The organism is Agromyces sp. NPDC056523 (assembly GCF_042794545.1).
Lineage (GTDB): Bacteria > Actinomycetota > Actinomycetes > Actinomycetales > Microbacteriaceae > Agromyces.
On the sequence record NZ_JBHTTM010000001.1, the window covers coordinates 954269 to 1010174 of the forward strand.

Sequence of the window (55906 nt, forward strand, 5' to 3'; positions counted from 1 at the left end):
AGCCGCTCGACGTGGGCATCCCGGCGCAGACGTTCACGACGCGCGCGAGCATGCCGTACGAGGTGCGCGTGTGCGGCGCGCAGCCGGGGCTCGTGACCGGCGGCGACGGGCTGTCGTACCACGTGGCCGACGGGCTCGAGGCGTTCGAGTGGGCGGAGACGATCTTCATCCCCGGGTACCGGCATCCCGATCGCGAGGACCCGCCGGCCGCGGTCGTCGACGCGCTCCGGGCGGCGCACGCCCGGGGTGCGCGGCTCGCCGCGATCTCGACGGGTGCATTCGCGCTCGCCGCGACGGGCCTGCTGGATGGCCGGCGCGCCACGACGCACTGGCACTACACGCGCGCGCTGCAGGCGCGGCATCCGCTCGTCAGGGTCGACGAGAACGTGCTGTTCGTCGACGAGGGGCAGGTGCTGACGTCGGCGGGCGCGGCATCCGGCATCGACCTGTGCCTGCACCTCGTGCGGCGCGACCACGGTGTCGCGGCGTCGAACCACGCGGCCAGGCGGCTCGTCGCCGCGCCGTACCGCAGCGGCGGCCAGGCGCAGTACGTGCCGCGGGCGCTGCCCGAGCCGCTCGGCGAGGTGTTCGCGGCGACCCGCCAGTGGGCGCTCGAGCACCTGCAGGAACCGCTCACGCTCGGCGACCTCGCGCGCAACGCGAACGTTTCGGCGCGCACGTTCTCGCGCCGGTTCGTGGAGGACACGGGCTACACGCCCATGCAGTGGATCCTGCGCGCACGCATCGACCTGGCGCGCGAGCTGCTCGAGCGCACGGACCTCGGCGTGGAGCAGGTCGCCGACCGGGTCGGGCTCGGCACGGGGGCGAACCTGCGGCTGCACTTCCAGCGGATCCTCGGGACGTCGCCGAGCGAGTACCGGCACACGTTCGCGGCGTGAGGGGTGGGCCTGGAGCGGCGCGGGGACGCTCCTCCGCTCAGCGGCCCGTGCGGCTCCCGGTGAGCTCGCCCGTGCGATGCGGGGCGCGGATGTCGCGTGCCGCCGGCGCGGGCTGGTGCTGCGTGTCCGGCGACCAGCCGGTCAGGAGGCGCACGGCCGCGTCGAGCATGCGCGCGGCGACCACGCCGATCAGCGCGCCGCCGGCGTTCGCGACGAGGTCGCGCGGGTCCGAGATGCGGTCGGCCATCGGGATCTGCACGAGTTCGATGAGCAGGCTGAAGCCCGCGGCCATGATCGCCGGGACGACGAACGAGACGCCGCGCAGCGCGAAGGCGAGCAGCGCACCGAACGGCACGAACATGAGCACGTTGAGCATGAGCTCGGACTCGAGTCCGGTGGTCCAGGTCGAGCGCTCCAGCCAGAGCTCCCAGTCGAGAACGCCGTTCGGCGACTGGTAGCCGGATCCGGCCCACGGCACGGGACCGAGGGTCGCCCAGAGCACGACGGCTGCATACAGGAACAGCAGTGCGGCGGCGGCTCGGGAGGGGCGCATGCCCTCCATCATGGCGATTCCGGCTGAGCCGTGCCTCCGAGCCTCCTTTGCAGTGGCCATGTCCGGGCTGTGGACGAAGCGTGCGGACGGCTCGACGCAGGTGGGCGTGGCGAGATCCTTTCGCATGCTGTCGCTCAGGCCACTGCCGCGACATCCGCTCGATCGCCAAAGTGGACGTCGGAAGAAAGGAACCACCCGAATGACCCGCATCGCCGTCAACGGATTCGGCCGCATCGGCCGCAACGTCGTCCGCGCCCTCATCGAGCGCGACGCCGACCTCGAACTCGTCGCCGTCAACGACCTCACCGACCCCGCCGCCCTCGCGCGGCTGCTCAAGTACGACACCGTCGGTGGCCGTTTCGGCCGCGACGTCCAGGTCGACGGCGACACCCTCGTCATCGACGGCCGTCCCGTGAAGGTGCTCGCCGAGCGCGACCCGGCGAAGCTGCCCTGGGGCGAGCTCGGCGTCGACGTCGTGCTCGAGTCCACCGGACGCTTCACCGACGCGGAGGCCGCGCGCGCCCACCTCGCCGCCGGTGCGAAGAAGGTCCTCGTGAGCGCGCCCGCCAAGGGTGCCGACGTGACGCTCGCCTACGGCGTGAACACCGACGCGTACGACGCCGACGAGCACGTGATCGTCTCGAACGCCTCGTGCACCACGAACGCGCTTGCGCCGCTCGCCAAGGTGCTCGACGACCTCGCGGGCATCGAGCACGGCTTCATGACGACCGTGCACGCGTACACGCAGGACCAGAGCCTGCAGGACGGCCCGCACTCCGACGCGCGCCGCGCCCGCGCCGCCGCCGAGAACATCGTGCCCGCCTCGACCGGTGCCGCGAAGGCGATCGGCCTCGTGCTGCCGAACCTCGACGGCAAGCTCAGCGGCGACGCCATGCGCGTGCCGGTGCCCGTCGGCTCGATCGTCGAGCTCAACGCGACCGTGTCGAAGGAGGTCACGCGCGACGAGATCCTCGCGGCCTACCGCGCGGCGGCCGAGGGTCCGCTGAAGGGCGTGCTCGAGTACTCCGAGGAGGCGCTCGTCTCGAGCGACATCGTCGGCAACCCGCACTCGTCGATCTTCGACGCCGAGCTCACGCGCGTCGAGGGCACGCACGTCAAGGTCGTCGCCTGGTACGACAACGAGTGGGGCTTCTCGAACCGCGTGATCGACTCGCTGCAGCTGCTCGCGGCCTGACGCGAGCCACCGACTCCGGTCGGTCCGGGGAGCCGGTCCCCGGGCCGATCGGCCAGACGTCGCGCCGGCGGGGGAGTGGAGCCACCGCCGGCGCGATCGTGTTCGCGGCGTGTGCCCGCGTCGCCAGGCATGGTTTCCGGATGGCTCGTGTGAGCGGCGCCTCACATGAGGCTGCGTTCACACGAGCCCGCCGACGTCCAGGCCGGGCACCGAGAGCATTCTTCTGCTCCGAATCGGGCCGTGAGCAACGTCCTAGCTTCGCGCGAGCCGGAGTGCCTTCTCGGTGAAGTAGCTCACCTCGCCGTCGGCATCCTCGACCCCGAAGACGAACTTGCCGGAGGGGGTGGCCCGGACATCGACGACGGCGCCGCGTCCGCGCGGCGTGAGGACGTCGGCTCCCGGCGTGAAGATGGTTTCGCTCATACGTCAGATCATGCGGGAGAGGTCAGCGTTCCGCCTCCCCCGTGAGGCGGATGTCGTCGTCCTCAGCCGGCACGGCCGGCAGGCGGCCGCGCGTGGCGGCTGCCCGGCGGGAGCTTGTCGACGGCGGCGCGGAGCGTCGGGCGCGGCATCCGCTCGGCATGAAAGTCGAGGAAGGCCACGAGGCGCTCGGGATCGACGCCGCCGAGGTGCCGCAACGCGATGCCGACGGGCTTGGCGACGACTGGGTCGGGGTCGTCCATGAGCAGTGCCGCGAGCCGGAGCAGGTCGTCGCGCGCGGCGGCGTCGCCGTGGCGGAGGAAGCCGAGCGGCGCCGTCATCGCCGTGCGGCGGCGCAGCGGGTCGGGTGATGCGGCGAGCTCGAAGAGCGGATCGCGCGGGCGGGCCAGCAGGTACTCGCCGATCACGCGTGGCGCGGCGCGGTCCACCATGTCCCACGTGTCGATCGCGTCGTGCCGGCGCAGGTAGAGGTCGTAGCGATCGCGACGGAGGGCGTCCTCGCGCGCGCCGCGGACGGCGAAGTCCATGACGCAGAACCCGGCCAGGCGCGGCTCGTACTCCGGCTCGTCGAGCAGGCGGTCCAGTTCGTCGACCGGCATCGCCGAGTACCGCTTGGTGATGTCGAACAGGTCGCCCATGCGCACGCCGAGCACGGCGGCACCGCCGTGGTAGTGCTTCTGCGGGTGCTGCTCGGGGTTCCCCGCCGCGCGCAGCTCGGCGAGAAGGTCGGCAGCGGTCGCGGACATGCGGTCAGGTTAGCGGCGGAACACCAGCGACTCGAGCAGCAGTTCCAGCGAGTGCTGCATGCGGTCGTCGGTCCAGGCGGCCGGGTCCTCGATCGACTTCACCTCCGAACCGCGGCAGTAGAGGTACAGGATGTCGGCGATGCGCGCCGCCTCGGCGCGGTCGACCTCGCCGGCGCCCGCGAGGAACTTCTCGTACGTGGCATCCGTCACCGACCGCACCACGGCGTAGGCGCGACGGTTCGCGTCGTGCACGTCGGCGATCACCTCGACCCAGAGGCTGCGCAGCACCTGTTCCTCGGGGGAGGTCGAGCACATCCAGCGCGCCAGTTCGGCGAGGCGCTCGACGCCGACGAGGTCGCCGAGGTGCGCGGCGCGCTCGTCATCCCACCGGGCGCGGGCGTGCTCGAGCGCGTTCGCCATGAGGTGCGCGCGCGACGGCACGAAATTCGTGATGTACGCAGTGGAGCGGCCGAGGCGCTCGGCCACCGCCCGCAGCGTGACTGCCTGCGTGCCGCGCTGCTGCGCGACCTCGATCGTGGCGCGCGCGATGTCGGCGAGGCGCTCGCCCTGGTCGACCTCGATCGGCATGTTGACAGCCTGCCACGCGGTGGGTACGTTCTCAAACACTGTTGTAAAACGGTGTTTGCTGATCAGCGAGGAGCGCTCCATGACGACCAACGGCGGGGTCTCCTTCTGGTGGCAGCAGCTCGGCGTGCCGACGCCTCGCCCGGCCCTTCCCGGCGACCGCGACGTCGACGTCGCCATCGTCGGCGGCGGGTACACCGGCCTCTGGACCGCGTACGCCCTGAAGCGCGCGCAGCCCGACCTGCGGATCGCCGTGCTCGAACAGCGGTTCGCGGGGTTCGGCGCCTCCGGCCGCAACGGCGGATGGCTCACCAACTCCGTCACGGGCGGGCGCGAGCAGTATGCGAAGACCCACGGGCGCGACGCCGCGATCGCGCAGCAGCGCGCGCTCAACGACACCGTCGACGAGGTGATCGCGGTCACCGCGCGCGAGGGCATCGATGCCGACCTCCACAAGGGCGGCGAGCTCGAGGTCGCGTACAGGCCGGCGCAGCTCGCGCGGCTGCGGGCGTTCGCCGCGTCCGAGCGGTCGTGGCCCGAGACGGATGTCGTCGAGCTCGACGCGCGCGAGACCGCCGACCGCATCAACGTGGCCGGCGTCCTCGGCGGGGTGTGGCATCCGCACTGCGCACGACTGCAGCCGGCGAAGCTCGCGCGCGGCCTCGCCGACGCGGTCGAGCGCCGCGGCGTCGAGCTCTACGAGGGCACGACCGTCACCGAGATCCAGCCGGGCCGGGCGCTCACCGACCACGGCACCGTGCGGGCCGAGTTCGTGATCCGCGCGACCGAGGGGTTCACGCCCGACCTGCGCGGCGAGCACCGCACGTGGCTGCCCATGAACTCGTCGATGATCGTGACCGAGCCGCTCGCGCCATCCGTCTGGGAGGAGATCGGCTGGGACGGGCGCGAGACGCTCGGCGACTTCGCGCACGTCTACATGTACGCGCAGCGCACGGCCGACGACCGCATCGCGTTCGGCGGCCGAGGGGTGCCGTACCGCTACGGTTCCCGCGTCGACGACGACGGCGTGACGCAGGCGCGCACGATCGAGAGCCTCACCGCCCTGCTGCACCGCTTCTTCCCCGCCGCGGCCGGCGCCGCGATCGAGCACGCGTGGTCCGGCGTCCTCGGCGTCCCGCGCGACTGGGCCGCGACCGTCGGCTTCGACCGGGCGACGGGGCTGGGATGGGCCGGCGGCTACGTCGGCACGGGCGTCACCGCCACGAACCTCGCCGGACGGACGCTCGCCGACCTCGTGCTCGGGAACGACACCGAGCTGACGCGGCTGCCGTGGGTCGGGCATCGAGTGCGGAAGTGGGAGCCCGAGCCGCTGCGGTGGCTCGGCGTGCAGGCGATCTACGGCGCCTACCACGCGGCCGACCGCGCCGAGCTCCGCGGGCGGGCGACGACCTCGCGCTTCGCGCACGTCGCCGACGTGGTGGCGGGGCGCTGAGACCGCCGGCCGCCCACCGGATGGCGGTTCCGAGCGCCGATTCGGCAGTCCGACGGGTCGTGCCGTGTCGGAGGCACCCAGCAGACTGAGCGGGTGACTCGTCGTGGGCTGTTCCTTTTCGCTGCGCTCGGCATCGCGTGGGGCATCCCGTACCTGTTCATCAAGGTGGCGGTGAGCGAGCTCGAGCCCGCGATGGTCGTGCTCGGCCGGTCGGCGCTGGCCGCGCTCCTGCTCATGCCGCTCGCGTTCTTCCGCCGCGAGGTGTGGCAGGTGGTGCGGCGGTGGAAGCCGATGCTCGCCTACACCGTCGTCGAGATCATCCTGCCGTGGTACTTCCTCAGCTCGGCCGAGCAGCGGCTGCCCAGCTCGACGGCCGGGCTCCTCCTGGCCACGGTGCCGCTCGCCGGCGTCGCGATCGCCTTCATCATGGGCCGGCCCGAACGACTCACGCGCCTGAACTGGCTCGGCATCGCGCTGGGCATGCTCGGTGTCGCGGCGCTGGTCGGGCTCGACATCGCGGGATCCGACCTCATCGCCGTCGCCGAGATGGCGGTCGTCGTGGTCGGCTACGCGCTCGGGCCGGCGATCCTCGCGCGCTGGATGTCCGACCTGCCGGGCGTCGGCGTCGTCGCGGTGTCGCTCGCCGCGACCGCGGTCGTCTACGTGCCCTTCGTGCTCTTCACCGGTGCATGGCCCACGGCGTGGCCGTCGACCTCGGTCATCGTGTCGATCGTGGTGCTCGCCGTGATCTGCAGCGCCCTGGCCTTCCTGCTCATGGTCGCGCTCATCGGCGAGATCGGGCCGGTGAAGGCGACGGCGATCACGTACGTCAATCCCGCCGTGGCGATCCTCGCCGGCGCCCTCGTGCTCGGCGAGCGCGTGACGATCTGGACGATCGTCGGATTCGTGTTCGTCCTCGCCGGTTCGTATCTGGTCACCCGCAAGCGGCGGGAGCAGGTCGCGGCCGAAGGCGTCGAAGAGGCCTGCGCCGAACCGGCCGTGAGCCCCGAACAGCAGGTGACCGGCGTCCGCGAAAGCTGAGAATTTCTCGTGGAATTGATTCTCCGAACAGCCTGCGACGTAGCCTGAATGGAGGGGACGGACCGAGTCGGGACCGTCCCCGCCGCCCCCTCGGCCCTCCGAAGACGCGCGACGCGCATGCGGCAGAGGGGATATCATGACCGACCGTGCACTCGCCACCCGAGCCCGGCCGGCGGCACCGAACAGCGACTTCACCGATCTCGCCCGCATGGTGAAGGCGGCCGGCCTCATGCGCCGTCGATACGGGTACTACTGGACCAAGCTCGTCGCGCTCCCGATGCTCCTCGCGGGCGCGATCGCGCTGTTCGTCTGGATCGGGGACACCTGGTGGCAGATGTTCACCGCCGTGGCGTTCGCGGTGATCTTCACGCAGATCGCGTTCCTGGGTCATGACGCGGCGCACCGCCAGATCTTCCGATCCGGCCGCTGGAACGACTGGATCAGCCTCGTGCTCGGCGACCTGATCATCGGCATGAGCTACGGATGGTGGCAGCACAAGCACACGCGCCACCACGCCAACCCCAACCAGATCGGCGTCGACCCCGACATCGACCTCCCCGTGATCGCCGTCACTCCGGATCGAGCGCAGCGGCGGCGAGCGGGGCTCGTGCGGTGGACCATGGCGCACCAGGGCGCGTTCTTCTTCCCGATCCTGCTGCTCGAGGGCCTCTCGCTGCATGCCTCCAGCGTTCGTCGCGTGCTGGTGCGGGAGCGCGTGGCGCGACGTCCGGTCGAGATCGCGTTCCTCGCCATCCGATTCCTCGGATACCTCGCGCTCGTGTTCCTGGTGCTCTCACCCGACAAGGCCGTTGTGTTCCTCGCCATCCAGCTCGGCCTGTTCGGGTTCTACATGGGCGCATCGTTCGCCCCCAACCACAAGGGCATGCCGTTGGTGCCGAAGGGTGCGCGACTCGATTTCCTGCGGCGGCAGGTCCTGATGAGCCGCAACATCCGGGGCAACCGTCTGCTCGACACGGTCATGGGCGGCCTCAACTACCAGATCGAGCATCACCTGTTCCCGTCGATGCCCAGACCGCACCTGCGAGAGGCGGCGCGGATCATCGCCGCGTACTGCGCGGACCGGGGCGTGCCGTACACGCAGACCGGCCTGTGGGAGAGCTACGCCATCGTCGTGCGGCACATCAACCGGGTCGGACTCGGCGAGCGCGACCCCTTCGACTGCCCGCTGGTCCAGCAGCGCGCGTACCTCTCGGTCGAGCAGGGCGCGCCGACCGATCGCACCCCCGAGGCCTGACCTCGGCCTGGCCGGCTCGAGCGCTCGCGGCCTAGGCCGCGTTGATCAACTGACTTTCGGGGTCGTCGGGATCCGGATGGCTCCGGCAAGCGGATAGACGGGATTATCCGTCGCGCGGCGGATGACGAGCGGACCGTGGCGGCGTACGTTCAGCGGTGGAGGTGCGAGAGATGCAGAGCGAGTGGGCCGCGAAGATCTTCGGGGACAAGGAAGACCCGCGTGTGCGGTTGCAGTCGTTGTTTGGCGGTGAAGTGCGGGAGAGTGGTCAGCCTCCCAGGGCTGCGCTCGAGTGGGCGAGTGTCGTTCTCGAAGGAGTTCCAGTGGAACGTCGAGACAGCGTGAACGTCACGCGTGCTCTTCGGCAGAAGGAGCCACGCCTGACGTTGAAGAGCGCGATCTTCCTCGCAGATCACGCGCTCAGTCGTTCATAGCTCCGCCTGCCATTCTCTGGCAGGACTGCACGACGCTAGGACGCATGGGCCGCGAGACGATGATCCGTCCACGGCCGCGAACGCCCGACCGCCACCGGCATCAACGGCTCCAGAACAGCCCACACCTCATCCGAGATCTCCTGACGCGTCACACCAGCCAGACTCGCGGATCACGACCCCGAACCTCTTGATCAAAACGCCCTAGGTGTAGTGCGAGATCCGCGGCGAGAAGTCGATCTCAGCGGCCTCCATCAGGACGTGCTCGGCACGTTCGGCCGCGCGGGTCGCGACCTCCGCGGCATCCCTCGTCTGCGCCGACCTCGTGGTCGCGACGCGCGTGCCGATGCCCTCGAGGATGCGCCCGATGGTGCGAGCGAGGCCGACCTTCAGCTCGTGCAGGTTGGTGTTGTCGATGAAGAGCCGCTGATCGGCCGCGCGGAGCGTGACGCGTGGATGCCCGGCTTCCGCCAACTGCTGCTCGACGGCGGGCTCTTCCAGGAGCGCGAGCTCCTGCGGAAGCGGACGGCGGGTGAACACGGCCACGACGGTATAGCGCTCGGGGGCCTCCACCGTGCCGAGCGACGATGGCAGCTGATCCACAAGGATGCGGTCGACGGCGAACGGCTCGTACCGGGCGCGTTCCGAATGGCGGGCGAGGTTCATGCTTCGGCCGACCATGGTGCGATCGGCGACCGCGGTCGCGCTCCGGGAGGAGGCATCCGTGTGCTCATCTCCGGAGCCTAGGCCGCGGACATGTGCACGCTCACAGCTTCGGGGATCGTTCCGGCGCCCGCGGATGAGCGGAGCGACCCGGTCGGCACCGTGTGCCGTGTCGATCGAGCCCCATCCCGTTCGACGTCCAGAATGAGGGCGGACCGTCCGCCCCGACCAACACCCCGGGAGAAGCCATGCGCACCCTCATCGTCACCGAGTTCATCACCCTCGACGGCGTCGTCGACTCGCCCGGTGGAGGCGATCACCCGCGCGCCGGCTGGACGTTCAAGGAGGTCCCGTTCGTCGAGGAGGCGTACGAGATCAAGGGCCGCGAGCAGCTCGAGGCCGGCGCCATGCTCATCGGCCGTGTCAGCTACGACGAGTTCGCTCCGGTCTGGCCGAAGATGGAGGAGTTCGCCGAGTACAACGCGATGCCGAAGTACGTCGTCTCCTCGACGCTGACCGACCCCGAGTGGAACAACACGAGCGTCCTGCGCTCGCTCGACGAGGTCGCCGAGTTGAAGCAGGCCGACGGCGAGGGCACGATCATCGTGCACGGCAGCGCGACCCTCGCGCAGGGCCTCGGCGAGGCCGGACTCGTCGACCGGTACCACCTGCTCGTCTTCCCGGTCGTGCTCGGCGAGGGCAAGCGCCTCTTCAGCGGCCGCGAGCAGGGCACGCTCAAGCTCGTCGAGCATGAGGCGTACTCCAACGGCGTAGTGAAGAACGTGTTCGACGTCGAGCACTGAGCCGCGAGACCGAGCGGATGTCGCGCCGCGCGCGCACGTGGCTGCGGGCGCCGGGTCGCGACATCCACTCGGCTCACCCCGGCACCCCGGCGAGCAGCTCGGCGAAGACCGCTCGCGCGTCGTCGTGGATCGCGAGACGTGCGGACTGGCCCATCCACAGCGACTGCAGGTCGTCGCGCCCGACCTTCAGCGCCTCGGCGCGGAAGCGCCCGGTCAGCCAGTTCTGCATTGGGAAGGGTGCGATCGCGCCGGCCTCCTCGATCTCGCGCACGGCGCGGTTCGCCGCGCCCCGCGCCAGGCGCCCGCTCATCGCGCGGGTGAGGATCGTGTCCTCGGCAGCGGTCCGCTCGATCGCACGGCGGTGTCCGTCGGTCGTCGCCGACTGGCGCGTGTGCAGGAACGCGGTGCCCACCTGCACGCCCGCCGCACCGAGCGCGATCGCGGCCGCGACCCCGCGCCGGTCGGCGATGCCGCCGGCCGCGATCACCGGCACGTCGACGGCGTCCACGACCTGCGGGATCAGCGAGACCGACCCGACGAGCGACTGCTCGGACGGGCGCTGGAAGGCGACGCGGTGCCCGCCCGCCTCGAGCCCGGTCGCGACGATCGCGTCGACGCCCCCGGCCGCCAGGGCGACGGCCTCGTCGACGGTCGTCGCCGTGCCGACCAGGCGGACGCCGCGTGCGCGCGCCTCCTCGACGACCTGCGCCGGGGGCACTCCGAACACGAAGCTCGCCACGGCCGGGCGCAGCTCGAGCACGGCGTCCCACTGCTCCTCGAACGGCGGGAGGAACCGCTCGGGCGGCGCCTCGGGCACGGGCACGCCGAGGGCGTCGAAGATCGGCCGGACCGCCGCGACGGCGCGCCCGAACGCGTCCGGGGCGGGAGCGGCATCCTTCGCCAGCGGCAGCCACAGGTTCACGTTGAACGGCGCGCTCGTGGCCGCCCTCAGGGCGACGCCCGTGGCGAGGATGCGCTCGGCGTCGTAGCCGTACAGCCCGTATGAACCGAGGCCGCCGAGTTCGCTCACGGTCGCGGTCAGTTCGACCGACGACAGCCCGCCGAACGGGCCGAGCACGATCGGGTGCCGGATGCCGAGCAGCTCGGTCAGCCGCGTGGTCGCGTCGGTCATGTGCGTCCTCCTCGGTCGCGGGCAGGGTCTCGGTCGGCGCCGTCGGCGCTCTCGGCGCTCCTCGACCGGCGGATGCCGATCATTCGGACCGTCGCGCCCCGCAGTACCAGCACGTGCCGCCCTCGACGAGCGCCCCGCACTCGGTGCACGTCGCCGCGAGCCAGCACACGTCGCCGGTCACTCCATCCTGCTCCGGTTCGGGCCGCGGCTCGGCACCGGAGGTCGCCCGAGGGTCGCTCACCCGCCCATTGTGACGCGCTCGGCCCGTGTTACTCCGGAGGAGCGTCTCCGCCGCTCGGCACGCGAGGATGGTCGGATGGCCAGCTTCCGTCGCACGATGCTCAAGTCGAAGGTCCACCGCGCGAGCGTCACGCACGCCGACCTCCACTACGTCGGCTCGCTCACCGTCGACCTCGACGTGCTCGAGGCCGCCGACATCCTGCCCGGCGAACTCGTCTCGGTCGTCAACGTCAACACGGGCGACCGCTTCGAGACGTACACGATCGCGGGCGAGCGCGGCTCGGGCGTCATCGGCGTGAACGGCGCCGCGGCGCGCCTGGCCGCGGCCGGCGACCTCGTCATCGTGATCTCGTGGGCATCGGTCGAGTCGACGGATGCCGCGACCTTCGCACCGCGCGTCGTCCACGTGGATGCCGCGAACCGCATCGTCGAGCTCGGCACGGATGCCGCGGCCGCCGTCGTCGACGGCGTCGTGCCGCCGCCGCACGTGTTCGTGGGGTGAGTCGCGGGCGGATGCCGCGACATCCGCCGGGGCGCGCCGCCGGGCTGCGGGCGTGCGAGTCTGGAGGATGAGGCGCGTCAGGGTCCCGTAACCGACCCTCTGGCGCGTCTCATCCTTCGAACCCGCATGAGAATCCGCACGACGGGCCCGCCAGACGGGCCCGAACACGGATTCTCATGCGAACCGGCGCGCGCGCCCCCCGAAAACCGCCCGAAATCCGCCGGGTGCATACTGATCCCGACCGCCGCGACCGCACCCCGAACCCGACGGCCGGCGGAGTCAGGAGATCGGATGAATCGGTTCGTCGGCTTCGACCAGGTCCGGGCCCTCCTCGTCTCACACGTCGATAACGCGGGCATCTCGCGCGTGAAGGCGCTGCCGCACGCGCGGCTGCTGACGGCGAGCACGCACGGCGTGACGAACTCGAACAGCGTCGGCTTCCTGTTCTCCGTCGACGACCACCTCAACGCGACGCCCGCGCTCGACCCGATCGTGGGCGACGTGCGTGGTATCGCCGACCTGTCGGCCGTGGCGATGCTCGACGCCGAGTCGGGGCTCGCGTGGGCGCCGGCCGACCTGTACGCGCTCGACGGCTCGCCGCATCCGACGTGCACGCGCTCGGCCCTGCGCCGGGTGATCGACGATGCGGATGACGCGCGCCTGGGATTCACGATCGGCTTCGAGCTCGAGTGCACCGTGTTCCGCGACGCGCCGGCACCGGTACCCGCACTCAGAGCCGAACCCGCACCCGACGCCCCGACGCCGGCCACGACCGGCCCGGCGTACTCGACGCGGTCGCTGCTCGAGGTCGAGGCGTTCGCGCTGGCGGCGGTGGACGCGCTTGAGTTCGCCGGCGTGACCGTGCAGCAGTTCCATCCCGAGTTCGGCACCGGCCAGCTCGAGTTCGCCTTCGCCCCGCAGGATCCGCTGCGCGCGGTCGATGAGCTGGTGCTCGCCCGCGTCGTGCTGACCCGTGTCGCGCGCAACCACGGGCTGCGGATCTCGTTCGCGCCCGTGCCGATCATCGGCGGGTCGTCGAACGGATGCCACGTGCACCTCTCCGCAGCGCGCGAGGGCCGTCGCAACGTATTCGCCGAGCCAGCCGGCCCCCTCGGCGTCTCGGACGAGGGCGGCCGCATCATCGCCGGCATCCTCGACCGGCTCGAGGAGGGCGTCGCGCTGCTCGGCGGCAGCGTGTTGTCGTTCACGCGCCTGCGCCCGCACTCCTGGGCGGGCGCCGACCTGTGCTGGGGGCCCGCCAACCGCGAGGCCGCGATCCGGTACGTACCGGGCCAGGCCGGCATGGGCGCCGAGCAGGCGAACATCGAGGTGAAGCCCGTGGATGGCGCCGCGAATCCGTATCTCGCCGTGGCGGCGATCCTCGCGTCGGCGCTCGACGGGCTCGCACGCGTCGCGGTACCGCCGAAGCCGGTCACGGTGGACCCGAGCACCCTGACGGCCGCGCAGCGCCGTGCCCGCGGCATCCGCTCGTTGCCCGCCGACCTCGGCTCGGCGCTCGACCGGCTCGACGCGAGCGAGTTCTTCCGCGGCGTGTTCGGCGACGTGCTGCTCGACGCCTACCTCGCGACGCGACGTCACGAGTGGGAGGAGTACGGGTCGCGGTCGCCCGAGGGGGTCGCCGACCTGGTGCGCTGGCGATACTGAACCACGGGGTCGATGTCACGACCTGGTGGGGTCGCGAGTCGATCCGACTCGAGGAGGAGGGGCCCGCGTAGCGCGAGCCCGCCCGCCTGCCTCTGCGCGGTTCGTCGCGGCTGGTCCGGCCTCCCGCCCGCCGCCGTACCGAGCGCGGAGATGCTTTCCAGTCCGCTCGTGTGAGCCCGGCCTCATGTGAGGCCGGGCTCACACGAACTGGCCGGGCCTCGGGGTGCGGGCGTTCCACAGGTCGTCCGGCCTCATGTGAGGCCGCGCTCACCTGACGCGCCGCGACGACGAGGGGACGCGGCCGTTCCCTGCCGTCCGGCCTCATGTGAGGCCGGGCTCACACGAACTGGCAGGGCCTCGGGGTGCGGGCGTTCCACAGGTCGTCCGGCCTCATGTGAGGCCGCGCTCACCTGACGCGCCACGACGAGGGGACGCGGCCGTTCCCTGCCGTCCGGCCTCATGTGAGGCCGCGCTCACACGAACTGGCCGGGCCTCGGGGTGCGGGCGTTCCACAGGTCGTCCGGCCTCATGTGAGGCCGCGCTCACCTGACGCGCCGCGACGAGGGGACGCGGCCGTTCCCTGCCGTCCGGCCTCATGTGAGGCCGCGCTCACATGAGCCAGCTGGAAGGGCTCATCCGGCTGAGACGAACAGCGTGGCGAGGACGCAGCGGAAACGAGGGCCGGGAATCGATCGTCGACGCGTGTCGATCTCCCGCCCGCTCGTTCGACGCCTGAGTAGAGACATCCACTCAGGAACGCGAACCCAAGGAGACGAGATCATGACCACGCCCCGGGCACTTCGACCCCTCCGCAACCCGGCGTACCGCTGGCTCGCGGCCGCGCTCGTGTCGTCGCTCGTCGGCACCGGCGTCTGGATCGTCGCGCTCGTGTGGCAGATCGTCGCGATCGGCGGCGGCGCTGCGGAGCTCTCGCTCGTCGCGGGTGCGTCGGCCGTCGGCATGCTGCTGACCACGCTGCTCGGCGGGGCGCTCGCCGACCGGATGTCGCAGCGCCGCATCCTCCTCGTCGTCGAGGTCGTCCGTGCGGGGAGCGGCGGCATCGTCGCGCTCCTGTCGCTCGCCGGCGCCCTCGCGACGTGGCAGCTCGCCGCGGTCGCGTTCGTCGGCGGCGTGCTGAGCGGGCTCTACTACCCGGCGTACTCGGCGCTGCTGCCGACCGTCGTGCCCGAAGACGAGCTGCTCGCCGCGAACGGGTTCGAGGGCATGGCTCGCCCCGTGCTCATGCAGGCCGGCGGACCCGCGCTCGCGAGCGCGCTCATCGCCGTCACCTCGCCCGGAGCGGCGCTCGCCGTGACCGCGCTGACGGGGGTCGTCGCGGCGGCGTGCATCCTGCGCCTGCCGGAGACGGCGGGTCGCGGCGTGCAGGCGGCGACGGCCGGGGCCCAGGCCGACGTGCGAGGTGACGCGAGCCCGAGCGACCCCGGGCCGATGGGCGACGGCGCGGCGCGCCATCCGGCCCTCGCCCTGCTCGTGGACGTGCGCGACGGCTTCGCCTACATGGTGCGCACGCCGTGGCTGCTCGGCACGCTGATGTTCGCGTCGCTGCTGATCCTGCTGATCATGGGGCCGTTCGAGGTGCTCGTGCCGTTCGTGATCAAGGACGTCGCCGGCGGCGGGCCCGAGGAGCACGCCCTGGTGCTCGCGGCGTTCGGCATCGGCGGCGCCGTCGGGTCGGCCGTCATCGCATCGCTCAGGATGCCGCGGCGCTACCTGACCGTGATGAACCTGCTCTGGGCGCTCGGCTGCCTGCCGCTCGCGCTGTTCGGGCTGACCGACCAGGTGTGGGTCATGGTGATCGCGGCGTTCCTCGTCGGGGCGGCGTTCAACGGCGGCGTCGTGATCTGGGGCACGCTGCTGCAGCGCCGGGTGCCCGCCGAGATGCTCGGACGCGTGTCGAGCCTCGACTTCTTCGTCTCGCTCGCGTTCATGCCCGTGTCGATGGCGTTCGCCGGACCGGCGGGGGAGTCGTTCGGCCTGCCGGCGGTGTTCCTCATCGCGGGTGCGGCGCCGCTCGTGATCGGGGTCGTCGCGATCGTGGCGGCGCGGATGATGCGGGACGAGATCGCGAACCCGCTCGCCGAGCCGGCGCCGGAGCCGGAGACCGAGGCCGAACACGAGCCGCAATTCGAGAGCGAGCCGGAGCTCGCCTCCGCCGCACTCGCGACAGCGTGAACGATCAGCCGGCAGGGCGGAGTCGGACGCTCACCCGTCCTTCTCCGCCTTCCGCATGAGCTCCGCGGCGTAGTCGGGCACCGAGTTCGTCCACGATCGCGGCGGTCGTTCGTACCCACCGGCCGGCGGCCGCGGCGGGATGTCGATCACCTCAGGCTCGACGTGCTCCCACGGCACCTTCGACAGCAGGTGCGCGATCATGTTGATCCGCGAGCGGCGCTTGTCGTCGCTCTCGACCTCGTACCACGACGCCTCGGCGATGTCGGTGTGGAGGAACATGTTGTCCTTCGCGCGCGAGTAGTCCTCCCACTTCGTGATCGACAGCACGTCGTTGGGGCTGAGCTTCCACCGCCGCATCGGGTCCTCGGCGCGCGAGCGGAACCGCTCCTCCTGCACGACGTCGGACACGCTGAACCAGTACTTGAGCAGGATGATCCCGTCCTCGACGAGCATGCGCTCGAAGATCGGCGCCTGGTGCAGGAACCGGTGGTACTCCTCGTTCGTGCAGTAGCCCATCACGCGCTCGACGCCGGCGCGGTTGTACCAGGACCGGTCCATGAGCACGATCTCGCCGCCGGCCGGCAGGTGCGGCACGTAGCGCTGGAAGTACCAGCGCGTCTTGTCGCGTGCGCTCGGCGTCGGCAGGGCGACGATGCGCGTGACGCGCGGGTTCATGTACTCGGTCACGCGCTTGATCGCCGAGCCCTTGCCCGCGGCATCCCGCCCCTCGAAGATCACGACGATGCGCGCACCCGACTGCTGCACCCACGCCTGCATGTCCACGAGCTGCGCCTGCAGCCGCTCGAGCTCGGCCTCGTACAGCGCCTTCGGCATGCGTCTGCTCATCGGGCACCCCTGAGGTGCAGCCTAGAGCGGATGTCGCGCCGCGGCGCCATTGCCCTGCCACTCCCCGCGCCTCGATACTGAGCGGATGGACGCACCCGCCGGCACCGACGCCGACACCTCCGACATCCGCCGCGAGATCGAGGCCGACCGGAAGGCGTCCCGCCGGGCGGATCTCATGCTGACGATCCTCGGCCTGGTGCTCCTCGTTCCCGCGGTGCTCTGGTTCGTGTGGATGAGCGCCTGGATCGGCGCTGTGACCGGGCAGTGCGGCGGAGCGAATGTCTGCAACGACGACGCGATCGCGTTCGGCCGGGTCGTGGCGGGACTCGGACCCCTGATCGTGTGGGTCCTCACGGCGGTGGGCTCCATCGTGCGGTTCGTGCGGGGCGGCACGGCGTGGTGGATCCCGCCGATCGGGTTCCTCGTGGCCTGGGGCGTCCTGTACGCGGGCGCCGAGATCGCGCACTGGGGCGCGAACCTGCGCTGAGCGGTCGCCGCCTGCGTAGCGGATCAGCCGCTCCACACCGCCGAGCGGTTCGCGGCGTGGCGCGCGCGATATCCCCCGCGGCTCGAACCGCGGTCGTACCATCGGAGCATGCGAGGGTCCCCCACCCGTCGCATCCGATCCTGAATCCGACGACCGTCCGAACCGATCCGCCCGATACCGCGGACCGGCATCCCCCTGGAGTTCGGTTGACTGCCCCCACTGACGACGAGCCCGTATTCGGGTTCGGCGCGCCCGTGCCCGCGGGCGGGGCGGGTCCCGCGGCCGGGGTGGCGGCGTGGCTCGACGAGCGGGCCGACCGCTCGGAGGGTGATGACGGTGCCCGCGCAGGCGCCCACGCGCAACCGGTCGAGGTCTCACCCGTCGACGCGCCGCGGCTCCCGTACGGCGACCGTCGACGGTACTTCCTCAGCAGCCTCGAGCCGAGTGGCGACTTCGACGCGGTCATCGTGGCGGTGACGGATGGCGCGCGCCGCCGGTACTTCACGACGCGCGACGGCTCACAACTGGCCGAGATCGACGTCGCGGCATTCGACCGCCGCAACGAGGGCGGCGAGCGGTCGCTGCTGGAGCTCGACGAACGCGAGCTCGGGGAGCTCGAGGCCGAGCTGCGGTTCGTGCGGCCGGTGCGCGGACGGGACCCGATCGCCGAGGCGGGGGTCGAGGGTGCGGCACACGCCGAGGTCGAGCCGTACCAGGAGATGCCCGACCGAGCCGACGACGCCGACCAGTCGGGATTCGTCGAGCCGAGGTTGCCCGACGAGGCCGTCCCCGAGGGCGCCGTCCTGCTCGACGGGGCGCCGTTCGACGGACCCGACACCCCGGCGGACCCGCCGCCCCACACCGAGGAGGTGAAACCGGTGCCCGACCAGATGGACCCGGCGACCGACGCGACTCCGATCGGGGAGGCGCGGGCGGTCGATCCCATGACCGAGGAGTTCGAGGAGATGGTGGCGGCCGCGCGCCGCTCGACGTTCCGCGAGGCGCCGCACGAGACATCCGCCGAAGTCGACCCGGACCTCGACGCGCAACAGCAGTCGGAGGGCGCGGCCGACCCGGCTCCGGAGGACGCCGACGAGATCTCCGACCCCATCGCGCAGTCCGCTCCCATCGCGACCCACGCGCACACGCTCCGACCCGCGCCCGACACGCATCCCGCGCCCATGTCACAGACCGACGCCGTGGAGCAGGTCGCCCTCGCGAAGGGCATCGCGTTCATCGCGCACCGCGGCCAGCTCGACCGCAGCGGCCTGCCCTACGTCGACCACCCGGGCCGCATCGCGGAGCGGTTCGACCCGGCGACCGAGCCCGTGGAGGCGGCGTCGGCGTGGCTGCACGACGTGCTCGAGGACACCGCGATCACCCCCGAGGAGCTGTTCGAGGCAGGCGTGCGCCCCGAGATCATCGAGATCGTGCGGCTGCTGACCCGAAGCCGGGATGTCCCGCCCGAGGAGTACTACGCCCGCATCCGTTCGCACCCGGCGGCGCGCCGCGTGAAGCTCGCCGACATCGACGACAACACCGCCCGCTGGCGCCTGCGCCGCCTCGACTACGACGTGCAGCTCCGCCTCATCGAGAAGTACCGCCGTGCGCGCCGCGCGCTGGGATCCCACTGACCTCGCGCTGCGGCATCCGGCGCGCTAGATTCGCGCGTATCAGGCGCTCGACGTCTCACCGCAGTCGAAGTGGGGTCGCAGATGATCCACGAACTCGTCATCGCGCAGGCGACGGATGCGCCGGCGTCGTCGTCCGCGGCGCTCTGGGCCATCGTCCTTCCCGCGCTGATCGCGGCGGTCTTCGGTGCGGTGACCGGATGGCTCGGCGCCTACCTCAAGGTCAGGGGCGAGAACTTCGCGACGAAGCAGGAGTTCGAGGCTGCGCTGCAGCGCCTCGCCGAGAACACGCGGGTGGTCGGTGAGGAGAACGCGAGGATCGCGCACCGGGCGTCCCTCGACTCGGATCTGAGGGACGCCGTTCGCCAGTTCGCCGTCGCAGCCGGTGGCGCCATCCACTCCATGGCATGGCTCACCTGGGACTGCGTGGAGCGGAAGCGTGTCGATCCGCAGATGGTGGCGGCATACGACGCCGAGGTTCATCGACTCTTCCCCCCGATCGTCGCCCAACTCGCCGTGATCGGCATGATCGACGCCGGCGTGCACGGACGCCTGGAGCGCTTCGGGGACGAGATCGTCGAGCTCGACGCGAACCTGAGTTCCACGATCGTCGCCGAGGAACGAGATCCTGGGAGCCAGGGCGATGCGCTGCGAAGGCACCATGAGGCCGCGTCCGATCTGGAGGAGCGGTTCCGCCATGGCGTCGCTCAGCTCTTTCCGGACCACCCCGGTGGGGCGCGCCGAGCAACCCCGCCGGACGACTCGGCCATCAGCTGATCATCGCGAGGAACCGGCGCATCCGATCCGCCATCTCCCCGGGCACTTCCGCAATGGCGAAGTGCCCGCCCTCTTCGAGCCGGTCGAACCAGAGCAGGTCACGATAGTGCCGACGAGCCAGCGACTCGGGATACGTGCCCTCGTGGCGCTGGATCCACACCGCCGCGGGCACGTCGGTGGGCGGGATCGAGTCGGGCGTGTCGGCGCCTTCGTAGTACGGCCGGAATGACGACTGGATGGACTGGGTGACCCAGTAGATCATCGCCTCGGTGAGGATGCGGTCGCGTGAGATGCGCCGCTCGACGGCGGCCGGATCCCCGGGCGGGGTGTCGCTCCACTCGACGAGCTTCTCGGCGATCCAGGCGAGCAGGCCCGCGGGGGAGTCGTTGAGGGCGACCGCGAGCGTGTCGGGCCGCGTCGACTGCACGTGGCCGTAGGCGCCATCCGTCTCGTGCTTCTCGCCCAGCGCCGCGAAGAAGGCGTGCTCGTCGGGATCGGTCAGCGCCTCGCGCTCGGCGTACGTCGGGAAGTGCGAGTGCGTCGCGACGATGCCGACGACGTGCTCGGGGTGGCTCGCGGCGATGAGGTCGCTGACGTTTGCCGTGACATCCTCGCCGTAGGTGACGTAGCGCTCGTAGCCGAGCACGTCGGTCATGAGACGATGCATCGTCGCGGCCAGGCGCCGCTCGCTCATCGGGCCGTCGGCGTAGGGCGCCGAGAACGCGAAGCCCGGCAGGCTCGCGACCACGACGTGCACGTCGGGCAGGAGGTCGGCGAAGTCCAGCTGCAGCGCGAAGGTGTGCGGCCAGCCATGCATCACGAGCAGCGCGGGCGCGTCGGGGCGGTCGGACCGCAGGTGCACGAAGTGGACGCTCGCATCGTCGATCTGCGCGAGGAACTGCGGATGGCGGTTCAACCATGCCTCGCGGGCGCGCCAGTCCCAGTTCGCCCACGAATCGACGAGTTCGCGAAGATAGGCCGCGCTCACGCCGGACGGCGGCTTGCGCGGTGAGTCGTCGAGCAGCCGGGTGCGCTCGAGGCGGGCGCGGAGGTCGGCGAGAACCTCGTCTGGCACGTGGATGGTGAAGGGCTCCGGAGCCGTCATTGCCCGAGCCTATGAGCGGCTACCGACACCGCGATCGGCGCGCTGCGCCTCGCGCGTCGGCCGCCGGGAGTACGCTCTCGCGCAGCGACATCCCACGGCACTGCAGGGCACGGCGATCGGCGGCGAGGCCGCCCACGAGGAGGCGGAGATGGTCCCCGAGATCAACTACTGGGCGGTATTGCTGGCGACGGCATCGAGCATGCTCGTCGGCACGATCTGGTACACACCGAAGGTGTTCGGCACACGGTGGTCGAAGCTCGCGAACGTCGACATGGATCGCCCCGGCGCGAGCGCGGTCGGCCCGATCATCGTGACCGTGATCGTCAGCTTCGTCACGGCGTGGGTGCTCGCCGGCGCGTCGACGATCGCGTGGCACTTCTACGGCGGCAGTTACCTGATGTCAGCGCTCTTCACGGCGCTGATCCTGTGGGCGGGCTTCACGGCGGCGCGATTCATCACCCACGATGCCTTCGAGGGCCGCCCGTCGACGCTCACCATCATCAACATCGCGCACGAGCTCGTGACGGTCGTCGTGATGGCGATCATCATCGGGGTGTGGCCGCCGGCCGGCACCGTCTGAGCGCCGCGCAGACGAGCGGATGTCGCGGCGCGACGCTGTGCGCCGCCCGTCGGTCGTCCGCTACCCGCGTGCCATCCGCGCGGACCGTTCGGGCGCCGACGCAACCCCGTCGCGGGGCGCACCGCGACGCGCCCACACTGGGACGACATGCAACGCCTCGCTCCGCAGCTCGTCTCGTGGGCGAGCCTGATCGACGACGAAACCGTCGAGCAGGCCCGCGTCTCGTCGACGATGCGGTTCATCCACCCGCATGTCGCGCTCATGCCCGACGCGCACATCGGCATCGGCGCGACGGTCGGGTCGGTGATCCCGACGCTCGGCGCCATCATGCCGGCCGCGGTCGGGGTGGATATCGGGTGCGGGATGATCGCCGTGAAGACGCAGTTCGCGGCATCCGACCTGCCGGCCGACCGGAGGCCGGTGCGCGAGGGGATCGAGCGCGCCATCCCGCTGTCGGCAGGTCATGACAACCGGCGGATCGTCGACACGGCCAAGCCGCGCGTCGCCGAGCTCGAGGCGCTCGCCGAGTCGGCAGGGTTCGACCCGGCAAAGAACTCGCCGGGCTGGCGGAAGCAGCTCGGATCGCTCGGCAGCGGCAACCACTTCATCGAGGTCTCGCTCGACGAGACGGATGCCGCGTGGCTGTTCCTGCACTCGGGCAGCCGCGGCGTCGGCAACCGGATCGCGCGGCACCACATCCGGGTCGCGCAGGATCTGGCCCGTTCCCAGCGGTTGCGCCTGCCGAACCGCGACCTCGCGCACCTCACTGAAGGCACGCGCGAGTTCGACCGGTACATCGCCGAGCTGCGGTGGGCGCAGCACTTCGCGCTGCTGAACCGCGAGGAGATGATGGACCGCGTCATCCACCAGGTATCGGAGTGGGTCGGCACGCCGGTGCAGGAGCTGGAGCGCATCAACTGCCACCACAACTTCACCGAGCTCGAGGAGCACTTCGGCGAGCGCGTGTGGGTGTCGCGGAAGGGCGCGATCCAGGCCGACGCCGGCCGGCCGGGGCTCATCCCCGGCTCGATGGGCACCGCCTCGTACGTCGTCGAAGGGCTGGGTGATCGGATGTCGCTCGACTCGGCACCGCACGGTGCGGGTCGACAGGTCTCGCGCACCAGGGCGCGCGCGACCTTCACGCACGCGCAGCTGCGCGAGGCTATGGCCGGCATCGAGTTCCGCGACGCGGAGGCGCTCGTCGACGAGATCCCGCAGGCCTACAAGCCGATCGACCAGGTGATGGCCGATTCGGCCGACCTCGTGCGCGTGCGGCACACGCTGCGGCAGATCGTGAACGTGAAGGGCGACTGAGCGGTCGAGTCGTGCGGCCAGGGGCTGCGACAGGACCAGTCCGGGATGGCTTCCCACTTCAGAACCGGGTGGAGAAGTATCCGCCGGATACCTTTCCACCCGGTTCTTGGAGAGGAAACGGTCCCGAGGGCGGCGGGGTCAGCATCGCCCGGCGGCTCGATGGCAGCGTCGCAGCACCGATCGTAGGATCGGAGCATGACCGGGTTCCGGGTCAGGCGCCGACGGAGTGGGCGTGAACTCGAGGCCCCCGACGCCGACGTGGCGCGGCGGGCCGGGGCAGCCCTGTTCGCGGCCGACGAGCGTATCCGCCTGACCGTCGAGGAACTCGACTTCGCCGAGGCGGAGCTCGGCCCCGGCGCGACGACGGAGCTGAGCGAGGCGTTGGTCGCGGCGCGCGCGAATGTCGGCGAAGCGTTCCGGCTGAACCGGCTCAATCACGGCGCCGCGGCCACCACCGCCGCCGACGTGCGCGTGCGCAACCTTCGCATCGTGGAGCTGTGCGAGTCCGTCGGGGAGCTCCTCGACGAGCACACCCGGGCGCTCGCCGAGCGCGTGGCGCGGGCGCGGCGCGCGCCGGAGATCCTCGCCGGCGTTCTCGGGGACATCGAGATCCTGCGCGCGCACATCCCGCACGCGCTCCAGACCGTCCAGCGGCTCGCCGCCCGATACGCGCAGGGTGCGCTCATCCGCGTCCAGGCCGGCCCAGCGCAAGCCGAGCAGCTCGTCGCCTTCGCCGAACACAGTGCGGGCGTGGCCGAGCGGCGGCGGGACGCGGGTCAGCGGGAGCAGGCGCAGCTGGCGCTCGAGGCCGCCGCCGAGGCGGTGCGCCGCGCGGCGGGCCTGCTGGATGCGGTCGAGACGTTCGAGGTCGAGGCACTGCGGGCGGAGTCCGGACTCGCGGGCATCGTCGAGGACGCGCGTCGGGAGCTCGCCGCCGCGCTCGACGAGCGTCCGCGATCGCGCTCCCTCGCGAACGCGATCGCCGAGCTCGAAGCCGCCCTCGCCGCCCTGCCCGCGGCCGGCGTCAACACCGACCCGATCGCCCACGTGAATCGAGTGCGCGACGCGACGGCGGCGCTGGATGGCGCGACCGCCGCGGCCCGCGAACGCGCGGGTCGTCCCATCCCGCCGCTGGCGCACGTGCATCGTGCGGTCGCGGACGCCGACCGACAGCTCGACGTCGCCCGCGACGTGGTCGCCGGCCACTCGGGATGGATCGGCGCCGAGGCGATGACGCGCCTCGCCGAGGCGGAGCGCATCCGAATCGATATCGCGCTGTACCTCGGCACCCCGGAGGCGACGATCACCGCGAGCAACGGCGCGCACCGGGCGCAGGCGTTCGCGATGGCCGGTCGTCTCGCCGAGCTCGCGAGCGAGGCCCTGCGTCTGGCGCGCCGCGACATCCGTGCGGCTCGATCGCGGGGCCGGGACGAGCAGGGTCGCCGTGGCAGGAGCGGCGGCGCACGTGACGGCCAGGCCGCCGACGCGGCCTCAGGGGCCGCGTCCGCGGAAGCCTCGTGAAGGACGGCTGAGGCTGACACACTGAGCCCGCCGAGGCCGAGCGGCCACTACGGCGCGCCAGCCTCATCGGTGTACTCGTCGACGACCCGCTTGGTGAACTCGTTGGTCATGCGGCGCGTCTGCTCGCTCTTCGCGGCCGCGTCCTCGGGCGTGGCCGCGGTGGCCCAGAGGTCGGCCAGTCGGTCCTCGAGGTCGCGGACCTGGGCGCGCACCGCCTCGTCGGTGCGGAGGCGCGCCTCCTCGGCGGCGTGGCGCACGACCCGGACGGCGGTGTCGACGATGCGACGTTCGAGCAGCACCACGATCCCGACGAGCAGCAGCGTCGTGCCGACGCCGCCGAGCACGCCCGCGAGGTAGGCCGTCCGGTCCGCGGCAGGTGCGACGACGAGCCCGACCACGATCGCGGTGAGGCCGAGCACGATGCATCCGACGAACCAGCCCCAGCGGATGCGGAGGCGCGGCGGCACGCTGGGTTCGGTCATGCCGTCAGCGTAGGACCACCCGCCGCTCCCCAGCGAGGACCGGAGTGTCGGGCACCTCGGGGAGCCAAACGAGCGTCGCGAGATTTTGGCAACCGCGAACAGTTGACGGATCCTCCCGACCGCGTCTACCGTGTGATCAATCGTTTTGGCAAAACGTTTAGGCACGCAACATTCCCCCGCCACGAACCACGACATGAATGGAGCCGAAGTGATGGAGCTTCGCACCCGCACCACTGCGCCAGCCACGCGCGTTCGTCTCACCCTGTCCGTTGCGGCCATGACCGCGGCCGCCCTCGTGCTCTCCGGCTGCGGAGTCGGCGGCGCCGAGGACGCATCGGGCACCGACGAGCTCACCGTGCTCGTCGAAGGCGGCGGCCTCGCCGAACTGCAGCCGGTCGCCGACGCTTACAAGGAGGAGACGGGCACGACCGTGACGCTCGTCGAACTCCCGTACGACGGGCTCTACGACCGCATCTCGTCGGAACTCCAGTCCGGCCAGGTGTCGTTCGACGTCGCGGCACTCGACGCGATCTGGCTGAGCGCGTTCGCCGACGGCGTCACGCCGCTCGACGACCTGTTCACCGATGAGGTGAAGGGCGACCTGTTCCCCGGCCTCGTCAGTGAGGCGCAGGTCGACGGTACGTTCGTCGGCATGCCGGTCTGGACGAACTCGGAGATCCTCTTCTACCGCACCGACCTCTTCGAGGACCCGGCCGAACAGGCCGCATTCGAGGAGAAGTACGGCTACGAGCTCGCGCCGCCCGCCGACTGGGAGCAGTACCGCGACGTGGCCGAGTTCTTCACGCGCGACACCGACGGCGACGGCGAGACCGACCTGTACGGCACCGACGTGAAGGGCGCGGTCGAGACCGAGTGGCTCGCGACGGTATCCCAGGCCGGCGAGGAGCACATGGTCCTCGATGCAGAGTCGGGCGAAGTGACGATCGACGACGCCGAGCACCTCGAGGCGCTCGACTACTACACGAGCCTGCTGCCCTACGCACCGTCGGGGGCTGCGCAGCTCGACTGGGCCGGCGCGCAGAACCTCTTCTACCAGGGCCAGTTGGCGATGATGCGGTTCTGGGGTCACGCCTACACGGGCACGCCCGAGGACTCGGTCGTCAAGGACAGCATCGGCGCCGCGCCGATGATCGGCGGTCCGGGCGGCATCGCCGGCGTGCCGGGCGCGTGGTACCTCTCGGTGCCCACCGCGACCGACAAGAAGGACGAGGCGAAGGACTTCATCGCCTTCGCGTACGAGAACAACGAGCTCTCCATGGATTCGTGGCTCGGCCTCGCCGCGCGCATCTCTGCGTTCGAGTCGAACCAGGGCGAGGAGGGCAAGGAGCACTACGCCGCCCTGCTCGAGACGCTCAACGCGCCGCAGACGCTCGCCCGTCCGGCGACGCCGCAGTGGCAGGAGATCGTCGACACCGTCCTCACGCCGCTGCTGCAGAAGGCGGTGGAGCCGGGCGCCGACAACGCCGCGCTCCTCGCCGAGGCGAAGGCCCAGATCGAGGCGATCGTCGAGTAACCATGCGCACCGCGATCAGCACGACGGCCGGGGCGGCGAACGCCGCCCCGGCCCCGGGCCCCGATTCCCCGGCGGTGACGGATGTCGCGGCATCCGTCACACCAGGTGGGCCCGGAACCACGACCCCCAGCGGCCCGCCGAAGGTCGGCGCCCTCGGCCGCCGCCGCCGCAGCACCAGCCTGAGCGATCGCCGCTTCGCACTCCTGCTCATGCTGCCGGCCGCGCTCTTCCTCGCGGTGTTCGTCGGCTGGCCGCTCGTGAAGTTCGTCACTGACAGCTTCTTCGAGATCTCGCCGATCGCCGGCGGGCCGCGCGAGTTCGTCGGGCTCGACAACTACGTGACGGCGTTCGCGTCCGAGGCGTTCCAGAACGCGGCGTGGCGCACGGTCGTCTACACCCTGATCGTCGTCACGGCCGAGTTCGTGCTCGGCCTCGCGGTGGCCCTGCTCTTCACCGCGCTCGGGCGGCGGTCCAACGCGTTCCGCACGCTGTTCATGTACCCGCTCATGATCGCGCCGGTCGTCGCGGGCCTGCTGTGGCGGTTCCTCCTGATCGACAACTTCGGCATCGTCAACCAGCTCCTGTTCGAATGGGGCATCCTGCAGAGTCCCGACCAGATCCAGTGGCTGAGCGATCCCGACATCGCCCTGTTCTCGGTCGCGCTGCCCGACATCTGGCTCACGACGTCGTTCATCACCCTCGTGCTGTTCGCGGGGCTGCAGAACATCCCCGGTGACGTCGTCGAGGCCGCGCGCATCGACGGCGCGAACTACTGGCGACTCCTGGTGAGCGTCATCATCCCGCTGCTGCGGCCGGTGATCGCCGTCGCGCTCATCGTCCGCGGCATCGACGCGGCCCGGGCGTTCGACATCATCCTCATCCAGACGGATGGCGGCCCTCAGGGCAGCACGACCACGCTCAGCCTGCTCATCTACCGCACGCTCACGCGCTTCGGCGACCCCGGTCTCGCGAGCGCGATGGGCACGGTCTACCTCATCGCGATGCTGGCGGTCTCGATCGCCGCGATCGCCCTGATCTGGCGCCCGGGAGGGAACGCACGATGAATCCCCTCGAGACCCGCGGCCGCGTGAGTCGCGTCATCCTCTGGGCACTGCTCGCCTTCGCGATCGTGCTCTACGGCTTCCCGTTCGCCTACCTGCTGCTCACCTCGTTCAAGACCCCGCTCGACGCGATCTCGGTCCCACCGACGGTGATGCCCGAGGTGTGGACGCTCGAGAACTACGTCTCGGCGCTCAGCCGCCAGGGCGTGCCGGCGGCGCTCATCAACAGCGTCATCACCGCCGTGATCTCGACCGTGCTGTCCCTGGTGCTCGCGGTGCCGGCGGCGTACGCGATCACGCGGTTCCGCACCCCGAGCGGGCGGGTGTTCATCGTCGCGGCGCTCGTGACCCGGATGGTGCCGACCATCGCCGTCGGCGCGCCGCTCGTCGAGGTGATGCGCAACCTCGGTCTCACCGACACCTCGTTCGGCCTGGCCCTCGCGCACACGACGATCTCGCTGCCGTTGTCGATCTGGCTGATGGCGAGCTTCTTCGAGGCCGTGCCCGACGAGCTCGACGAGGCCGCGAAGGTCGACGGATGCAGCCGGCTGCAGGCCCTCTGGCGGGTCGTGATCCCCGTGGTCACCGGCGGGCTCGCGGTCACCGCGATCTTCGCCTTCCTCGCGTCGTGGAACGAGTTCCTGTTCGCGCTGCTGCTCACGAGCGTGCGGGCGCAGACGACGCCGATCGTGATCGCGAACTTCCAGACGCAGTTCGGCCTCGACTGGGGCGGCATGACGGCGCTCGCCGCCGTCTACTCGGTTCCCGTCATCCTGCTCACCCTCCTGCTCCAGCGGCACATCGTCGCGGGGCTGACCCTCGGCGCCGTCAAGGGCTGAGGGACCGAGACCCGAACGGAGCACCCATGTCCGGCACCAACGCCTACGACGTGACGACCTGGCCGCATGGCGACCCCTACGACGACCTCGGCGAGGTGATCAACAGCATCATCGCCGACGTCAAGGCACGCCAGACCGACTCCCACGCGGACGGCCGGGGGAAGCCCGGCGCGGTGATCCACATTCCGCCCGGGGACTACCGCCTGCGCACGCAGGTGCTGATCGACGTCAGCTTCCTCCGGATCCAGGGCTCGGGGCACGGCTTCGCCTCGTCGAGCATCCGATTCAACGTCCCGGAGGCGGAATGGCCTGGGCTGCACGAACTGTGGCCCGGGGGGAGCCGCATCATGGTTGACATCCCGGCCGACCGAATCCAGAGCGAAGCGGATGGCGCGGCCTTCCGCGTCGCGCGGAGTGGCAGCCCGCGGATCAGTTCGGTGGAGTTCGTCGACTTCTGCATCGACGGGCTGCATTTCACGTCGGACGATCCGGAGCGCAGCCCCGATCGCAATCCCGAGAACTCGTATGCGAACGGCAAGACGGGCATCTACGTCGCCGATGCGAACGACTCGTTCAGGGTCACCGGCATGGGCTTCGTCTACCTCGAGCACGCGCTCACGATCTCCAACGCCGATGCGCTCTCGATCCACGACAACTTCATCGCGGAATGCGGGAGCTGCATCGAGCTGCGCGGCTGGGGGCAGGCGTCGAAGATCACCGACAACCTGATCGGCGCGGGCCCGCACGGCCACTCGATCTACGCCGAGCACCACGGCGGCCTGCTGATCACCGCGAACAACGTCTTCCCCCGCGGTGCCAGCAGCATCCACCTGCACGGCGTCCGGCGTTCGAGCGTGACCAACAACCGCCTGCACTCGTTCTATCCGGGCATGGTGGTGCTCGCGGCGGACAGCTCGGAGAACCTGGTCGGCTCGAATCACCTCCTCCGCGACCATGAGCCGTGGACGCCCTTCGTGGGGATCGACAACGGCCTGGACGACCTCGCCGGCCTGCTCAGCATCAGCGGAAGCAACAACACCGTGATCGGCAATCACTTCTCCGAGGTCGTCGAATCGGGCCGCATCCGGCCGAGGGGCGCGACGCCCGTGATCATCCGACTCGTCACGGGACACGACAACTTCGTCTCCACGAACCACGTGGCGGCGATGGATGTCACCGCCGAGTCGAGTGACTCGTGCTTCGAAGCGCAGGTCGACGCCCTGCTGGCGACGGAGGCGTCGCAGGCTCTGGACGTGACCACCGTCATGGTCGATGCCGTGGCGATCCGGAACACGATCCTCGATTCCGGCCGCGCCGACCAGGTGGTCGTGGACACCGCGCTGAACGCGTTCCGGGCCACCCCGTCCGTGGGCGCCGACCGCACGCGATCCGCACCTGCCCTGCATGCACTCCAGGACGGCAGCCCGTGATGAACGGCCCTCACAGCGGCGCGGCGTCGGCGATGACGCGGGCCGGAGGGGGTTCGAGATGGTACGAAGGGAGGCGGTGAGATGAGGAGACGGATGCCTCGCAAGCAGGTCGGAATCCGCGATGTCGCGGCCGCCGCCGGTGTGTCGGTGACGACCGTCTCGCACGTGCTCAACGACACGCCCCACACGCGCACGAGCGACGAGACCAAATCGCGCGTGCGGGAGGCGGCAGCCCAGCTCGGCTACCGGCCGAACCGGCTCGCGCGCGGCCTCCGCACGCAGGCCTCGGGCATGGTCGGGCTGCTCACCGAGGAGATCGCGACCACCCCGCACGCCGGTCGCATTATCCTCGGTGCGCAGGAGGAGGCGAGCCGGAACAACCTCACGCTCGCCATCATCAACTCGCAGCTGCGGCACGATGCCGACGTCGAGCCGTCCGAGGTGCAGGCCTTCCTCGACCGCCAGGTCGACGGCGTCATCTACGCCACGGTCTACCACGACGAGGTGATCCTGCCCGAGCAGATGCACGCCGTGCCATCCGTGCTCATCGGCGCCCGCGACCGCGACGGCGAGGTGCCGTCGATCATGCCCGACGAGCGTGCCGGCGCGGCATCCGTCATCGACCTGCTCGTGCGCACGGGCCACCGGCGGATCGCGTTCGCCGCGACCTCGGTCGACGTGCCCGCCACGCGCGGTCGCCTGCGGGGCTACCGCGACGGCATGCTCGCCGCGGGGCTGGACCCCGATGCGCATGTCGTCGAAGCCGTGTCCGAGGCGGCGGGCGGGTACGAGGCCACCATGCGGCTGCTCGATCACGGGCGCTCGCCGGAGGATCGGCCGACGGCCGTGTTCTGCTACAACGACCGCATGGCGATGGGCGCGTATCGTGCCGCGGCCGAGCTCGGGCTGTCCGTGCCGGCGGATGTCTCGATCGTCGGCTTCGACGACCAGGCCCCGATCCCGACCAGCCTGTACCCGGCGCTGTCCACCGTGGCGCTGCCGCACTACGAGATGGGCGCGTGGGCGGTCGAGAGGCTGGCCTCGATGATCGAGGGGCGCGACGAGCCGGATGCCGCGGGGCCGTCGCCAACCCTCCTGCCCTGTCCGATCGTCGAGCGCGGGTCCATCGCCGGGCCCGCTCGCTGACTGCTCCTGCTTCAGCCTGGTCGATCCGGTGCGACGTCGCGCTGGCCACCCGAACCCTGCACACGAAAGGCCCTCCGCACATGCTCCGACTCGCCGCATCCTGGGTGTGGGACTTCTGGTTCGCCGACGACGGCGAACGGTTCCACCTCTTCTTCCTCAAGGCGTCGCGCGCCCTGCACGACCCCGACCGGCGGCACTGGCGTGCGACGATCGGGCACGCCGTGTCGACCGACCTCGTGCACTGGACGGAGGTCGCGGACGCGATCATCCCGTCGGATCCGCCGGCGTTCGACGACCTCGCGACCTGGACCGGGTCCGTCGTGCGGGGCGACGACGGCACGTGGCGGATGTTCTACACGGGCGTCGATCGAGCCGGCGGCGGTCTCGTGCAGCGCATCGGCGTCGCGACATCCGATGACCTCACGACGTGGACGACCACGGGCCGGGCGCTCGTGGAACCGGACTCCCGCTGGTACGAGCGGCTCGCCGACGGCGCCTGGCCCGACGAGGCGTGGCGCGACCCGTGGGTGTTCCGCGACCCGTCGGGCGAGGGTTGGCGGATGCTGCTGACCGCGCGAGCGAACGTGGGGGAGCCGTCGTCGCGGGGTGTGGTCGGGACGGCGTGGTCGGCCGATCTCGAGCAGTGGCGCGTCGAGCCGCCGCGGTCGACGGTCGGATCGGGCTTCGGGCAGCTCGAGGTGCTGCAGCTCGAGCAGGTGGATGGGCGCTGGGTGCTGGTGTTCTCATGCCTCGGCAAGGAGATGGCGGCCGAACGGCAGGCGGCAGGGGAGCGGGGCGGGATCTGGGCCGTGAACGTCGACGACCCGGCCGGGCCGTTCGACATCGCCAGCGCGTACCAGCTCGTTGATGAGGTGCTCTACGTCGGGCGGCTCGTGCGGGATCGCGCAGGGCGGTGGCAGCTCATGGCGTTCCGGAATACGATGCCGGATGGCTCGTGGGTCGGCGAGATCACCGACCCGATGCCGGTCGCGTGGGTCGACGGGCGGTTGGTCGTCGAGACGGATGGCTCGGAGGCGCGCGTGCCGGTTCCTGAGGCTTCGGTCGAGGAGGTGATCGCGGATGCCTGATCGCTCGGGACCGCTGGGTGCGCTCGTGATCGGCGAGGCCCTGATGGACCTCGTGGACGACGGCAGCTCGATCACGCGGTCGCCCGGTGGCTCGCCCGCCAACGTCGCGCTGGGCCTGGCGCGCCTCGGGGTCGCGACCCGGCTGCGCACGGCGCTCGCCGCGGATGACGATGGGCGCGCCATCCTCTCTCGGTTGACGGACTCGGCTGTCTCGGTCGATCCCGAGTCGATGAGCCTGGATCGGACGTCGACCGCGCTCGCGGTGCTCGACGGCTCGGGTGCCGCGGCGTACGACTTCGACATCGAGTGGCGCCTGCCGGAGCCCGTGGAGGTCGGCTCGGCGGCGGTCGTGCACTCGGGGTCGATCGCGCTGTTCCTCGAGCCGGGCGCTGCGGCGGTGGGTGAGGTTCTCGCCGCGCGGCCCGAAGGGGTGCTGGTGTCGCTCGACCCGAACATCCGACCGTCGCTGATCGGCGAGCGGTCGGCCGTGCGGGCGACGTTCGAGCGGCTCGCGGCGACCGCCGACGTCGTGAAGCTCAGCGACGAGGATGCGGAGTGGCTGTATCCCGGAGAGCCGCTCGCAGGGGTGCTCGACCGACTGCTCGAGCTCGGTGTCGGGCTTGCGGCGGCGACGAGGGGTGGAGCGGGCGCGGTGCTCGCCACCCGCGCGGCCCGGGTCGAGGTGGAGTCGTTGCCGGTCGTCGTTCGCGACACGGTCGGCGCGGGGGACACGTTCATGGCGGCGCTCATCGCCGGAGTGCTCGGTCGTGACAGGGGCACGTCCCTTCACGAGTTGCGCGAGGCCGATCTGCTCCGCCTGGGCCGATTCGCCGCGGCGGCTGCCGGGGTGACGGTCAGCAGGGTGGGCGCCGACCTGCCGACCTCGGACGAGGTCGCGCGAGCGCAGCAGGCGGCCGCGGTCGAGCGGTCCTCCAACGCATCGGCGGGCACCGTCATCTGGTGACGCGTTCGCGCCTCACGTGCGTTGCGCGCCTGGTCCGGCAGCACCGGCGCGACCCTCCGAGGCGTTATCGCTCGTGCCGGAGCCGCTCGACTGCGGCGGCGAGGCGGAGGACGTCGTGCCGAGCGGTGGCGGTCACGATCGCGTGCGTGGTGTCGAAATACCGATGCGTCAGCACGTCGCGCATGCGCGCGATCTCGGCCCATGGGATATCGGGTTCGGAGTCCAAGGTGCTCGGGTCGAGATCTTTCACAGCCTCGCCGATCTCCACCAGACGGATTCGGATGGCGTCGAACACGACATCGTCACTCGAGTCGGACCGCTCGGCGTAGGCGGCGATCGCCGAACACGCGACAGCGATGTCGAGGAGCCGGTCACGCTCGCCGCGGCTCACAGCGGTACCGCATCGCGCCGGACGTTCTCGGCGGCGTCGGCCTTGAGGCCGTCCGAGGGCACGATGTCGACGGGCCGTCCGAGAATGGCTTCCGCCGCCGACTGCATCTGGAGAAGCGCGAACAATCCGACTCCCGGCTCGAGGTCGACGAGCAGGTCGACGTCGCTGGTCGACATCTCCTCGCGGCGAGCGACGCTGCCGAAGACTCGGATGTCGACGGCGCCGAGCGCTCCGAGCTGGTCCCGCAGCTCACCCGCGCGTTCCCGCACCCGATCGAGCATGCCTTTCGGCGGAGAAGGGACGACGCTGGCTTCGAGCACGCAGTCGGCCGCACCTACGAGGCGACGAAGAGTGGAGAAGGATGGTTCCCGCCGGCCGGTCTCATATGCGCTGACGACGCTCTGCGTGACGCCTGCGCGACGCGCGAACTCAGCCTGCGTGAGACCGCGAGTCTCGCGTGCCCTTCGAACCAGTTCGGCGGCAGATGACATGCGCTGAGTATAGCGGAATGTAACTATCGCGGAACGTCACTGCGGTCTGTGGTTCCGAGCGGCGCGCGAATGGCGTCGAACCCCGGGAGCGACGGCGCGGTGATGTCGTTCGTCAAGGCACGGATGTCTCGATCGCGCCGGTGGATGACAAGTAAGACGTGGAGACGCCGAGCGGCCCGATCAACGTGAGCGAGTACTCGCGCCGATCCGACGATGTCGAGTAGAGCACCTGGGCGCCCGGCGGAATCGGCGCGAGCGTGATGCCGTCGGGAGACATGAGTCGCGTGCCATCCGTCGTGACGGCGAGGGACCCCGGCCATGTGCCGTCGGCCGACGCGATCTGTCGCAGCACGAAGGTCGCCGTCCCCAGCGACTGCGCGAGTTCGAGGCGCTCGGCCTCGACCGGGTCGGCGGCCAGCGGGCAGCTTGCACCGGGGGCGCGGCGACGGCTTCCGGAACCTGCTCGAGGCCGGGGCCGACATCCTGAAGCAAAGCGGACGAGCCCTGCACGTCAGCGGCATCTCCCACCCAGTTCGCTGGAGCCGGAAGCGCGACGTTCGTGGTCGCCAACGTCATGGCGGTGAAGGTGTAGCCCATGGCGGCCAGCGTCGCGACTCCGGCGACGATCCCGGTGACCGCGGCGGCCGAGCGCCCCCTGCCGCCGCGTCGGTATCGCGGAATCGCCATCCCTCCGGCCCACACGGCCGTGGCGCCGAAGCCGGCGATCCAGACGGTCCGGGCGGGATCCACCGCCAGCGGCGCGGTGAGTCCGATGACGAACGCGCCAATGCCGACGAGCAGGCTCGTCCACGCGAGCAAGATGCCCCAGAAGAGGCCGTCGACGTGACCGCCGCCGCGCATCGGCCGTCGACTCGGGCTTGCCGTGCCCCAAGACGAGTGGGATGACTCGGGCGGGGACCAGTCGCGCGGTCCGGGAGGTGGTGGGGTCACTGGCTTCGGCCTCGTTCGGCGGTAGGGTCCGTCGATCCTCCCAGCGACGCACATCCGGAGGGGAGTCCCCGAATGCGGGGTTGACTCGCCGCCGTTGGTCTCGCGTAGCGTCGCTCCATGTCCTTCGATCATCTGGCCGCAGCCATGGGCCTCACGCACAGCGACATGACGACGTATGGCGCGGAGGACATGCAGGAACTCATCTCGATCCTCGGCGCGCTCGACCGGGCCGATGGCGTCGAAGAACCATGGCTCGTGGCGGGTGGCGCATGGGAGCGGCTGATGAAGGTGCGCCGGAAGCGCCTCGGATCCGTCGCCACGGCGTCGATCCCGCTAGGACCCGGCGTCCTCGTACTCTTCGACGGCAGCATGCCCGTCTTCGTAGGAGAGGCGATCGGCAAGCGCGGACTGCGTGGCCGAATTCAACAGCACCGCGCGACGGGTACGAACCTCAGCTCGAGCACGCTCCGGGCGAGCGTCGCAGTCGACGTGCTCGGCGTGAGCCGGTGGACCGCCCGACAACGACCGAGCGTGCTACCGGGTGACATGATCGAGGAGGTCAACGAAGTGGTCGCCGAGCTTCGCGTCGGGTGGATCGAGTGTGCGACTCCCGATGAGGCGCGGGAGCTGAAGGGTGAGCTCTGGGCTGAGTACAAGCCGGAGTACAACATCCTCTAGCCCTGGTTCCGCGCGTGGCGCACCCCGCAATCGGGATGATCGCGGGGTCCGGTGCCTCGGCGCGGCGGACTTATCTCCCGAGTCGAGCCAGCAACGCCTCCGCGAGCGCGATCGCCGTGTCTTGGTCGTTGGCGCTCACGTTGTACCAGTCCTGGCCGACGGCGAGGTCGACGGCGCACGTCGAGCCGAACCGAGTGTCGCAACGAACGGATGCCTCGTCGCCCGCGGCGAGTCCGGCGAGCTGGACCGGCGTCGAGGTTCCAGTTTCGAGCATCCGCAGGTAGGCCCAGCGCCCTTGTGGGAGCCAGTCCACCCGGGCCGCGCTCCCGAGGTCATCGACGCCCCAGCCGCAGCCCACGGCATCCGCGTGGAGCCGTGCCTCGGCCCATTCGCTCCATCCGCCGGCCTCGATCATCACCTGCGCGTCGGGCGTCGCCGTGATCGAGCGCACCTGGTCGACGGGGATGAGCGCATCGCACTCCTCGGGCGTCAGCATGGTGAGTCGTTCGGGCAGGGTCGGCGGGGCGGCTGGTCCCGCCGCACCCACGGTGCTGACGACGGCGTCGACGAGTGATTGCCACGCCGAGGCATCCCCAGCGAGGTTCGCCCCGCCGTACGCCGAGAGCGTCACCCAGGCGTCGCCGACCGCCGAGCTCGCCGAGCACCATCCGCCGTCACATGTGCTTTCCTCAGCCGGCATCCCGTGCACGATGGCGCGTTGGCTCCAGCCAGCGGCGGCGCGGGGGACGACCGCGATCGTGACGCCCACGTAATCGGGCTCGACGCCGTACTGGTCGTTCATCGGCACGCCGTTCGACCATTCGCAGACGTTGCCGCCGACGGCGAGGATGGCGGCCCGCCGCGGGATCGCGACGCCGACGCCGGACTCGGACAGGATCGGATCGATCGCCGCGACATCCGTCGTGAAGATGCCGGACACGAGGGCCGGATCGACGAGGGTGCCGCAGTCGAGGCCGTACCGGGATGCGGGCTGCGCCGTCACCGGGGGCGCCGGCGGAGGCGGCGGCGCGGTCGACGGGACGACCATGTACTCGGTCGTCGGTGGGCTGGTCGGCGTGCTCGTCGGAGTGTCGGCGACCGGACTCGCCGAGTCCTCCTGCGGCGCGGACAGCATGAGCGCCACAGCGGCGCCAGCCCCCACGCCGAACAGCGCGACCACACCGAGCCCGAACCCGAAGATGCGGCGGATCGACCTCTGCTTCGCGGGCACCGGTTCCTGCGCGGCACGCTCGAGCACGTTGCGCTTCATCGACACGAGGAGGCGCGTCAGGTCATCTCCAGTGGGAGGTTCAGACTTCATCGAGGGTCACCGCCTTCTTCAATCGGGCCCGGCTGCGGGACACGCGTTGCTTGATTGCGCCGACGCTGAGGCCGAGCCGTTCGGCCGCCTCGGCGTACGGCAGGCCTTCGACCAGGCAGAGCTCGCACACCTGCCGGTCGATCGGCTCGAGCCGTTCGATCTCGTCGAGGACCCAGCGCAGGTCCTCCCGCGCGGCCTCGGCGTCGTGATGTTCGCGGACGACGTCGGCGCGAGGCGCGACGGCGTCATCGAACGGTTCGGCCTGGTTGCGGGCCGCCTTCCTGACGGCGTTCATTCCGAAATTGCGGCACGTGACGAGCAGCCATGGAAGCAGTGACGCCTCCGCGATCGCGATCTCCGCCGCCTTGCGCCAGACCGTGAGGAACGTGTCCTGCACGATCTCCTCGACATCCATCCGGCTTGGCGCGATCGCCCACGCGTACCGCGTCACGGCCGGGGCATGGCGGTCGAACACGACGGCCAACGCCCGTTGGTCGCCCGTCGCCAATCGCTCCAGGAGCTCGGCGTCGGTGCCATGGCTCTCGTCCACGTGCCCACCCCCCTTCACTCTAGGGATGTCGTGGGGTGAGAAAAGGTCACAAAGTGGGATCGAGTTCGGCCGAGCCGAGGGCGGTCGAGCCATCCGGATGCCGCGCCTCACCGCCTTCGAGATGCGCTCCCGGCCGCTCCCCAGCGCGCTCCCAGCGCCGACCCTAGGATCGAAGGCATGGCCGGGTTCTGGGGCAAGCGCAAGCGTGAAGAGCAGGAGCAGCTGGCTGCTCAGGACGCCGACCTGGCGAAGCGCGCCGGCGCGGCCCTGGTCGCCGCCGACGAGCGCATCCGCGTCACCACCGACGAGCTCGGCTTCGCCGAGGCGGAACTGGGCGCCGACGCGACCCGGCCGTTGAGCACGGCCCTCACGACGGTGCGGGAGCACCTCGGCGGGGCGTTCCGCCTGAACCAGCTCAATTACGACCACATCCCCGACACTGCCGAGGAGCTGCGGACGCGCAACGCGCGAATCGTGCAGCTGTGCGAGTGGGCCGAGGACGTGCTCGACCAGCAAACGTCCGCCCTCGCCGAGCGGATCGCGCGGGCGCGGCGTGCCCCCGAGATCATTGCCGGTATCCGCGGCGATATCGTGCTGCTTCGCGAGCGCCTGCCGAACGCGCGCCAGACGGTCGACCGGCTCGCGGCTCGCTACGCGCCCGACGCGCTCGCGCAGGTCGAGGCCAACCCCGCTCAGGCCGAGCAGCTGCTCGGGTTCGCCGAGCACGGCGCGGGCGTGGCCGAGCGACGCCGCGAGGCCGGGCAGCGCGAGCAGGCCAACCTCGCGCTCGAGGCCGCGACCGAGGCGGTGCGTCGCGCGGCGACACTCCTCGATGCGGTCGAGACCTTCGAGGTCGAGGCGCTGCGCGCGGAATCCACGCTCGCGGCCATCGTCGAGGACTCGCGCGGCGACATCGTCGTGGCGCTCAAGGAGCCGCATTCGCCGACGGTTGGGGCCGCGATCGAAGCGCTTCAGACCGCACTCGCCTCCCTGCCCGCCGCCGGCGTCAACACCGACCCGTTCACGCATCTCGATCGCCTACGCGAGGCCAACGCGGGGCTGGATGCCGCGATCGCGGCCGCTCGCGAACGTGCGGCTCGACCCATCCCGCCGCTCGAGCACGTGCGCCACGCGATCGACGACGCCGACCGCCAGCTCGCCGTCGCTCGCGACGTGATCGCCGGCCACCGCGGATGGATCGGCGCGGACGCGCGCACCCGGCTGGCCGAGTCCGAGCGCATCCGGCAGGATCTCGACCAGTTCCTGGGCATGCCCGCGACGACGGTTCCGACGATCGACGAGGACCACCGCGAGCAGGCGATGGGGATGGCGCGCCGCGCCGCCTACCTCGCGGGCGAGGCGCTGCAGCTTGCCCGTCGCGACATCGACGCGTCGCGGCCGCAGGGGTACGACCAGTGGGGCGGCGGGCCCGGATGGGGTGGGCCGGGCTGGGGCGGCGGGCGACGCGGCAGCGGCGGCGGCGACGTCATGGGCGGCATCCTCGGCGGTCTCGTCATCGGCAGCATCCTCGACGGGTTCTTCGACGGGTAGGCAGGTGACCCGTGCGACTCGGCGCCCGCTCGTGCCGCGGGCGGTACGCAGCGGCCCGGCTCAATTGTCACCCGGTCTACTACGACGAGGTGAAACTGGCCGAGCAGTCGCACGCCGTGCCATTCGTGCTTATCGGCGCTCGCCACCGAGACGGCGAGGCGCCCTCGATCATGCCCGACGAGCGCGCAGGCGTAGCATCCGTCATCGACCTGCTCGTGCGCACGGCCACCGCCGCATCCGGCAACTCGAGGCTGGAGCACGTGTGCCGCCGCGAGGGTGGCGGTATCGGCCGTGGGCAGTCTTGATTCGCGACTGAGCGTTCACGGCGTGCAGATTCAGATTCGCCAAGCGGCGGCCAAGTGCGACACCAGCTCGAGGATCTGCGGACAGTTCAAGGCGTGGTGTCTGCGCTCTCCACCACCGGGTCCCAACGCGCGCCCTTCGCCCGATTACAGGCGATATGGAGAAGCTGCGCGTTCTTCTCAACCGTCTCACCGCCATTTGCCCAAGGGACAATGTGGTCGACCTCGGTCTCGGCGAATACCAGCTCGTGCCCGCATTCGGCGCACTCGCGCTCGTCGACCGGGAGTTTGTCCCATACGTTCTGCTTCTGCTGAGGAGTGAAGAACCGACGCCGGCGTCCGTCGCCAATTTCCTCGAGAGCCCAGGCAACGGCGGCAACGTAGCGCGAGAACCTATAGCTCACATTCGGCGATCCAGTGGTGCCGCGCTGAATCGAATCGTTAAATCGTTCATTGTAGGCGTGGAGTCTTGTCACGGCGTCAAGAACTGCCTGCTTCTTGTCGATCAACGCCGAATCAAACGATCCTGCGTCAGCGAAACCGTATCTTGAGTGATCCAGGAAACTCCAGACCTGAACTTCCATTAGTGCGCGATTGACCGTCCTAGCCCACTCCCCGTTGTACCCGGTTTCAGGAATGCGGTAGGGACGGAAACGCATTTCTCCAAAGAGCTTCTCGACGCGGTCAAGCGCCCTACGCACGCGCTTCACGCGCTTTTCCCACTCGCTCGGCGTCTCGGCTCCACCGAGCTCCATCTCCGTGTTGAGGAACTTGTTCAGCTTCTTATTGGGGAACGCGTCATAGCCCGCCCGTTCGAAAGCGAGGAGTCGCGTCAGGTACTCCACGTCCTTCATCCGCTTGTACTCGGCATCGGTAACGCGGAGCGAATCCCTCAACTGGCCGGCGCGCTCTTTGAGTTCCTGAAGGTATGCGCCGTGGTACGCCGCATTTCGCAGTTCCTGATCAGAGAGGACCGTGCTCTGCTGATTCAGTCGCTTGAATAGCTCGAACTTGTCAGCACGGGCGTTCAATGGAATGGTCGCCGTGGACAATTTGAAGTCTTTGAAGGTCTGTTTGAGGCTTGGCCTGAGCTGGCCGAAAGTCTTACCTCGCAGGTCCTCGACAATCGAATCGTCCGGGATTTCCAATTGATTGTTGTAGAACTCGCGCAGAGAGGAGAGTCGCTGCTGACCGTCGACGACCTCGCGTATGCGTACCTTCTCTCCATCGATTACGGTATTGGCGTCAGCGAGATAGATCAGTGGAAGGGGAAGTCCCAAGAATACGGACTCGATGAGCGACGCCTTCTTTCTCCTATCCCAAAACGCTCTTCGCTGGTAGGGCGGTTGAACAACAACCGACTCCTCGGTAATGGACGCCAGCATGGAGAACGCGGTCTCTGTGACTGGTGTTGTCACGGGGCTCTCGTCTGAGATAGTCACTGACTGCGCCGTTCCGAGGTCTTCCTCTTGGTCGGCGGGGTCCTCTGCGGCGAGCTCTTCGACGGTCATGTGTCCCGATCGTAGTTCCCTGAACGGATAAGCGGTCGGCTCTGGCGGACCGAAGCGCGGAAGAGTTGGAGCGTGGAGCACGGTGTTGGAGTTTCGGCGAACCGCTCTCGCAGAGCCGCAGCACAGCGACGAGCAGGCGGCCGCCGTCGCAGGTAGCAGGGGGGTTGAGGGCGTATACGCCGATGGTGCCGGCAGGTACGGCGTCCTCAAGATGCGATGGCGGATCTGATTGTTCCGGAGGTAGATTCGCGATGATGGGCATCCGCCCCCTCGCTTCGGCGCCACACTTGGCGGATGGTAGGACACGGTCAATCCCGCCGGCCCGCATGACCCCATTTCGGGGGCGCGAGCGGGAGGTCGGGTGCCGGTCATCCGCCGCGCCGATAGAGTCGGGATCGCGTTGTCCCTACACGCAGACCCGGAGGAACGATGTCGTACGCGCACCCCGTTGAAGACCCGTGCCGAGGTCGAGTGGGCGTCGCGACTCGCGCTGGAGCTGTGGGATGACCACGCAAGACACCCTCGCTAACCCGATCATCAACTCGCCCTACGACGAGCCGCGGAAGCACTTCGTCCTCGGTGACAACGGACCGACCGGCGAGATCGCCGATCGCCGTCGCCCAAGCGAGTTCTTCATCCCCGTCCCGAAGGCGAAGAAGGGCGGAAAGAAGCAGGCGGATGCCGGCCAGCAGCTCTTCGACCTGAATGTCACTGACGAGAAGATCGAGCGCAACGACGCGATCGACCAACTCCGCGCCGAGGTGCGCACCTGGCGGCACCGGGGGTACGAGCGCGTCACTCCGATCTCGAAGAAGCTGCTGCTCCACTGGGCCGACCCGACCCGCGAGAACCGCATCCTGTTCGCCCAGCGCGAGGCGGCAGAGACTGCGGTCTTTCTCACCGAGGTGATCGGGCGCCGCGATTACACGCCGAGCGTCGGCTCCGCCGACTGGCGCGAGTTGCTCAAAGAGGCGAACGACTCCCACAACGGAGGTCTGCCGCGACTGGCGCTGAAGATGGCGACGGGCTCAGGGAAGACCGTCGTGATGGCAATGCTCATCGCCTGGCAGACGCTCAACAAGATCGCGAGCCCGCACGATGCGCGCTTCGTCAAACGCTTCGTCGTTGTGACGCCCGGCATCACGATCCGTGATCGCCTCGGCGTCCTGCAGCCAGAGCACCCCGAGAACTACTACGACCAGCGCGAGGTGGTGCCTGCCGACCTGCGGGAGCAGCTTGGGCAGGCGCAGATCGCGATCGTCAACTATCACCAGTTCCAGGCGAAGGACTCGATGGAGATCAAGGGCGTCTCCGCGAACACCCGGAAGCTCCTGCTCGGTGGCAAGAAGGTGGAAGATCCGTTCAGGGAGACGCCTCAGGCCATCGCGAGTCGAATCATGCGCAAGCTCGGCGGGGGGAAGGGTGAGATCATCGTCCTCAACGACGAGGCGCACCACTGCTACCAGCCAAACACAACCTTGTCCGACGCCAACGCCGATCTCACGAGTAAGCCCGACGCCGAGATGAAGGCCGAGAACGAGGATGCCACGGTCTGGTTCAAGGGGCTGCAGTACCTCAAGCGTCACGTCGGCGTGAAGTCGATCTACGATCTCTCCGCGACGCCGTTTTACCTCAAGGGTTCAGGGTGGAGTGAGGGTCTGATCTTCCCGTGGACGGTGAGTGACTTCTCGCTCATGGACGCGATCGAGTCGGGCATCGTGAAGATCCCTCGGCTGCCGGTCGACGACGACGCTGAGGGAAAGCAGGTTCAGTACCTTCACCTCTACGACCAGGTGAAGGATGACCCGAACTGGCCGAGGTCGGCGAAGGCAGGACCCCTCGAACCAGGGCAGTGGACGATCCCGGCCGCGCTCGAAGGCGCGCTCCGAAGTCTCTACAAGAGTTACGAGGCGTCCTTCGCGGAGTGGGAGAGCCACCTTCGCGATCTTGGGGAGACGCCGCCGGTCATGATCGTCGTTTCGCCCAACACCTTCGTCTCGAAACTCATCTACGACTGGATCGCCGGTTACGAGAAGCAGGTCGGCGGCGAGATGATGCACGTGGCAGGGAGGCTGGAGAAGTTCAGCAACGTCGAGGGCGATCGTTTCCATGCACGCCCGCGCACGATCATCGTCGACTCAAGGCAGCTCGAAAGCGATGACGCGATGAAGGCCGACTTCAAGGAGGCCGCAGCGGAGGAGATCGAGGCATTCAAGCGTCAGCTCCGGGAGGAGGGCCGCGGCCACGACATCGAGAAGCTGACGGATAAAGACCTGCTCCGCGAGGTGATGAACACCGTCGGGAAGAAGGGCAAGCTCGGCGAGCAGGTCCGGTGCGTCGTGAGTGTAGCGATGCTTACCGAGGGTTGGGACGCAAACACCGTCACACACATCCTCGGCATCCGCGCCTTCGGGTCTCAGTTGCTCTGCGAACAGGTGGTGGGACGCGGTCTCCGCCGGCGGTCATACTCGGCAGACCCGGAAACTGGGTTCTTTGGCGCCGAGTACTCCAACATTTACGGGATCCCGTTCGCGTTCATCCCATCCGACAAACCAGTTGCGCCGGGTAAACCCGCTGATCCGCCAACGCGCGTCGAGGCGCGACAGGATCGAGACCACCTGCGCATCGATTTCCCGGTGCTGAGCGGCTACCGGGTTGAACTGCCGGAAGGTCCGGTCTGGTTTGATCCCGAGGACGCTGATCATCTCACGATCGATGGGGCCACCGTTCCCACGTGGGTTGATACCGCAGGCATCGTGGGGGCTGGCGAACGCATTGAAGGTATCGCTGCAACTCGAGAGCAGCAGCTGGCGTTCGAAATCGCCGGCAAAGTGCTTCAGACTTACTACTCGTCCGATGGGGAGAGTCGCCCGTGGATGTTTCCCTCGCTCGTGGAGTACTCGAAGCAGTGGATGCGAAACTGTGTCCATCTCGGCCACGGCTACACCATTGACTACCTCTCGCTTGCCGAGATGCAGCAGCTCGCAGCAGAAGCGGTTCAGAATGCGATCACTCGTCAGAAGGACGAGAACGATTCGGAGCGTCGTCCCCGCCTTCGCCCCATCTTGCGGTCCTTCGGCGCCTCGTGGTCTACCGACACCGTGCGCTTCGACACGCGCAAGAAGACCATCGAGACCACCCACTCGCACGTCAGTCATGTCACGCTCGACGGCAAGGATGGCAACGAGTGGGAGAAGAAGGTGGCGAAAGTGTGCGAGGGTATCGCCGCTGACGGCTTAATTACGAGCTATGTGAAGAACGACCAGCTCGGGTTCACGATTCCGTACGTGCACAAAGGGGTCTCGCACCAGTACTTGCCGGACTTCCTGCTCAAGCTCAACCCCAGGGCCACAGTCGATGCCATTAACCCCGACATGCCTCGGTATCTCATCGTTGAGGTTTCCGGGTCGCAGAAGAGCCCGGGCCCGACGAAAGAAAAGGCGCGCACTGCACGCGACTCGTGGTGCGTCGCCGTCAATAATCACGGCGGCTTCGGTCGCTGGGGCTACATCGAGCTTGGCAAGCACGGCGTCGATGATGCGGACGACGTCCTGAGACAGGCAATCCGTTCCCTCTTGCGGGATGAGGAAATTGTCGGCGACCCCGACCTCCTGAACAGCGGAATCCTCGCCGGGATCAGCCCGCGTCAGTACTCGAACACGGAAGGCTGAGCATGGCTCGCGCTGCAAAGTCGAAGGGCCCGACCCCGGTCGACTCGATCAAGCACACTGAAACCCGCACGAACATCCCGACAGCGGACGCAGCGCCGCACTTCTACGATGAAGCAGCCGATCAGCGCGAACCGCTCGAATACGCGCGTTATGCCGGATTGGCCGCCGAGCGAGCCGCGCGCGACGAGGCGCTCGACCCGCAACTCGTCTGGCGAGGCAAGGATGCCCAAGACGACGAAGACCTTGTCGTCGACGCGCCGCCGATCTACATCCAGGAGAAGATCGACCCGCGCGTGCTAATCGAAAACCTGCGGAAGACAGCCTCAGCGGGCGAGCCTGAGCCGGAGCTCACGTTGTTCGACACGTTTGATGGGCTTGATGAGCTCTCGGCGGTCGAGTATTACCAGCACGAGGCCGCGTGGTCGAACCGGATGATCCTCGGTGACTCGCTGCAGGTCATGGGGTCACTCGCTGATCGCGAACAGTTGCGGGGCAAGGTGCAGATGGTCTACATCGACCCGCCGTACGGTATCAAGTTCGGCTCGAACTGGCAGGTCTCCGCGCGCAACCGCGACGTAAAGGACGGCAAGCTCGAGGACGCTGCGCGCGAGGCCGAACAGATTAGAGCGTTCCGCGACACCTGGGAAGATGGGATCCACTCCTATCTGACATACCTGAGGGACCGACTCGTTGTTGCGCGCGACCTGCTCACAGAGAGCGGCAGTTTGTTCGTACAGATCGGCGATGAAAACGTTCATCTTGTCCGGTCGCTACTCGACGAGGTTATGGGAGCTGAGAATCTAGTTAGCGACATAATATTCGTGACGACTACGAGCGCCACGTCCGAGCATCTTGCTCCGGTCGCAGATCGAATCCTGTGGTTCGCCAAGGATCGCGACCGGCTGAAGTACCGCCAGTTGTACCTTAAGAAGCGGGCCGGTGAAGTCGGCGCGAATGCGTACACCAAGGTCGCACTCCCGAGCGGTGGCACGCGACCTCTTCAGCCCGCCGAGAAGGCAGATCCGAGCCTCTTGCCCCAGGGGGCACGTATCTACGCGACAGACAATCTCACTTCGCAGCGGCCTCCTGGCAGTTATCCAGTCGAAGTTGGCGATAAGGTCTTTGTGCCGGGCAAGGGCTACTGGAAGACACACCCGGACGGAATGAGGCGACTCAACTGGGCAGCAAGGCTCCAGCCCGTCGGCAACACACTGCGCTACGTTCGCTATCTGGATGACTTCGCCGCGTATCCGATCGCGAATGTATGGACGGACACCACCACTGCGGGATTCGCCGCCGACAAATTGTACGTCGTTCAGACGAATGTCAAAGTGATCGAGCGCTGCATGCTGATGTGCACTGACCCGGGCGATTTGGTCCTGGACCCGACTTGCGGCTCCGGCACCACGGCATATGTCGCCGAGCAATGGGGTCGCCGCTGGATCACGGTCGACACGTCGCGCGTCGCGCTCGCTCTTGCGCGTCAGCGACTGATGGGTGCGAAGTATCCGTTCTACCTACTCGCCGATTCCACCGAGGGACGCAAGAAGGAGCAGGAGCTCACGGGCAAGCCGCTTCCGCCGGCAGACACGAGCCGCGACATCCGTCATGGCTTCGTCTACGAGCGGGTGCAGCACATCACGCTGAAGTCGATCGCGAACAACCCTGACATTCGTGAGGGCATGACTCGTGATGAGATTGACCGGGCGATCAAGCGCTATGCCGACTACGAGTTGCTTTACGACAAGCCGTATGAAGACAGGGGCCGCATCCGCGTCGCAGGACCGTTCACCGTTGAGAGCCTCTCGCCGCACCGCTCACTGAGTTTCGAAGACGCCGATGCGTTCCGTGAGCAGCCGTCTGAGACCGACGACCGAAGCTTCGAGCAGTCGGTGCTCGACAACCTGCTGAAAGCGGGAATCCAGAACGGACGAAAGGCCGAGCGGCTTGAGTTCGCGTCGATCGAGGCCTACCCGGATCCGTACATCCAGGCGATTGGCGAGCGTCAGGACGAAGGCGGCGGCGAGGCATCCCGTGTGGCGATCGCGCTTGGCCCGCAGTACGGCACGGTGAGTCCCGGCTACATCAAGAAGGCCGCAAAGGCGGCAATCGATGCCGGCATCGGGCTCGTCGCTGTGCTTGGCTTCGCGTTCGATCCTCTTGCGACGGGGGTGACCGAGTCCGACGGCATTATGGTCGTCGGCGATGAGGGCTTCGCGACCGTCGAGGGCCAGCGAAAGCTTGGACGGACGCAAGTGCTCCTCGTGCGCATGAACTCCGACTTGCTCATGGGTGAAGAACTCAAGAAGACGGGCGCCGGCAACCTTTTCACCGTGTTCGGGGAGCCGGACATTGCGGTCGCTGAGGTCGCCGATGGCCAGCTGCAGGTGACACTGCGGGGAGTCGATGTCTACGACCCGACTCGCGGTGAGACCCGCAGCTCTGGCATCGACCGCATTGCGCTCTGGATGGTCGACATCGACTACAACGAGGAATCGTTCTTTGTACGGCACTGCTACTTCACCGGCGGCAATGACCCATACAAGAAGCTCAAGACCGCGCTGAACGCGGAGATCGACGCCGATGCGTGGGCCTCGCTGTACAGCGACGTCTCCAAGCCGTTCGATAAGCCCACGACCGGCAAGATCGCGGTCAAGGTTATCAATGACTATGGCGACGAGGTGATGAAGGTCATCGAGGTATGAAGCTCACACACGTCCGGATCAAGGACTTCCGAAGCTTCACGGGCGAGCATGATTTCGAGGTCTCGAGTGGTGTGAACTATTTCGTCGGACCGAACAACTACGGTAAATCGAACCTTATCCGGTCACTTGAACTTGCCTTGGATCCAGACTCCCAGTACGTGCCCGATCGCGACAGACCCGCAAAACTCTCGCCGGCTGGCGGCGCACCGCGCAAGACCCGTATCACTCTCCGTTTCTCAGTCGGTTCATCGGGCCCGGAGAAGACCCTTTTGGCCAGAGCGGAGGCGTACGAACAGAAGCTCCGAGGAGGGCGGGCGGCGCGAAGCGGCACCAACGCCACTTTCGCAGCGGACGGGGAAGTGCACTTCGTAACAGAGTTCGGAAGCAGCGGCGCTCGAGTAACAAGCTTCCAGGCAAAAGCAGAGGGTGCTCGTTCGCTGAAGGAGGACAGCGCAGAGCACATCGACCTACTCAAGCAGTTTCGGTCGGTGGTGAGATTCGCGGTAGTTCACAGCGGAGAGGATCTTGAGTCCCTCCTCAAGGGGAAGTTCACGGAGATCCTGCAGCTCGTAATCTCAGACCACCTCAACGATGAGATGAGTAAGGCAGAGAAGGCACGCGAAGACTACCTGTCCGCGCTTCAGGCTCAGCTCCTCGAACCACTTCGTCATAAGATTGAAGGCAGGGTTCATGGCATGTTCCCCGAGATATCGGTTGCCAATCTCGTCCCGTCTGTGCCGACAGTGTCCGAGACACTATCGTCGGTCGATGTTCGTCTTGGCGACACCGTCACGTTGACAGGGCTCGCGGACAAGGGAACGGGCGTTCGCGGCGCGGTTCTCGTGTCTATGCTTCAGTACTTGGCCGAACAGAGCCGACGATCGCTTGTGCTTGCGGTTGAAGAACCTGAAGCGTTTCTCCATCCAGCGGCGCAAGAGGCCACGCGGGGTCATCTGGAGGACCTTGCTAGCCGTGCCGACGTATCGCTCATTGTGACGACGCATTCACCGTACGTAATCTCACACGAACAGTCCGCTCTGGTGACTGAGTTGAGGAAGAACTCCGAAGGCATCACGGAGAAGGCGGCTTCGCTTTCTGGCAACGAATCGAGAGCTGAGCTGCTCGGTTCCCTGTATCGCGATGCCGGGCTTGCCCACCTACTCGAACGGGCACTCGAGATCCCAAGCGACGCTGCGGCGGTCGTGGTTACGGAAGGATACACAGACGGACTCTTCCTTCAAGCTTGTTGCAAAGCTTCAGGACGGGACGAGCTGCTCGAAGGACTGCATTTCGTTCCAGCGCACGGAGCGAGCAAGGTCGTTCCACAAGCCATTCTTGCCGCTGCGGGGACGACCCTTCCGGTCATCGCTGTGCTCGATCATGACGACAACGGCCGCGCGGCAGCTGACAAGCTGAAGAGCTTCAACTGGGAGCCAACCAAACGAATACTCAGCCTGTCGAAATGGCCCGGAAAATGTTCACGCGGCCACGACGTCGAGATCGAGGATCTCCTGCCCCCTGGGGTTGTCAATGCCATCGTTTCTGAAGTTGGAGAGGATGCGGCGGTCGATGCCAAGGTCCGCTGTGGGGCGGGCTGGCACTTGAGCCTGAGTAACCGTTGGAAAGACGCTGCGATCGAGCGTCTCGAGGCGTTGCTCATTGCGGAGGCGGACCCCGCGGCCGGCATGATCTGGCTCGCGGAAGAGATTCAGCGTCGAGCAGGCATGAGCGCCAACACCCCTGAGCGAGGCACCGCGAGTGCTTGAGATGTCGGGTTATACGCCAGCACAGAGAGCTGCGATCAACGAGCTCACGCATCCGCTGCAACTCATCGCATGCGCTGGATCGGGCAAGACGCATGTGATCTCCCAGCGGATCTCTCGAATCCTCGCCCAGCCCGGCGTGAAGCCGGGCAACATCATCGCCTTCACCTTCACCGAGAAGGCGGCCGCCCATGCAGCTGGGCAACTGGGGGCAGTCGGCCGCCGGAGATCATCGACGTGCCGCGAGATGGCGCCCATTCGGGGACTCGTGGCGCGAGCCATCGGCGGACTAGCTTGCGGGTCGAGACCGTCATCTTCGTGACCCGAGCGGATGGAGCGGACGGTGGCGCATGAGTGGGTGGCGCGACGCTGCTGGTTTCGATGGCCGGCGTGAATCCGCTCAGCACCGTGGCGCTCGTCCTCGCCATCCTGAGCGGAATCTGCGTCGTATTGGGAGTCGGCCTTGTCATCTTCGATGTCGCATCCGGGCGAGAGCGGGCCCGGTCGAGCCCGAAGCCGTCCGCGCCGCCGACAGAACTGGAGCAGGCGGGGTTCCAGGCGACCGGTCTGGCGACGATGGACGCGTCACGCTGGGTGCCGGCGGTCATCCTGAAGCTCGCGTGCGACGGCGAACTCGCGATCATCGATCGACGTCCGCGCGACCTCCGCACGAGCGGGGTGTGGGACCCGCCCGTCCTGTGGGTCAAGGCCACGTCAGATAGGGGTGCGGTCGACCTCCTCCGCAGCGCAATAGCACCTGACCGCGGCGCGCAGGTTCAGTTGATTCGGACGGATGAGGTCGCGCTCCGGCTCGGCGAACTGACCGCGCGAGATCTCGGTCCCACGTTCCGTCCGCGCACCATAATCGACACAGAAGCCGGTGACGGCAGCCTAGAAGGCTCGTCAATTGCACTATGTGGCTGGGGCCGCGCTGCGATGAATTACTCGCCTACTCGGTCTTATGTGTCTCCTGTGTCGTCGAGTGCTCATCGCTAGACGATTCCAACTGCCGCCGCAGGAGGGCAGCGTAGTGCGCCATGCCGGTGGGGTTTGCCAGCTTCGGCGGACTTGCGATACCAATCCTTCGCTGCTGGGTCGCCGCGTTGTTCGAGGAAGTGGCCGTAATTGGCCATTCCACCGGGACTCCCAGCGTCGGCGGACATCCGCAGCCAATCCTCGGCCGTCTCATCACCGCGGTGTTCGAGCAGCGCGCCGTAATTCGCCATGCCCGTCGGGTCGTGCCCTTCGGCGGACTTGCGCAACCACATTTCGGCACGTGCGTCTTCGCGTTGTGCAAGGAGCGTGCCGTAGTTTGACATGCCACGGAGGTCGCCGGCTTCAGCTGACTTGCGCAACCAGTCCTCGGCTGTGGGATCGTCCCGTTGTGCGAGGAGTGTGCCGTAATTGCCCATGGCGGATGGGTAGCCGGCTTCGGCGGCCTTCCGGTACCAGCGTTCTGCTTCAGGATCGCCGCGTCGGGTGAGAGCAGCGGCGTAATTGAACATTCCAACGGGGTAGCCGGCCTCAGCCGACTGGCGGTACCAGTCCTCGGCTCCCGGATCGCCGCGTTGTTCCAGTGAGTATCCATAATTGGACATGCCCAGCGGGTCGCCAGCGTCGGCGGATTTGCGGTACCAAGTCTCGGCTTCCGGGTTGTCGCGCTCTGCGAGCAAAGTGCCGTACACGAGCATGCCTCGTGCATCACCAGCCTCGGCCGCGCGCTGAGCGAGAAGGAGGGTCGTGTCCATCTTGGGGTCTTGCCAGTATGCAATCACCGCGGCGTAAGTGAGCTGCTCCGGTCTCGCAGGAGCTTGAGCGATTTCTTCCCAAACGAATTTCGGGATGCCCTCGTACAGATGCGTTGGATCCTGCTCGACGAGCGCCGTGAGATGGCCGAACGGCAGCCAAGATCCCTTCTCAGGTTCGAGTAATCGAAAGACTCGGCGCTCAGGGCTCGGTAGCCATTCCTCGGCCCAGCGCACTTGTTCGTCGGCGGACTCATTTGAGGCCGCGAGACCGAGGGCATCGTAATACTTGCCGACCAGACCGACCGCGACATCGTTCGGTACCGCCTCGCTGATACCACTTCGACGCCAATCCACAGCAGCTCTGAGCAATGCATAGGCATACGGATGGAGATCGCGCGCGTCTCGGAAGCGCCGTTCAGCCTCACCGCCACCAGCTAGGTACTCGCCTAGGCCGAACTCGACGACGCCTCGGGCGATGGATTCCGGCAGTTGCTTCGCAAGCTCTCGGCGGGTGGCCGCGCTATCCGTTCGAAGGCGGATGACGTGAAATCGCTCCAGTACCCGACGCGTATCGATCGGGAGTTCCGCTCCCACGCCGAGAACCGTCTCATAGATGCGGCTCTCCAGCGTCGCGACCGCGATGTTCCCCATCTCTGAGATGCGGTCCATGTCGTTTGAACTGAGGCCGTTGTTCGCTAGAGTCTCCTCGAACCTGGGGAAGAACACGATGTGGCCTGTGAATCTCGCGTTTTCGAAGAGGAGGTCGTGCACGGCTTTCGCTTCGATGGGGATGAGAATCGGCATTTCTCTAAGGCGATCGTCGGTACGCAGCAGTTGACCAAGGAGCCTCGACTTTCCTGCGAGAGGTCGACCGACGATCAGTACGGATTCGCCGCGCGCGATTGCGTCGCGAACGTGATCCTCGACCCCGCGGGAGACATAATCGACATCCGCGAGGGCCGGGTGAACTCCCATGTCGGACAGCAACGCGTCTTTGGCCAAGAGAGGCCGACGGTTCGGGCCCGTTGCGAAGGCTCCCCGCCTGATTTTCGCGATCGGGCCCGACCGTGTCCGGCGCCGATCCACGATGCCGACGACGGCCGAAGCCATCGCCACGACGAACGCGATGATCGCGGCGAGGGCCTTTTGTTTGAAGGCGTCGGATGCAAGCAGGACCGCGAATCCGCCCAGCACGGCGAGAACGCATACGATCCACGGGATCGCATCTCGACTCGAGCGAACTTTCTCTGCCACGTCGCGCCTCCTCCGCGAGATCGCGCGGTGAGCCCCCCAGCCCTTGCGAGAAGGGTAGCGCAGGCGCGCCGGCGTCATCTCAGCTCACAACTCTCACACTTCGGCCGCGCCAGTGCCGCCAGAAGAGTATGAAGAGAGGCATGCGCAGGATCCACACGGTCGCGCTCGCCCTTTCGGCGACGATCGCGTTCTTCGTCGGCGGGTGGGCGTTCTTCGCGCCCCGCTCCTTCTTTGACTCCTTCCCGGGGGTGCTCGGGCAGTGGGTCGCGACCGACGGGCCGTTCAACGAGCACCTCGTCCGCGACGTCGGGGCGTTCTACCTCGGGCTCGGCGTCGCGAGCGTCGCGGGGCTCGTGTGGCGCAGCCCTGTCGTGTTCCGCATCCTCGGCCTCGCGTGGACGACGTTCGGCGTGCTGCACCTCTGGTACCACGCCACACACCTCGACCACCTGCAGGCAGACGCCGCCGTCGGCACGGTCGTGTCGCTCTCGATCAGCCTGGCGCTCGGCGTCGTGCTGCTGGTCCCCGGGCCGCGGGCGGGCGGCGGTGACAACACCAGCAGAGCGGATGTCGCGAGCCCGACGGATGCCACGGGCAGCGCGTTGCGCGCGGGCGGCGTCGGCTCCGCGACATCCGCCCGCACCACCACGGAGGGGGAGACCCGATGAGGATCGCCGTCGCAGGAGCAACCGGCAACGTCGGACGCCACGTCATCGAGTCCGCGACGGCGCGTGGGCACGACATCCTGACCCTCACGCGCCGGGCCGGATACGACCTCGAGAAGGGCACCGGACTCGCGGGCGCGCTCGACGGGGTCGACGCCGTGATCGACGTGGCGAACGTGACGACCACGTCGACGCGCCGCTCGCGCGAGTTCTTCACAGCGGTGTCGTCGCACCTGCTGGCGGCCGAGCGCGACGCCGGCGTCGGGCACCACGTCGCGCTGTCGATCGTCGGCATCGACGGCGTCGACGCGGCGTACGACGCGGGCAAGCTCGCGCAGGAGGCCCTCGTGACGCGCGGTGACGTGCCGTTCACGCTGCAGCGCGCGACGCAGTTCCACGAGTTCGCGGAGCAGATCGTGCGCCAACTCTCACTCGGCCGGCTCACCCTCGTCCCCAAGGGACTCGCGCGGCCCGTCGCGGCGCGCGACGTCGGCGCCCGTCTCGTCGAGCTCGCCGAGGCGGGCCCGGCCGGACGCGTGCGCGACCTCACGGGTCCCCGCGAGGAGCGGCTCGCCGACATGGTGCGCCGCATGATCGCGTTCGACGGGGTGAAGCGGCGCGTGGTCGAGTTCCCGCTGCCCGGCAGGTTCGGGCGGGCCACCGCCTCGGGGCAGCTGCGCGGCGGCGCCGACGCCCAGCGGGGCACGATCGACTTCGACGCGTGGCTGCGCTCGCCGGATCACACGGCGCTCCGCGCGGGCGCCGGCGCCGCGACATCCGCCTGACGACGCCCTGCCGCCACTCGCGGTCGCGGTCGCGATCGCCGCTCAGCCAGGCGACCTACCGGTGCACGTGCGACGGCTGCCCCGTGACGCTCGAGATGTCCCGCTCCGTCGTATGGCGCAGGCGCTCGGCGAGGTTGCTCAGGGCCCGGGCGACCGCGAGCTCGTCGCCGATCTCGGCGACGTCGGGGTCGAGCGGGTTGCGGTTCGCCTTGCCGACGCCGGTCACGTCCTGACCTGACGGTGTGCGGAGGCTGGCCTGGGCCAGCGTCATGCCCTCTTCTTCGTCGATGTCGACGGTGATGCTCCACTGCTTCGTCGCAGGCATGGAACTCACCACCCCTCCTGGTTGCGTTCCGCCTTTCAGGGTACCGAGATGCCGCGCGGGCGGCGAGGGTCAGTCGAGGTGCGCGAAGCGCGGCCACGCCTCGCTCCACGGCATCCGCATGCCGGTGCACACCGTGATCGGCAGGCGCTGCTCCTCGTTGTCCACATCCACATCGTTGTCGAGCAGCCTGCGCACCTCGCAGGACTCGAAGAGCGGCCCCACGAACGCCGGCGAGTATCCGACGAAGATGGCGGCGTCCGCGCCATCCGTCGGCCGCGCAGCGAACCAGAGCTCGTTGTGCCCGCTGAAGACCCGATCGGCGGAGACGCCGAGCGCCGGCCCGAAGCGGTCGAGCGCGCCGGCCTCGCCGTAGTTGGCCGCAACGATGGGAGGGTCGCCCGGCACGTCGGCCGCGACATCCGCGACCTGCTGCACGTACTCGGGCCAGCCGACGGTGTCGCGCGTGACCTGGTTGATCGCGGGCAGGGAGGTGGCGCCGACCACGTCGACGGGCACGAGCGGCAGCGCGATCACCGCCGAGATCGCGCCGTTCACCGCGACGGCCGCCCAGACGACGGCGCGCCGCGCGCGGGTGCGCATCCACTCGGCGACGGGCACGCAGCCGAGCGCGAGCAGCACCTGCACCACCCCGAGGGGGTAGTAGAACTGCGAGCTGCCCACGAACGTGAACACGAGCGCGACGACGAGGGCACCGACCAGCAGGCGGATGTCGCGCCACGCGCGCCGACGGAACAGCCCCACGAGCCCGGCCACCCAGACCGGCACGAGCAGCGGACCCACGAGCAGCAACAGCATCGGCCACATCAGCCAGCGCGTCTCGCCGCCGTCGTTCTCGGCGAGCGCGGCGCCCATCGCGGACTGCGGCCAGTCGTTCGCGACCTGGCACGCGAGATTCGGCAGCGCGAGCACGACGGCGATGGCTACGCCGCCCCAGAGCCATGGGGATCGCAGCTCGCGCCACGGGCCGAAGGCGAGCAGTCCGACGCCGAGTCCCGCGAGCAGCACGGCGACCAGCAGCTTGTTGTAGCTGGCGAGGCCCGCGACGACTCCGACGGCGATCCACCAGCGGCCATCGGAGCGCAGCAGCGCACGGATGGCGAACAGGCAGACGAGCGGCCACACCACGAGGTCGAGCGACGACGTGACCAGCACGTGCCCGAAGATGATGGGGAACGCAGATGCCGCTGCCGTCCACGCCGCGAGGGCCTGGGCGCGGCGGGCGCCGCCGACCTCGCGGGCGATGAGGGCCGCCACGAGCACTGCGGCCACGGCCGACAGGATGGCGGGCACGTGCAGGAACCACGGCTCGTCGACGATCGATGCGAGCGTGCGGGCGATGAGCGGCGTGAGCGGCGGCTGGTCGACGTACCCCCACGCGGGGTCCAGCATCCGGAAGTAGAGCTCGTCGCGGTGGTAGCCGTAGGCATTGCTCGTGGCGGCGAGCACGGCGGCGAGGGCGAGCATCGCGGCGATGAGTGGGCCGCGGGCGAGCGGTTCGAGCCGGCCGCGCCCGGCGCCCACGGCCGGCGGCGAGGTCGGTGCACCTCTCGGGCCGGGGTGAGCGGATGCCACGTCCGGCCGTTCCGCCGGATTGGAAGTGGAGCCGGTGGTCACCGTGCAACCTTGGCAGGTTCGCGCGGCTCGCGCCCCGCGCCATCCGCTCGCCGGATGCGTCGAGACGGGCGTGCGCTCGCGTACGGCGGATCAGCCGCGAACGCGATCGAGCACCGCTCGAACCTCGGGAAGCTCCGGGAGACCGTCACCCACAAGGCGTCAGGGTCGATGCGGTCGTAGTGGTGCACGATGAAGTCGCGATTGCGTGCGGCCTGCGACCAAGTCGGATCGCGGAAGCGAATCGGATCGGATCGGCGGCGAGGAGACGCTTGGCCAGGTCGCCCACCCAGTTCGTGCCTCGAACGCGAGGGGGATTGCCGGATCACTGTCGAACGCGTCGCGTCCGCGAGCGGCGATGGCCGCCGCGGCGTCGAGTGTCGCAGTGAGGTCGTCGAGCCATCGGTCGACACGGTCGGATGGCCTCACAGTTCGACGGCTTCGTCGAGCACGGCTCGGTCCCGATGGGGGTCCAGGGATCGGCGCGAGACCACGTCGACGGGGCGGTCGAGCAATGACTCCAGATCGAGCGCGAACTGGGCGAGGTCGAACAGCGACGCATCCGCCTCAGGGTCGACGAGAAGGTCGATGTCGCTCTCTGCCGTGTCGTCGCCTCGCGCCACGGAACCGAACACGCGCACCGATCCAATGCGGTTCGCGCGGGCCAACCGCTCGATGAGCGGCTTGCGCCGCCGGAGCACCTCGAGGCTCGGGGTGGGGGCGCCGGGACCTCCTGAAGAGAAGGACGCGAAGGTCTCGTAGGGGATGAGCACGGCCTCGGGCCTGCGATGCGATCCGATGATGACGTTCTCAGCATCCGTTCCTCGCGCCCGGAAGTCGCGAAGGATGCGCGAGAGCCCCGCCCGCGCCTCGGCGACCGGCAGGACGGCTGCGGCGGCGAGGGGGTTCTGGTCACCTGCGCTCATGCTCCCAGTCAAGCGAATCTGTGCAGATTTCTGTACATCTCGCCCCGGGTCGGACGCGCGCGTCTGTATTGAGGACACTCTTCACGT

Annotated in this window: 53 protein-coding genes, 1 pseudogene and 1 CRISPR repeat array (1 of these 55 only partly in view); of the genes and pseudogenes, 32 read left to right on the forward strand and 22 right to left on the reverse strand. The window is 68.9% G+C overall.

Annotated features, from left to right (window positions below; all coding sequences use genetic code 11):
- Positions 1–899: the 3' portion of a GlxA family transcriptional regulator gene (locus ACFQ58_RS04665; RefSeq protein WP_376949886.1), read on the forward strand. The gene continues 49 nt to the left of window position 1, outside the view; 899 of the gene's 948 nt are visible here — the last part of the coding sequence; the start codon falls outside the window, past its left edge; the stop codon is at positions 897–899.
- A 37-nt stretch (positions 900–936) separates the two neighbouring features.
- Here ACFQ58_RS04665 and ACFQ58_RS04670 read toward each other — a convergent pair whose 3' ends face one another.
- Complete coding sequence (locus ACFQ58_RS04670; RefSeq protein ID WP_376949887.1) at positions 937–1452, reverse strand: VanZ family protein; 516 nt, start codon at positions 1450–1452, stop codon at positions 937–939.
- A gap of 199 nt (positions 1453–1651) precedes the next feature.
- Here ACFQ58_RS04670 and gap point away from each other — a divergent pair, with 199 nt between their 5' ends.
- Positions 1652–2647: a type I glyceraldehyde-3-phosphate dehydrogenase gene (gene gap / locus ACFQ58_RS04675; protein ID WP_376949888.1), complete on the forward strand. Its 996-nt coding sequence runs from the start codon at positions 1652–1654 to the stop codon at positions 2645–2647.
- Between the two features lie 252 nt (positions 2648–2899).
- Here the strand turns inward: gap and ACFQ58_RS04680 are convergent, their stop codons facing one another.
- From ACFQ58_RS04680 to ACFQ58_RS04690, 3 genes are all read right to left on the reverse strand, one after another.
- Positions 2900–3070, reverse strand: coding sequence for a hypothetical protein (locus ACFQ58_RS04680; RefSeq protein ID WP_376949889.1), 171 nt, complete (start codon positions 3068–3070; stop codon positions 2900–2902).
- 62 nt (positions 3071–3132) lie between these two features.
- Positions 3133–3834 carry a DNA alkylation repair protein gene (locus ACFQ58_RS04685; RefSeq protein ID WP_376949890.1) on the reverse strand — a complete coding sequence of 234 codons (702 nt, stop codon included), beginning with the start codon at positions 3832–3834 and terminating at the stop codon, positions 3133–3135.
- Between the two features lie 9 nt (positions 3835–3843).
- Positions 3844–4422, reverse strand: a complete 579-nt coding sequence (locus ACFQ58_RS04690) for a hypothetical protein (RefSeq protein WP_376949891.1) — start codon at positions 4420–4422, stop codon at positions 3844–3846.
- A gap of 79 nt (positions 4423–4501) precedes the next feature.
- Between ACFQ58_RS04690 and ACFQ58_RS04695 the strand changes: the two genes are divergently transcribed.
- The 3 genes from ACFQ58_RS04695 (at position 4502) to ACFQ58_RS04705 (ending at position 8168) form a co-directional block, all read left to right on the forward strand.
- Positions 4502–5872 carry an NAD(P)/FAD-dependent oxidoreductase gene (locus ACFQ58_RS04695; RefSeq protein WP_376949892.1) on the forward strand — a complete coding sequence of 457 codons (1371 nt, stop codon included), beginning with the start codon at positions 4502–4504 and terminating at the stop codon, positions 5870–5872.
- A gap of 93 nt (positions 5873–5965) precedes the next feature.
- Positions 5966–6913 (forward strand): DMT family transporter, encoded by a 948-nt coding sequence (locus ACFQ58_RS04700; protein ID WP_376949893.1) that lies wholly within the window; start codon positions 5966–5968, stop codon positions 6911–6913.
- A gap of 136 nt (positions 6914–7049) precedes the next feature.
- Positions 7050–8168 carry a fatty acid desaturase family protein gene (locus ACFQ58_RS04705; protein ID WP_376949894.1) on the forward strand — a complete coding sequence of 373 codons (1119 nt, stop codon included), beginning with the start codon at positions 7050–7052 and terminating at the stop codon, positions 8166–8168.
- Positions 8169–8800: 632 nt separating this feature from the next.
- On the opposite strand, the gene ACFQ58_RS04710 is transcribed toward ACFQ58_RS04705, so the two are convergent.
- Positions 8801–9262, reverse strand: coding sequence for a hypothetical protein (locus ACFQ58_RS04710; RefSeq protein ID WP_376949895.1), 462 nt, complete (start codon positions 9260–9262; stop codon positions 8801–8803).
- 245 nt (positions 9263–9507) lie between these two features.
- On the opposite strand from ACFQ58_RS04710, the gene ACFQ58_RS04715 reads away from it, so the two are divergent.
- Positions 9508–10062, forward strand: coding sequence for a dihydrofolate reductase family protein (locus tag ACFQ58_RS04715; RefSeq protein ID WP_376949896.1), 555 nt, complete (start codon positions 9508–9510; stop codon positions 10060–10062).
- 73 nt (positions 10063–10135) lie between these two features.
- Here the strand turns inward: ACFQ58_RS04715 and ACFQ58_RS04720 are convergent, their stop codons facing one another.
- Positions 10136–11194: an NAD(P)H-dependent flavin oxidoreductase gene (locus ACFQ58_RS04720; RefSeq protein ID WP_376949897.1), complete on the reverse strand. Its 1059-nt coding sequence runs from the start codon at positions 11192–11194 to the stop codon at positions 10136–10138.
- Positions 11195–11273: 79 nt separating this feature from the next.
- Positions 11274–11435, reverse strand: a complete 162-nt coding sequence (locus ACFQ58_RS04725) for a hypothetical protein (RefSeq protein WP_376949898.1) — start codon at positions 11433–11435, stop codon at positions 11274–11276.
- Positions 11436–11510: 75 nt separating this feature from the next.
- Between ACFQ58_RS04725 and panD the strand changes: the two genes are divergently transcribed.
- The 3 genes from panD (at position 11511) to ACFQ58_RS04740 (ending at position 15794) form a co-directional block, all read left to right on the forward strand.
- Complete coding sequence (panD, locus tag ACFQ58_RS04730) at positions 11511–11936, forward strand: aspartate 1-decarboxylase (RefSeq protein WP_376949899.1); 426 nt, start codon at positions 11511–11513, stop codon at positions 11934–11936.
- 291 nt (positions 11937–12227) lie between these two features.
- Positions 12228–13601, forward strand: coding sequence for a glutamine synthetase family protein (locus tag ACFQ58_RS04735; protein WP_376949900.1), 1374 nt, complete (start codon positions 12228–12230; stop codon positions 13599–13601).
- A gap of 112 nt (positions 13602–13713) precedes the next feature.
- A CRISPR array of direct repeats spans positions 13714–14214; the repeat unit is 29 nt; unit sequence CGTCCGGCCTCATGTGAGGCCGCGCTCAC.
- 167 nt (positions 14215–14381) lie between these two features.
- Positions 14382–15794: an MFS transporter gene (locus ACFQ58_RS04740; RefSeq protein WP_376949901.1), complete on the forward strand. Its 1413-nt coding sequence runs from the start codon at positions 14382–14384 to the stop codon at positions 15792–15794.
- A gap of 30 nt (positions 15795–15824) precedes the next feature.
- On the opposite strand, the gene ppk2 is transcribed toward ACFQ58_RS04740, so the two are convergent.
- Positions 15825–16640, reverse strand: a complete 816-nt coding sequence (gene ppk2 / locus ACFQ58_RS04745) for a polyphosphate kinase 2 (protein WP_376949902.1) — start codon at positions 16638–16640, stop codon at positions 15825–15827.
- An 85-nt stretch (positions 16641–16725) separates the two neighbouring features.
- Between ppk2 and ACFQ58_RS04750 the strand changes: the two genes are divergently transcribed.
- The 3 genes from ACFQ58_RS04750 (at position 16726) to ACFQ58_RS04760 (ending at position 19535) form a co-directional block, all read left to right on the forward strand.
- On the forward strand, positions 16726–17127 hold the full coding sequence (locus ACFQ58_RS04750) for a DUF6264 family protein (protein WP_376949903.1): 402 nt from the start codon (positions 16726–16728) through the stop codon (positions 17125–17127).
- A 206-nt stretch (positions 17128–17333) separates the two neighbouring features.
- Positions 17334–18761 (forward strand): hypothetical protein, encoded by a 1428-nt coding sequence (locus ACFQ58_RS04755; RefSeq protein ID WP_376949904.1) that lies wholly within the window; start codon positions 17334–17336, stop codon positions 18759–18761.
- 81 nt (positions 18762–18842) lie between these two features.
- Entirely contained in the window at positions 18843–19535 is a 693-nt protein-coding gene (locus ACFQ58_RS04760; RefSeq protein ID WP_376949905.1) for a hypothetical protein, read from the forward strand.
- On the opposite strand, the gene ACFQ58_RS04765 is transcribed toward ACFQ58_RS04760, so the two are convergent.
- Positions 19528–20640 (reverse strand): epoxide hydrolase family protein, encoded by a 1113-nt coding sequence (locus tag ACFQ58_RS04765; RefSeq protein WP_376949906.1) that lies wholly within the window; start codon positions 20638–20640, stop codon positions 19528–19530. The genes ACFQ58_RS04760 and ACFQ58_RS04765 overlap by 8 nt on opposite strands.
- Before the next feature lie 148 nt (positions 20641–20788).
- On the opposite strand from ACFQ58_RS04765, the gene ACFQ58_RS04770 reads away from it, so the two are divergent.
- From ACFQ58_RS04770 to ACFQ58_RS04780, 3 genes are all read left to right on the forward strand, one after another.
- Positions 20789–21220 (forward strand): DUF1761 domain-containing protein, encoded by a 432-nt coding sequence (locus tag ACFQ58_RS04770; RefSeq protein WP_376949907.1) that lies wholly within the window; start codon positions 20789–20791, stop codon positions 21218–21220.
- Positions 21221–21367: 147 nt separating this feature from the next.
- Positions 21368–22534 (forward strand): RtcB family protein, encoded by a 1167-nt coding sequence (locus tag ACFQ58_RS04775; RefSeq protein ID WP_376949908.1) that lies wholly within the window; start codon positions 21368–21370, stop codon positions 22532–22534.
- 195 nt (positions 22535–22729) lie between these two features.
- Entirely contained in the window at positions 22730–24055 is a 1326-nt protein-coding gene (locus ACFQ58_RS04780; protein ID WP_376949909.1) for a hypothetical protein, read from the forward strand.
- Between the two features lie 47 nt (positions 24056–24102).
- Here ACFQ58_RS04780 and ACFQ58_RS04785 read toward each other — a convergent pair whose 3' ends face one another.
- The gene (locus ACFQ58_RS04785) at positions 24103–24537 is read right to left on the reverse strand and encodes a hypothetical protein (protein WP_376949910.1); all 435 of its coding nucleotides are present in this window, start codon (positions 24535–24537) and stop codon (positions 24103–24105) included.
- A 277-nt stretch (positions 24538–24814) separates the two neighbouring features.
- On the opposite strand from ACFQ58_RS04785, the gene ACFQ58_RS04790 reads away from it, so the two are divergent.
- From ACFQ58_RS04790 to ACFQ58_RS04820, 7 genes are all read left to right on the forward strand, one after another.
- Positions 24815–26071, forward strand: coding sequence for an ABC transporter substrate-binding protein (locus ACFQ58_RS04790; protein WP_376949911.1), 1257 nt, complete (start codon positions 24815–24817; stop codon positions 26069–26071).
- A 209-nt stretch (positions 26072–26280) separates the two neighbouring features.
- The gene (locus tag ACFQ58_RS04795; protein ID WP_376950333.1) at positions 26281–27135 is read left to right on the forward strand and encodes a carbohydrate ABC transporter permease; all 855 of its coding nucleotides are present in this window, start codon (positions 26281–26283) and stop codon (positions 27133–27135) included.
- Complete coding sequence (locus ACFQ58_RS04800) at positions 27132–27971, forward strand: carbohydrate ABC transporter permease (protein ID WP_376949912.1); 840 nt, start codon at positions 27132–27134, stop codon at positions 27969–27971. The genes ACFQ58_RS04795 and ACFQ58_RS04800 overlap by 4 nt, the downstream gene beginning before the upstream one ends.
- A gap of 26 nt (positions 27972–27997) precedes the next feature.
- Positions 27998–29401, forward strand: coding sequence for a NosD domain-containing protein (locus ACFQ58_RS04805; protein WP_376949913.1), 1404 nt, complete (start codon positions 27998–28000; stop codon positions 29399–29401).
- 93 nt (positions 29402–29494) lie between these two features.
- On the forward strand, positions 29495–30547 hold the full coding sequence (locus tag ACFQ58_RS04810; RefSeq protein WP_376949914.1) for a LacI family DNA-binding transcriptional regulator: 1053 nt from the start codon (positions 29495–29497) through the stop codon (positions 30545–30547).
- Between the two features lie 80 nt (positions 30548–30627).
- Entirely contained in the window at positions 30628–31635 is a 1008-nt protein-coding gene (locus tag ACFQ58_RS04815) for a glycosyl hydrolase family 32 (protein ID WP_376949915.1), read from the forward strand.
- Positions 31628–32599 (forward strand): PfkB family carbohydrate kinase, encoded by a 972-nt coding sequence (locus ACFQ58_RS04820; protein ID WP_376949916.1) that lies wholly within the window; start codon positions 31628–31630, stop codon positions 32597–32599. Before ACFQ58_RS04815 ends, ACFQ58_RS04820 begins: the two co-directional genes overlap by 8 nt.
- Positions 32600–32663: 64 nt before the next feature.
- On the opposite strand, the gene ACFQ58_RS04825 is transcribed toward ACFQ58_RS04820, so the two are convergent.
- From ACFQ58_RS04825 to ACFQ58_RS04840, 4 genes and pseudogenes are all read right to left on the reverse strand, one after another.
- Complete coding sequence (locus tag ACFQ58_RS04825) at positions 32664–32990, reverse strand: DUF86 domain-containing protein (protein WP_376949917.1); 327 nt, start codon at positions 32988–32990, stop codon at positions 32664–32666.
- Positions 32987–33259 (reverse strand): nucleotidyltransferase family protein, encoded by a 273-nt coding sequence (locus tag ACFQ58_RS04830; protein WP_376950334.1) that lies wholly within the window; start codon positions 33257–33259, stop codon positions 32987–32989. The genes ACFQ58_RS04825 and ACFQ58_RS04830 overlap by 4 nt, the downstream gene beginning before the upstream one ends.
- Positions 33260–33337: 78 nt before the next feature.
- Positions 33338–33481, reverse strand: a pseudogene (locus ACFQ58_RS04835) (helix-turn-helix domain-containing protein); the annotation flags it as partial.
- 112 nt (positions 33482–33593) lie between these two features.
- The gene (locus ACFQ58_RS04840) at positions 33594–33833 is read right to left on the reverse strand and encodes a hypothetical protein (protein WP_376949918.1); all 240 of its coding nucleotides are present in this window, start codon (positions 33831–33833) and stop codon (positions 33594–33596) included.
- Positions 33834–34549: 716 nt separating this feature from the next.
- On the opposite strand from ACFQ58_RS04840, the gene ACFQ58_RS04845 reads away from it, so the two are divergent.
- Positions 34550–35110 (forward strand): hypothetical protein, encoded by a 561-nt coding sequence (locus tag ACFQ58_RS04845; protein WP_376949919.1) that lies wholly within the window; start codon positions 34550–34552, stop codon positions 35108–35110.
- Positions 35111–35180: 70 nt separating this feature from the next.
- On the opposite strand, the gene ACFQ58_RS04850 is transcribed toward ACFQ58_RS04845, so the two are convergent.
- Together ACFQ58_RS04850 and ACFQ58_RS04855 are read right to left on the reverse strand one after the other, a co-directional pair.
- Positions 35181–36431, reverse strand: a complete 1251-nt coding sequence (locus ACFQ58_RS04850; RefSeq protein ID WP_376949920.1) for a hypothetical protein — start codon at positions 36429–36431, stop codon at positions 35181–35183.
- Positions 36421–36981 (reverse strand): RNA polymerase sigma factor, encoded by a 561-nt coding sequence (locus ACFQ58_RS04855; protein WP_376949921.1) that lies wholly within the window; start codon positions 36979–36981, stop codon positions 36421–36423. Before ACFQ58_RS04855 ends, ACFQ58_RS04850 begins: the two co-directional genes overlap by 11 nt.
- A gap of 177 nt (positions 36982–37158) precedes the next feature.
- Here ACFQ58_RS04855 and ACFQ58_RS04860 point away from each other — a divergent pair, with 177 nt between their 5' ends.
- The gene (locus tag ACFQ58_RS04860) at positions 37159–38532 is read left to right on the forward strand and encodes a hypothetical protein (protein WP_376949922.1); all 1374 of its coding nucleotides are present in this window, start codon (positions 37159–37161) and stop codon (positions 38530–38532) included.
- 11 nt (positions 38533–38543) lie between these two features.
- Complete coding sequence (locus ACFQ58_RS04865) at positions 38544–38837, forward strand: hypothetical protein (protein ID WP_376949923.1); 294 nt, start codon at positions 38544–38546, stop codon at positions 38835–38837.
- Positions 38838–38923: 86 nt separating this feature from the next.
- On the opposite strand, the gene ACFQ58_RS04870 is transcribed toward ACFQ58_RS04865, so the two are convergent.
- Complete coding sequence (locus tag ACFQ58_RS04870) at positions 38924–40345, reverse strand: HNH endonuclease family protein (protein WP_376949924.1); 1422 nt, start codon at positions 40343–40345, stop codon at positions 38924–38926.
- Positions 40346–40848: 503 nt separating this feature from the next.
- Between ACFQ58_RS04870 and ACFQ58_RS04875 the strand changes: the two genes are divergently transcribed.
- The 5 genes from ACFQ58_RS04875 to ACFQ58_RS04895 are packed head-to-tail and all read left to right on the forward strand — an operon-like array spanning position 40849 to position 49480.
- The gene (locus ACFQ58_RS04875) at positions 40849–44016 is read left to right on the forward strand and encodes a BPTD_3080 family restriction endonuclease (RefSeq protein WP_376949925.1); all 3168 of its coding nucleotides are present in this window, start codon (positions 40849–40851) and stop codon (positions 44014–44016) included.
- Positions 44017–44018: 2 nt separating this feature from the next.
- Positions 44019–46721: a site-specific DNA-methyltransferase gene (locus ACFQ58_RS04880; protein ID WP_376949926.1), complete on the forward strand. Its 2703-nt coding sequence runs from the start codon at positions 44019–44021 to the stop codon at positions 46719–46721.
- Entirely contained in the window at positions 46718–48487 is a 1770-nt protein-coding gene (locus ACFQ58_RS04885; protein ID WP_376949927.1) for an ATP-dependent endonuclease, read from the forward strand. The genes ACFQ58_RS04880 and ACFQ58_RS04885 overlap by 4 nt, the downstream gene beginning before the upstream one ends.
- A gap of 1 nt (position 48488) precedes the next feature.
- Positions 48489–48806 (forward strand): UvrD-helicase domain-containing protein, encoded by a 318-nt coding sequence (locus tag ACFQ58_RS04890; RefSeq protein WP_376950335.1) that lies wholly within the window; start codon positions 48489–48491, stop codon positions 48804–48806.
- Positions 48807–48838: 32 nt separating this feature from the next.
- Positions 48839–49480, forward strand: a complete 642-nt coding sequence (locus ACFQ58_RS04895; protein ID WP_376949928.1) for a hypothetical protein — start codon at positions 48839–48841, stop codon at positions 49478–49480.
- Here ACFQ58_RS04895 and ACFQ58_RS04900 read toward each other — a convergent pair.
- Entirely contained in the window at positions 49477–51486 is a 2010-nt protein-coding gene (locus ACFQ58_RS04900) for a hypothetical protein (protein ID WP_376949929.1), read from the reverse strand. The two genes, ACFQ58_RS04895 and ACFQ58_RS04900, sit on opposite strands and share 4 nt — an antisense overlap.
- A gap of 140 nt (positions 51487–51626) precedes the next feature.
- Here ACFQ58_RS04900 and ACFQ58_RS04905 point away from each other — a divergent pair, with 140 nt between their 5' ends.
- Both ACFQ58_RS04905 and ACFQ58_RS04910 read left to right on the forward strand, forming a co-directional pair.
- Complete coding sequence (locus ACFQ58_RS04905) at positions 51627–52154, forward strand: hypothetical protein (RefSeq protein ID WP_376949930.1); 528 nt, start codon at positions 51627–51629, stop codon at positions 52152–52154.
- The gene (locus ACFQ58_RS04910) at positions 52151–52936 is read left to right on the forward strand and encodes an SDR family oxidoreductase (RefSeq protein WP_376949931.1); all 786 of its coding nucleotides are present in this window, start codon (positions 52151–52153) and stop codon (positions 52934–52936) included. Before ACFQ58_RS04905 ends, ACFQ58_RS04910 begins: the two co-directional genes overlap by 4 nt.
- A gap of 55 nt (positions 52937–52991) precedes the next feature.
- Here ACFQ58_RS04910 and ACFQ58_RS04915 read toward each other — a convergent pair whose 3' ends face one another.
- From ACFQ58_RS04915 to ACFQ58_RS04930, 4 genes are all read right to left on the reverse strand, one after another.
- Positions 52992–53261, reverse strand: coding sequence for a DUF1876 domain-containing protein (locus ACFQ58_RS04915; protein ID WP_376950336.1), 270 nt, complete (start codon positions 53259–53261; stop codon positions 52992–52994).
- 69 nt (positions 53262–53330) lie between these two features.
- Positions 53331–54896 (reverse strand): glycosyltransferase family 39 protein, encoded by a 1566-nt coding sequence (locus ACFQ58_RS04920; RefSeq protein WP_376949932.1) that lies wholly within the window; start codon positions 54894–54896, stop codon positions 53331–53333.
- On the reverse strand, positions 54893–55306 hold the full coding sequence (locus ACFQ58_RS04925) for a HepT-like ribonuclease domain-containing protein (RefSeq protein WP_376949933.1): 414 nt from the start codon (positions 55304–55306) through the stop codon (positions 54893–54895). The genes ACFQ58_RS04920 and ACFQ58_RS04925 overlap by 4 nt, the downstream gene beginning before the upstream one ends.
- Positions 55307–55318: 12 nt before the next feature.
- Positions 55319–55819: a nucleotidyltransferase domain-containing protein gene (locus ACFQ58_RS04930; protein ID WP_376949934.1), complete on the reverse strand. Its 501-nt coding sequence runs from the start codon at positions 55817–55819 to the stop codon at positions 55319–55321.
- Positions 55820–55906 lie beyond the last annotated feature (87 nt).

Bases quoted from the DNA above. Each gene is read 5' to 3' on its own strand.
- ACFQ58_RS04670 (WP_376949887.1), bottom strand. From the start codon at position 1,452: ATGCGCCCCTCCCGAGCCGCCGCCGCACTGCTGTTCCTGTATGCAGCC.
- gap (WP_376949888.1), top strand. From the start codon at position 1,652: ATGACCCGCATCGCCGTCAACGGATTCGGCCGCATCGGCCGCAACGTC.
- ACFQ58_RS04680 (WP_376949889.1), bottom strand. From the start codon at position 3,070: ATGAGCGAAACCATCTTCACGCCGGGAGCCGACGTCCTCACGCCGCGC.
- ACFQ58_RS04685 (WP_376949890.1), bottom strand. From the start codon at position 3,834: ATGTCCGCGACCGCTGCCGACCTTCTCGCCGAGCTGCGCGCGGCGGGG.
- ACFQ58_RS04690 (WP_376949891.1), bottom strand. From the start codon at position 4,422: ATGCCGATCGAGGTCGACCAGGGCGAGCGCCTCGCCGACATCGCGCGC.
- ACFQ58_RS04695 (WP_376949892.1), top strand. From the start codon at position 4,502: ATGACGACCAACGGCGGGGTCTCCTTCTGGTGGCAGCAGCTCGGCGTG.
- ACFQ58_RS04705 (WP_376949894.1), top strand. From the start codon at position 7,050: ATGACCGACCGTGCACTCGCCACCCGAGCCCGGCCGGCGGCACCGAAC.
- ACFQ58_RS04710 (WP_376949895.1), bottom strand. From the start codon at position 9,262: ATGAACCTCGCCCGCCATTCGGAACGCGCCCGGTACGAGCCGTTCGCC.
- ACFQ58_RS04715 (WP_376949896.1), top strand. From the start codon at position 9,508: ATGCGCACCCTCATCGTCACCGAGTTCATCACCCTCGACGGCGTCGTC.
- ACFQ58_RS04720 (WP_376949897.1), bottom strand. From the start codon at position 11,194: ATGACCGACGCGACCACGCGGCTGACCGAGCTGCTCGGCATCCGGCAC.
- panD (WP_376949899.1), top strand. From the start codon at position 11,511: ATGGCCAGCTTCCGTCGCACGATGCTCAAGTCGAAGGTCCACCGCGCG.
- ACFQ58_RS04735 (WP_376949900.1), top strand. From the start codon at position 12,228: ATGAATCGGTTCGTCGGCTTCGACCAGGTCCGGGCCCTCCTCGTCTCA.
- ACFQ58_RS04740 (WP_376949901.1), top strand. From the start codon at position 14,382: ATGACCACGCCCCGGGCACTTCGACCCCTCCGCAACCCGGCGTACCGC.
- ppk2 (WP_376949902.1), bottom strand. From the start codon at position 16,640: ATGAGCAGACGCATGCCGAAGGCGCTGTACGAGGCCGAGCTCGAGCGG.
- ACFQ58_RS04750 (WP_376949903.1), top strand. From the start codon at position 16,726: ATGGACGCACCCGCCGGCACCGACGCCGACACCTCCGACATCCGCCGC.
- ACFQ58_RS04760 (WP_376949905.1), top strand. From the start codon at position 18,843: ATGATCCACGAACTCGTCATCGCGCAGGCGACGGATGCGCCGGCGTCG.
- ACFQ58_RS04765 (WP_376949906.1), bottom strand. From the start codon at position 20,640: ATGACGGCTCCGGAGCCCTTCACCATCCACGTGCCAGACGAGGTTCTC.
- ACFQ58_RS04770 (WP_376949907.1), top strand. From the start codon at position 20,789: ATGGTCCCCGAGATCAACTACTGGGCGGTATTGCTGGCGACGGCATCG.
- ACFQ58_RS04775 (WP_376949908.1), top strand. From the start codon at position 21,368: ATGCAACGCCTCGCTCCGCAGCTCGTCTCGTGGGCGAGCCTGATCGAC.
- ACFQ58_RS04780 (WP_376949909.1), top strand. From the start codon at position 22,730: ATGACCGGGTTCCGGGTCAGGCGCCGACGGAGTGGGCGTGAACTCGAG.
- ACFQ58_RS04785 (WP_376949910.1), bottom strand. From the start codon at position 24,537: ATGACCGAACCCAGCGTGCCGCCGCGCCTCCGCATCCGCTGGGGCTGG.
- ACFQ58_RS04790 (WP_376949911.1), top strand. From the start codon at position 24,815: ATGACCGCGGCCGCCCTCGTGCTCTCCGGCTGCGGAGTCGGCGGCGCC.
- ACFQ58_RS04795 (WP_376950333.1), top strand. From the start codon at position 26,281: ATGCTGCCGGCCGCGCTCTTCCTCGCGGTGTTCGTCGGCTGGCCGCTC.
- ACFQ58_RS04800 (WP_376949912.1), top strand. From the start codon at position 27,132: ATGAATCCCCTCGAGACCCGCGGCCGCGTGAGTCGCGTCATCCTCTGG.
- ACFQ58_RS04805 (WP_376949913.1), top strand. From the start codon at position 27,998: ATGTCCGGCACCAACGCCTACGACGTGACGACCTGGCCGCATGGCGAC.
- ACFQ58_RS04810 (WP_376949914.1), top strand. From the start codon at position 29,495: ATGCCTCGCAAGCAGGTCGGAATCCGCGATGTCGCGGCCGCCGCCGGT.
- ACFQ58_RS04815 (WP_376949915.1), top strand. From the start codon at position 30,628: ATGCTCCGACTCGCCGCATCCTGGGTGTGGGACTTCTGGTTCGCCGAC.
- ACFQ58_RS04820 (WP_376949916.1), top strand. From the start codon at position 31,628: ATGCCTGATCGCTCGGGACCGCTGGGTGCGCTCGTGATCGGCGAGGCC.
- ACFQ58_RS04845 (WP_376949919.1), top strand. From the start codon at position 34,550: ATGTCCTTCGATCATCTGGCCGCAGCCATGGGCCTCACGCACAGCGAC.
- ACFQ58_RS04850 (WP_376949920.1), bottom strand. From the start codon at position 36,431: ATGAAGTCTGAACCTCCCACTGGAGATGACCTGACGCGCCTCCTCGTG.
- ACFQ58_RS04860 (WP_376949922.1), top strand. From the start codon at position 37,159: ATGGCCGGGTTCTGGGGCAAGCGCAAGCGTGAAGAGCAGGAGCAGCTG.
- ACFQ58_RS04870 (WP_376949924.1), bottom strand. From the start codon at position 40,345: ATGACCGTCGAAGAGCTCGCCGCAGAGGACCCCGCCGACCAAGAGGAA.
- ACFQ58_RS04875 (WP_376949925.1), top strand. From the start codon at position 40,849: ATGACCACGCAAGACACCCTCGCTAACCCGATCATCAACTCGCCCTAC.
- ACFQ58_RS04880 (WP_376949926.1), top strand. From the start codon at position 44,019: ATGGCTCGCGCTGCAAAGTCGAAGGGCCCGACCCCGGTCGACTCGATC.
- ACFQ58_RS04885 (WP_376949927.1), top strand. From the start codon at position 46,718: ATGAAGCTCACACACGTCCGGATCAAGGACTTCCGAAGCTTCACGGGC.
- ACFQ58_RS04890 (WP_376950335.1), top strand. From the start codon at position 48,489: ATGTCGGGTTATACGCCAGCACAGAGAGCTGCGATCAACGAGCTCACG.
- ACFQ58_RS04905 (WP_376949930.1), top strand. From the start codon at position 51,627: ATGCGCAGGATCCACACGGTCGCGCTCGCCCTTTCGGCGACGATCGCG.
- ACFQ58_RS04910 (WP_376949931.1), top strand. From the start codon at position 52,151: ATGAGGATCGCCGTCGCAGGAGCAACCGGCAACGTCGGACGCCACGTC.
- ACFQ58_RS04915 (WP_376950336.1), bottom strand. From the start codon at position 53,261: ATGCCTGCGACGAAGCAGTGGAGCATCACCGTCGACATCGACGAAGAA.
- ACFQ58_RS04930 (WP_376949934.1), bottom strand. From the start codon at position 55,819: ATGAGCGCAGGTGACCAGAACCCCCTCGCCGCCGCAGCCGTCCTGCCG.